The sequence below is a fragment of the Citrobacter sp. Cb023 genome (genome assembly GCF_030336805.1).
Taxonomy (GTDB): Bacteria; Pseudomonadota; Gammaproteobacteria; order Enterobacterales; family Enterobacteriaceae; genus Citrobacter; species Citrobacter braakii.
Genome location: NZ_JAOWCV010000041.1, coordinates 57,672 through 103,708, shown reverse-complemented (window position 1 = coordinate 103,708; position 46,037 = coordinate 57,672). Strand labels below are relative to the sequence as shown.

The following is a 46,037-nucleotide window of genomic DNA, read 5'->3' as shown; positions in this document are numbered from 1 at the left end:
TTTGGAGCGGGAAACGAGACTCGAACTCGCGACCCCGACCTTGGCAAGGTCGTGCTCTACCAACTGAGCTATTCCCGCAAATTTGTACTGCTTTTGCTGCTGCCGTAACGTGTAATTCTCTGTCGTTACGGGAGGCGCATTATACGAGAAATCCGTTTAGCTGCAACCCCCCTAAAAGCGATTTTTTCGTTTTTCTGTTTAAGTGCTGAATTTATCGGCAAGTCGTCTAATTTAGCGACAATCCTACCTCAGTGCAAGCACGCAGGAACGATATTCGTAGGCCGGGTAAGCCGCAGCGCCGTCCGGCCATCCACAAAATCAAAGCTTAATAAAATGTTCGCGATAGTAAGCAAGCTCAGCAACAGATTCACGAATATCGTCCATCGCCTGATGCGTTCCCTGCTTGGTGAAGCCAGCAAGAATTTCCGGCTTCCAACGACGCGCCAGCTCTTTCAGAGTACTGACGTCAAGATAGCGATAATGGAAATACGCCTCCAGCTCCGGCATGTATTTAAACAGGAAACGACGATCCTGACCGATGCTGTTGCCGCAGATAGGTGATTTCCCTTCTGGAACCCACTCTTTCAAAAAAGCCAGCGTAGCCAGTTCAGCTTCACGATTCCCCATGGTGCTCGCCTTCACGCGATCCACTAGCCCACTACCGGTATGCGTACGTACGTTCCAGTCATCCATTAATGCCAGCTGTTCGTCGGACTGGTGCACCGCAATTGTCGGTCCTTCAGCCAGAATATTCAGGTTGGCATCCGTCACCAGCGTGGCTATCTCAATTATGCGATCGCGCTCGGGATCCAGACCTGTCATCTCCAGATCGATCCAAATCAGGTTGTTTTCATTGGCACTCATGCTATTTTCCACCCTTCAGCGTCACATTCAGTGTGACTATATTCATCTAAAATTGCGTGTATCATAAATGTTTTGCCCATTATGGGCGACCAGGAGTCAGTCCGATTGAGTAAGAATAAACTCTCCAAAGGCCAACAGCGCCGTGTGAACGCCAATCACCAGCGTCGTCTGAAAACGTCCACGGAGAAGCCAGACTACGACGACAACCTGTTTGGCGAAACCGCTGAAGGCATCGTTATCAGCCGTTTTGGTATGCATGCCGACGTGGAATCTGCTGACGGTGAGATTCACCGCTGCAACATCCGCCGTACAATTCGCTCGCTGGTGACCGGCGATCGCGTTGTCTGGCGCCCGGGAAAAGCAGCAGCAGAAGGCGTGAATGTCAAAGGCATCGTTGAGGCGGTACACGAGCGTACCTCGGTACTGACACGTCCCGACTTTTACGACGGGGTAAAACCCATTGCCGCCAACATCAACCAGATCGTTATTGTCTCAGCCATCTTACCCGAGCTGTCACTCAATATTATCGACCGGTATCTGGTAGCCTGTGAAACGCTACACGTTGAACCAATTATCGTCTTGAATAAGATCGATCTGCTGGATGACGAAGGCATGGCCTTTGTTAACGAACAGATGGATATTTATCGCCACATTGGCTATCGCGTGTTGATGGTATCAAGCCGCACGAAAGACGGCCTGAAACCGCTTGAAGAAGCATTAACCGATCGCATCAGCATTTTTGCCGGTCAGTCGGGCGTTGGTAAATCTAGCCTGCTCAATAATCTTCTCGGTCTGCAGGAAGAGATCCTGACCAACGATGTCTCCGACAACTCCGGCCTTGGACAGCACACCACCACTGCCTCTCGCCTGTATCATTTCCCGCACGGTGGCGACGTTATCGACTCCCCTGGCGTACGTGAGTTCGGATTGTGGCATCTGGAGCCGGAACAAATCACACATGGTTTTGTCGAATTCCATGACTACCTGGGCCACTGCAAATACCGCGACTGCAAGCATGATACCGATCCAGGCTGCGCTATCCGTGAGGCCGTAGAAAAAGGGGCAATAGCCGAAACTCGGTTTGAAAATTATCACCGCATCCTGGAAAGCATGGCGCAGGTAAAAACACGTAAAAACTTTTCTGATACAGACAACTGACAACTAAGCTAAGCATCGCTAGAATCGTCCCCCTTTTTTCAGGATCCGGCCCGTATGCCGGATCGGGAACAAATTATGGCCTGGAGGCTACCTTGTTAAACTCATTTAAGCTTTCGCTACAATACATTCTGCCGAAACTATGGCTCACTCGCCTGGCGGGTTGGGGTGCGAGCAAACGAGCAGGATGGCTGACTAAACTGGTTATCGATCTGTTCGTGAAATATTACAAGGTCGATATGAAAGAGGCGCAAAAGCCGGATACCGCCAGCTATCGCACCTTTAACGACTTCTTTGTTCGCCCACTGCGCGACGACGTTCGCCCGATTAACACCGATCCAAACGTACTGGTCATGCCTGCTGACGGCGTGATTAACCAGTTAGGAAACATCGAAGAAGACAAACTGCTGCAGGCCAAAGGGCACAGCTATACCCTTGAAGCACTGCTGGCCGGCAACTACCAGATGGCGGACAAATTCCGCAACGGTACGTTTGTGACCACTTACTTATCTCCACGCGATTACCACCGTGTACATATGCCGTGTAACGGTATCCTGCGTGAAATGATGTACGTGCCAGGCGATCTCTTCTCTGTAAATATCCTGACTGCGCAAAACGTTCCAAACCTGTTTGCACGCAACGAACGCGTAATCTGTCTGTTTGATACCGAATTTGGCCCGATGGTGCAGATTCTGGTCGGCGCGACCATCGTCGGCAGTATTGAAACCGCATGGGCTGGCACCATTACCCCACCGCGTGAAGGCGTCATCAAACGCTGGACCTGGCCGGAAGGTGAAAGCGAAGGGTCGGTGGCGCTGCTGAAAGGTCAGGAAATGGGCCGCTTTAAGCTCGGTTCCACCGTTATCAACCTGTTCGCGCCTGGCAAAGTTAACCTGGTTGAGCAGTTGCAGGACCTTTCAGTGACCAAAATCGGCCAGCCAATGGCCATCTCGACCGAGACATTCGTGACGCCAGCGGCAGAACCTGCCCCGCTTGCGAAAGAAGAGATCGAAGCAGAACACGACGCCAGCCCGCTGGTTGACGACAAAAAAGACGAAAGTTAAACATAGGAATCGCTGCTGTGCGCCTGATTATCACTTTTCTGATGGCCTGGTGCCTCAGCCTGGGGGCGTACGCTGCGACGGCCCCCGATGCCAAACAACTCACCCAGGAACTGGAGCAGGCAAAAGCGGCGAAACCTGCTCAGCCAGAAACCGTCGAGGCGCTCCAGTCCGCGCTGAATGCCCTCGAGGAGCGTAAAGGTTCTCTCGAGCGTGCCCAGCAATATCAGCAGGTTATTGATAACTTCCCCAAGCTGTCCGCAACATTACGCGCGCAGCTTAGCAACCTGCGCGACGAACCGCGCAATGTGCCAACCGGACTCACCACCGATGCGTTAAACCAGGAGATCCTCCAGGTCAGCAGCCAACTGTTGGAAAAGAGTCGTCAGGCCCAGCAGGAGCAGGATCGCGCCCGGGAAATCGCCGACTCGTTAAGCCAGCTTCCTCAACAGCAAACCGATGCCCGCCGCCAGCTAAATGAGCTTGAGCGACGTATTGGTACCGCCAACTCTAATCCCGCGCAGAATCAGGCGATGCAGGCTGAATCCGCCAAACTCAAAGCCCTGGTCGATGAACTGGAGCTGGCGCAGCTTTCCGCTAATAACCGCCAGGAGCTGGCGCGTATGCGCTCAGAGCTGGCGGAAAAACAGAGCCAGCAGCTCGATACTTACCTGCAGGCTTTGCGCAACCAGCTCAACAGTCAACGTCAGCGTGAGGCAGAGCGAGCGCTGGAAAGCACCGAACTGTTGGCGGAAAACAGTGCGGGACTGCCGGAAGGTATTGTCGACCAGTTCAAGGTTAACCGCGAACTGTCTCAGGCATTAAACCAGCAGGCGCAACGTATGGACCTGGTCGCCTCGCAACAGCGTCAAGCCGCCAGCCAAACGCTACAGGTGCGCCAGGCATTGAATACGCTGCGAGAGCAGTCTCAGTGGCTTGGGGTCTCAAATATGCTGGGAGAAGCACTGCGCGCGCAGGTATCCCGTTTACCGGAAATGCCCAAGCCTCAGCAGTTGGATACCGAAATGGCGCAGCTTCGCGTGCACCGTATGCGCTATGAGGATCTCCTCAACAAACAGCCGCAGTTGCGTCAGATTCATCAGGCCGATGGACAACCGCTGACCGCTGAACAGAGCAGCATTCTCAACGCCCAGTTACGCACCCAGCGTGAGCTGCTGAACTCTTTGTTACAGGGCGGCGATACGCTGATCCTTGAGCTGACCAAGCTCAAAGTCTCTAACAGCCAACTGGAAGATGCGCTAAAAGAGGTCAACGAAGCAACGCACCGCTATCTGTTCTGGACCTCGGACGTTAGCCCCATCTCCCTCTCCTGGCCTGTCGACATCGTCCAGGATCTGCGGCGTCTGATCTCATTAGATACGTTTAATCAGTTGGGCAAAGCCAGCATCATGATGCTGACCAGCAAAGAAACGCTGCTGCCGCTTTTCGCGGCATTGGTGCTGGTTGGCTTTAGCCTCTCTTCGCGCAAACACTTCACCCGTTTTCTGGAGCGTTCATCTGCGCGGGTCGGGAAAGTCACCCAGGACCACTTCTGGCTGACGATACGCACGGTGTTCTGGTCGATACTCGTCGCTTCTCCGTTGCCGGTGCTGTGGGCAACGCTCGGTTACGGATTGCAGGAAGCCTGGCCTTATCCATTAGCTGTCGCTATCGGGGATGGCGTTACCGCCACGGTGCCCATGCTGTGGGCAGTAATGATTTGCGCCACCTTTGCGCGCCCCAACGGTCTGTTCATTGCCCACTTTGGCTGGCCGCGTAACCGCGTCGCGAAAGCCATGCACTATTACCTGATGAGTATCGGGCTGATTGTGCCGCTGATCATGGCGGTGATTATGTTTGATAATCTCAATGACCGGGAATTCTCCGCCTCACTGGGGCGTCTGTGCTTTATTCTGATTTGCGGTGCGCTGGCGGTCGTGACCCTGAGCCTGAAACGCGCCGGGATACCGCTGTACCTCGATAAAGAAGGCAACAGCGATAACATGGTCAACAGCATGTTGTGGAATATGCTGATGGGCGCACCGCTGATTGCCATTCTCGCTGCGGCAGTGGGCTATCTCGCCACGTCGCAAGCTTTATTGGCGCGTCTGGAAACGTCCGTAGCTATCTGGTTCTTGTTACTGGTGGTGTATCACGTTATCCGCCGCTGGATGCTGATCCAGCGCCGCCGGCTGGCGTTTGACCGCGCCAAGCATCGACGTGCCGAAATGCTGGCGCAGCGCGCACGGGGTGAAGAAGAACCAGCGCATTCCACCAGCCTTGAAGGCACGATTGATGTTGATGAAAGCGAAGTGGATCTGGATGCTATCAGCGCGCAATCGCTGCGCCTGGTGCGCTCTATCCTGATGCTTATCGCCCTGCTCTCGGTCATTGTGCTGTGGTCAGAAATTCATTCTGCTTTCGGCTTCCTGGAAAACATCTCGTTGTGGGATGTCACCTCCACGGTGCAGGGTGTGGAAAGTTTAGAGCCGATAACGCTGGGCGCGGTGCTTATCGCAATCCTGGTGTTTATCATCACTACCCAGTTAGTGCGCAACCTGCCCGCGCTGCTGGAGCTGGCGCTGCTGCAACATCTCGATTTAACCCCCGGCACCGGTTACGCCATCACCACCATCACCAAGTACCTGCTGATGCTGATTGGCGGTCTGGTTGGCTTCTCAATGATCGGTATTGAGTGGTCCAAACTGCAATGGCTGGTAGCGGCTCTCGGTGTCGGTCTGGGCTTTGGTTTGCAGGAGATCTTCGCCAACTTTATTTCCGGCCTGATTATCCTCTTTGAAAAACCAATCCGCATTGGCGACACGGTGACGATTCGCGATCTTACCGGTAGCGTGACGAAAATTAATACCCGCGCCACGACCATCAGCGACTGGGACCGCAAAGAGATCATCGTGCCCAACAAAGCCTTTATCACCGAGCAGTTTATCAACTGGTCGTTATCGGATTCGGTCACCCGTGTGGTATTAACCATCCCGGCACCGTCGGAGGCTAACAGCGAGGAGGTTACGCAGATCCTGCTTACTGCCGCACAACGCTGCTCACTGGTTATCGATAACCCGGCGCCAGAAGTCTTCCTGGTTGACCTGCAGCAAGGGATTCAAATCTTCGAACTGCGTATTTATGCCGCTGAGATGGGGCATCGTATGCCGCTGCGCCACGAAATCCACCAGCTGATTCTGGCAGGCTTCCGCGAGCACGGTATCGATATGCCGTTCCCACCGTTCCAGATGCGTCTGGAGAGCCTCGGCGGTAAGCAAACGGGAAGAACCTTAAGTTCTGCGGGCAGAAGCAGTCGCCCGGCGGGGAGTTTGTAAACAACAATGATGCCGAATGGCAGCTTCGCCGAATCCGGCCTACGAAGAATCATTTTTGTAGGCCGGATTCAGCAGGAAGTTTACTCCACCGCCCACTCAGGCTCGTTGGCCGTGCGACGGCTGTAGTTCTGATAAATCGCCATTGCCAACAGCGAGAAGAAGATCGGGCCTCCGGTCATCCACAATGCGCTGTTCCAGTCCCCAGCTTCAATCACCGGCTGGATGATGGTGAACACATTGGCAAACGTCACCACCAGCACAACCACCGATGTGGCCAGCAACGTCGCCGCTCGGGTTTTAAAGACAACAAACGGTCTTTCCAGGCCCGTACGGGCTTTAAAGAACGGAAACGCCAGCGCGAGGAACAGATACGGCAGCGTCATCGAGACGTTCGCCATCAGCGTCAGTTTGTTATAGAACGCTGAAGCCGTATCGCCGCCAAACGAAACCAGCAGGATAAACAGGCTCACCAGCAGGCACTGCAACCACATTGCCGTCGTCGGCATCCCCACGGCATTTAGTTTGGTCATTGGCGCTGGCCACAGCGCCTTCGGCGTTCCCTGAATAATCGCTTTCAGTGGCGAATAGCTGAGCGTGAAAAAAGCGCCGGTATAAGCGAGAAACATAGAAAGCCCGGTGATACGCGCGAACCACACCCCCGTCACCATCGCGGTTTCAGGAGAAAGATGCAGCGCGTTACCTAACGTCATCCCGAGGCTTTTCATCAGGATATACGTTATATTGCCGAGGTTGACCGAGCTATTGCTTAATACTTGCTGCCAGTTGGTGCTAACGCCCCATAAAAATATGGCCAGTGAATAACCGACAGAAATGACAATCGCGGCAAAGACAATGCCTTTCGCAAAGTTCTTTTCTGGCTTCTCTGTTTTATCAACTAATCCACCCACGGCTTCTATTCCGCCGTAAGCAAAAATGGCAAACACAACAAATGACAACATGGCCAGACCGGACTGATATCCCGGATTAGGTGAGGAGATGAAATTAATATCCTGCGCAAAGTGACCACCAGTTAATAACAAAATAGCGACACTCACTAACAACAGAACTAAATTAAGACACATTACGGCAATTCCGCCTACAGCCGTAATACGAGCAATCCTATTAATACCCCGGGAGGCCACGCAGGTTACCAGAATCATCCAACCGACGGCGAGCAACCCGACGACCTGCGTAGGCTCAAGCCCCGCAAAACGCCAGTGCTGCGTCATGTCTGCGCCAAATAAGAAGGTTGAAAAAGGTACCCAGACTTTCGCTGCGGTACTTACCATCCATATTACATAGGAAGAAAACCACATAAACGTGCCGATAAACGCATAGCGTGGCCCAACGCTATTATTCATCCACGAATAGATTCCGCCCTCTTCTTTCCGATAGGCAGCCCCCATTTCCGCCATCATTAAAGCAAATGGGATAAAGAATAATAATGCAGAAAATATATACCACGGAATCGCGCTATACCCCATTAAATAGAATGCGGAGGGGCTATTCGCAAAACCGAAAACAGACGTAAATATCATGAGGATGAGACCTATTAGGCTCATCTTTTTTATTGTTTGGGTCATTAAACCATCCCTTACTCTGGCAAGCGTTTAACAAACGCCACTCACCGGTTGGCACTGCCCTCTTTTCAGAGTTCAGCGATAGAAAAATCAACACAGAATTGATACCTGAACGATATCAAATATCCAGGAGTAAATTGTGGCTATTAGAGGGTAAATGAAAAAATATGCTACAAAGTGGCTATTTCACCGCCACTTTGCATTGAAGGAGAGTACGTTACGCGCGATCGACGGTAAATGCGATAACCTCGGCCAGGCTCTCTGCGCCCAATGCCAGCATCACAAGACGGTCAACGCCCAGCGCCACACCAGAGCAATCCGGCATACCCACTTTTAACGCTTCAAGCAGGTTGGTGTCGATAGGCTGCTGCGGCAAGCCACGTGCGGCACGTTTGCGGTTATCCTGCTCAAACCGCTGCTGCTGTTCGCGCGCGTCGGTCAATTCATGGAAACCATTCGCCAGCTCAATACCTTTGTAGTAAACCTCGAAACGTTCAGCCACGCGGTGATCTTCGGTACTGATTTGCGCCAGTGATGCCTGGCTGGCCGGGAAATGATACACAAACGTCGGTTTGTCTTTGCCAATATGCGGCTCAACGCCCATCGTAAACAGCAACTGCAGTAAGGTGTCCCGGTCTTCTTCGGTATCGGCGATATTACTGAGATCCAATTTCGCCGCCACTTCCCGCAGTTGGGTTTTATCCGCAGACAGCGGGTCTATCTCCAGATGGCGCTGGAAGGCTTGCTGGTAAGAGAGACTTTCCGCAGGTGAGCAGTCCAGCACCTGCTGGAGCAAATCATCCACTTCATTCATCAGGCGATACATATCGTAGTGCGGACGATACCACTCGAGCATGGTGAATTCAGGGTTATGATGACGCCCCATCTCTTCATTACGGAAGCTGCGGCACAATTGATACACCGGGCCGCATCCTGCCACCAGCAGGCGCTTCATATGGTATTCCGGGCTGGTCATTAAATAGAGATTCATTCCCTGGGAGTGTCCAGGGCCGACGAAACGCGTTTCGAACGGGAACAGATGGATGTCCGTTACCGTTGCCTGACTCATACAAGGGGTCTCAACCTCAAGCACGCCACGATCGGCAAAAAAGCGGCGAATCTCCGCTATAATTGCTGCACGTTTTAACAGATTGGGGATGGACGCGCTCGGCTGCCAGGTTGCCGTTTCGCTCATGGTTGTTTCTCCGATTTAAGACAAGGGCACGAAGTCTACTCGTATCGCGTTAACGAGACAAATTTCGCGCGCCAATAATCCACACTGGCAATTGGATAAAAAAAGCGACATGGGGTGGTTTAGTAATTAAATTAATCAAATTCAATGATAATTCCCCCCTTTGACACGCTAAAAAAATCGAACACGTCAAATTTCCCGCACATCCCTGAGACTATACTATTGTACCTATAAAGGAGCAGTGGAAACGCGTTCATAACCTGTTTGAAGCCGATGAAGCATCTGATTTCAGGCAGGAATGAAATAACAACAATCTGGAGGAATGTCGTGCAAACCTTTCAAGCCGATCTTGCCATTATAGGCGCCGGTGGCGCGGGATTACGTGCTGCAATTGCTGCCGCACAAGCAAATCCCAACGCTAAAATCGCACTGATCTCAAAAGTGTACCCAATGCGCAGCCATACCGTTGCTGCCGAAGGCGGCTCTGCTGCTGTCGCGCAGGATCATGACAGCTTTGACTACCATTTTCACGATACGGTAGCAGGCGGAGACTGGCTGTGTGAGCAGGATGTCGTGGATTACTTTGTCCACCACTGCCCAACTGAAATGACGCAACTGGAACAATGGGGCTGCCCATGGAGCCGCCGTGAAGACGGTAGCGTCAACGTACGTCGCTTCGGCGGTATGAAAATCGAGCGTACCTGGTTTGCCGCGGATAAAACCGGCTTCCACATGTTGCATACGCTGTTCCAAACATCTTTGCAGTTCCCGCAGATTCAGCGCTTTGACGAACACTTCGTTCTGGATATCCTGGTTGATGATGGCCATGCTCGCGGCCTGGTTGCCATGAACATGATGGAAGGCACGCTGATGCAGATCCGTGCTAATGCTGTTGTGATGGCAACGGGCGGCGCAGGTCGTGTTTACCGTTACAACACCAACGGCGGCATCGTAACTGGCGACGGTATGGGCATGGCGCTGAGCCATGGCGTTCCGCTGCGTGATATGGAATTCGTTCAGTATCACCCGACGGGTCTGCCAGGCTCTGGTATCCTGATGACCGAAGGCTGCCGTGGTGAAGGCGGTATCCTGGTCAACAAAAACGGCTACCGTTATCTGCAAGACTACGGCATGGGTCCGGAAACCCCGCTGGGCGAACCGAAAAACAAATACATGGAACTCGGTCCGCGCGACAAAGTTTCTCAGGCTTTCTGGCACGAATGGCGTAAAGGTAACACCATTTCCACCCCGCGTGGCGATGTGGTTCACCTCGACCTGCGTCACCTCGGCGAGAAAAAACTGCTCGAACGTTTACCGTTCATCTGCGAACTGGCGAAAGCCTACGTGGGTGTCGATCCGGTTAAAGAGCCGATCCCGGTACGTCCTACCGCGCACTACACCATGGGCGGTATCGAAACCGATCAGCACTGTGAAACCCGCATTAAAGGTCTGTTCGCTGTGGGCGAATGTTCCTCTGTTGGTCTGCATGGCGCTAACCGTCTGGGTTCTAACTCCCTGGCGGAACTCGTGGTCTTCGGTCGTATGGCCGGTGAACAGGCTGCAGAACGTGCTGCAACGGCTGGCGCTGCAAACAGTGCCGCGCTCGATGCGCAGGTTGCTGGCGTTGAAAAACGTCTGAAAGATCTGGTTAACCAGGAAGGTAACGAAAACTGGTCTAAGATCCGTGACGAAATGGGCCTGTCCATGGAAGAAGGTTGCGGTATCTACCGTACACCGGAACTCATGCAGAAAACCGTTGATAAACTGGCGGAGCTGCAGGAACGCTTCAAGCGCGTACGTATCACTGATACCTCCAGCGTCTTCAACACCGACCTGCTGTACACCATCGAACTGGGTCACGGTCTGAACGTTGCTGAATGTATGGCGCACTCTGCTCTGGCGCGTAAAGAATCCCGCGGCGCGCATCAGCGTCTGGATGAAGGCTGCACCGAGCGTGACGATGTGAACTTCCTCAAACACACCCTCGCCTTCCGCGATGCTGACGGCACGACTCGTCTGGAATACAGCGACGTGAAAATCACCACTCTGCCACCGGCTAAACGTGTTTACGGTGGCGAAGCGGAAGCAGCCGATAAGAAGGAGAAGGCGAATGGCTGAGATGAAAAACCTGAAAGTTGAGGTGGTGCGCTATAACCCGGAAACCGATACCGCGCCGCACAGTGCTTTCTACGAAGTTCCTTATGATGAAACCACGTCACTGCTGGATGCGCTGGGCTACATCAAGGATAACCTGGCACCGGACCTGAGCTACCGCTGGTCCTGCCGTATGGCGATCTGCGGCTCCTGCGGCATGATGGTCAACAATGTACCTAAACTGGCGTGCAAAACCTTCCTGCGTGATTACACCAACGGCATGAAGGTTGAAGCGCTGGGCAACTTCCCGATTGAGCGCGATCTGGTCGTCGACATGACGCACTTTATCGAAAGCCTGGAAGCGATCAAACCGTACATCATCGGTAACCCGCGTACACCGGATCAGGGTCCAAACACCCAGACTCCGGCGCAGATGGCGAAGTATCATCAGTTCTCCGGTTGCATCAACTGTGGTCTGTGCTACGCCGCGTGCCCGCAGTTCGGCCTGAACCCAGAGTTCATTGGACCGGCTGCGATTACGCTGGCGCATCGTTACAACGAAGATAGCCGCGACCACGGTAAGAAGGAGCGTATGGCTCAGTTGAACAGCCCGAACGGCGTCTGGTCCTGTACTTTTGTGGGCTACTGCTCCGAAGTCTGCCCGAAACACGTCGATCCGGCTGCGGCCATTCAGCAGGGTAAAGTTGAAAGTTCAAAAGACTTTCTTATCGCTACCCTGAAACCACGCTAAGGAGTGCACGATGACGACTAAACGCAAACCCTATGTGCGACCAATGACGTCCACCTGGTGGAAAAAGCTGCCATTTTATCGTTTTTACATGCTGCGCGAAGGCACGGCGGTTCCGGCAGTCTGGTTCAGCATTGAACTGATTATCGGCCTGTTTGCACTCAAGCATGGTGCAGAGTCCTGGATGGGCTTTGTCGCCTTTTTGCAAAACCCGGTGGTGGTGATCCTGAATATTATCGCCCTGGCAGCAGCGCTGCTGCATACCAAAACCTGGTTTGAGCTGGCGCCAAAAGCTGCCAACATCATCGTAAAAGACGAAAAAATGGGGCCAGAGCCGATCATCAAAGGTCTCTGGGCAGTTACTGTGGTTGCGACAGTAGTAATACTGTTTGTTGCCCTGTTCTGGTAAGGAGTCCGGAATGATTAATCCAAATCCAAAACGCTCTGACGAACCCGTATTCTGGGGCCTGTTTGGTGCAGGCGGTATGTGGAGCGCAATCATTGCGCCGGTGATGATCCTGCTGGTCGGCATTATGCTGCCGCTGGGCTTTGTTCCTGATGCTTTCAGCTATGAACGCGTACTGGCATTCGCTCAGAGCTTCATCGGACGTGCGTTTCTGTTCCTGATGATCGTTCTGCCGCTGTGGTGTGGTTTACACCGTATGCACCACGCGATGCATGACCTGAAAATCCACGTGCCTGCGGGCAAATGGGTATTCTACGGACTGGCAGCTATCCTGACCGTTGTAACGGCTATTGGGATCCTGACCATCTAATCGCATGCGTTAATTATCAGGCCCGCCAATGGCGGGCCTTTTTATTAGTGCAGCATCCCGGTCAACCAGCGGGAAAACTCACGCATCGCGGGCGTCTCCGGACGAGATTGTAAACGCGTTATCCAGTAACTCCCCAGATCAATCTGCGTTAGAAAAGGCTGCACGATACGTTCACTACTGAGCAAATGCGTGAACATTCTTACCGGTGCAATTGCCACACCAATCCCCGCCTGCGCGGCTTCCAGCATTGAGACGGACGAGTCAAACACCACCACGTTGTGCGTCGGTGACGGAGGCGCTTCTCCGGCGGCCTGCATCCAAAGCGTCCATTCATCACGCCGATACGATCGTAATAACGGAAATTTCAGGATGTCCACAGGTGCTTTAATCTGCGAGGCCAATGTCGGTGAACACAGCGGAGACATCAGCGCGCTACACAAATATTGCGCATCGGTATCGTGCCAGGCTCCTCCTCCGTAGCGAATAGTATAATCCAGCCCTTCGGCAGCGGGATCCACACGGTTATTGTGGGTGGAAATATGCAAATCAATATGCGGACAGTGGCGCTTAAAGTCGCTCAACAGAGGGAAAAGACAACCGACCGCAAAGGTCCCCACCACGCCAATTTTTAGTTTTTCCTGAGTCTGTTTAGTGGCAAAACGATCCAGCATCCCCGCCATACGATCGAAAGAGTCATTAAGTACAGGTAACAGACTTTCCCCTTCAGTCGTCAACATTAACCCTCGAGAACCACGCACAAAAAGCTGACAATTCAGCTGTTGCTCCAGCGCTTTCACATGTTGGCTTATTGCAGAATGCGTCACGTTGAGCTCAATTGCAGCGCGGGTAAAGCTGAGATGTCTGGCCGCTGCTTCAAAAGCCCGCAGCGAGTTAAGGGGGATATAGCTACGCGTCATTATCTGGCCTGTTAGAAAAACTTATATCTGCTGCTAAATTTAACCGTTTGTCAACACGGTGCAAATCAAACACACTGATTACGTCTGACGGGCCCGGACACCCTTTCGCTTTTAATTACGGAACTGATTTCATGATGAAAAAATCGATATGCTGCGCGCTGCTGCTGACAGCTTCGTTCTCCACGTTTGCCGCCGCAAAAACAGAACAACAAATTGCCGATATCGTTAACCGCACCATCACACCGCTGATGCAGGAGCAGGCTATTCCGGGTATGGCCGTTGCGATTATCTATCAGGGGAAACCTTATTACTTTACCTGGGGTAAAGCCGATATCGCCAATAACCGTCCAGTCACGCAACAAACGCTGTTTGAACTCGGATCGGTCAGTAAAACGTTCAACGGTGTGCTGGGCGGCGATGCTATCGCCCGCGGCGAAATTAAGCTCAGCGATCCGGTCACGCAGTACTGGCCTGAACTGACTGGTAAGCAGTGGCAGGGTATCAGCCTGCTGCACTTAGCCACCTACACGGCAGGCGGCCTGCCGCTTCAGGTTCCGGACGACGTTACGGATAAAGCCGCGTTACTACGCTTTTATCAAAACTGGCAGCCGCAATGGGCCCCAGGCGCTAAACGTCTTTATGCTAACTCCAGCATTGGTCTGTTTGGCGCCCTGGCGGTGAAACCCTCGGGCATGAGCTACGAAGAGGCGATGACCAAACGCGTCCTGCACCCCTTAAAACTGGCGCATACCTGGATTACGGTTCCGCAGAGCGAACAAAAAGATTATGCCTGGGGTTATCGCGAAGGAAAGCCAGTGCATGTATCCCCTGGCCAACTTGATGCCGAAGCCTACGGGGTGAAATCGAGCGTTATCGATATGACCCGTTGGGTTCAGGCCAACATGGACGCCAGCCAGGTTCAGGAGAAAACGCTCCAGCAGGGCATCGAGCTTGCGCAGTCACGTTACTGGCGTATTGGCGATATGTACCAGGGCCTGGGCTGGGAGATGCTGAACTGGCCGGTGAAGGCCGACTCGATAATTAGCGGTAGCGACAGCAAAGTGGCACTGGCAGCGCTTCCTGCCGTTGAGGTAAACCCGCCCGCGCCTGCCGTGAAAGCCTCATGGGTGCATAAAACGGGCTCCACTGGCGGATTCGGCAGCTACGTTGCGTTCGTTCCAGAAAAAAACCTTGGCATCGTGATGCTGGCAAACAAGAGCTACCCAAACCCTGTTCGCGTCGAGGCCGCCTGGCGCATTCTTGAAAAACTGCAGTAACGGACAAGGAGGCCCTGGATATTGGGCTTCCTTTCTTTCTCTTTTTTTCCTGCTGTCATCTACACTTAACAAAAATCCAGCAAGGAAAATCCCATGCGCATTCTGCCCGTCGTTGCTGCAGTTACGGCTGCATTTCTGGTTGTCGCTTGCAGCACCCCAACACCCCCGAAAGGTGTTACCGTAGTAAATAACTTTGATGCCACACGCTATCTGGGCACCTGGTATGAAATTGCGCGTTTCGACCATCGATTCGAGCGCGGACTGGAAAAAGTGACTGCTACCTACAGCCTGCGCGACGACGGCGGTATCAATGTTATTAACAAGGGCTATAACCCGGACAGAGGAATGTGGCAGAAAACGGAGGGGAAAGCCTACTTCACTGGCGACCCAAACCGCGCTGCGCTCAAGGTCTCGTTTTTTGGCCCCTTCTATGGCGGGTATAACGTGATTGCCCTCGACAGGGAATATCGTCACGCGCTGGTTTGCGGGCCGGATCGCGACTACCTGTGGATCCTTTCACGGACCCCTACTATTTCAGATGAAATGAAACAGCAAATGCTGGCCATCGCGACCCGGGAAGGGTTTGAGGTGAATAAGCTGATTTGGGTAAAACAGCCTGGCGCTTAGTGGGTGCTCAGCTTGAGGCCAATAATACCGGCCACAATCAGCCCGAGGCTCAGTAACCGCGCCGGGCTGGCAGATTCACCCAGCAGCAGAATCCCTGTAATGGCCGCCCCGACTGCGCCGATACCGGTCCATACAGCATAGGCGGTTCCTACAGGCAACGTACGCATTGCCCAGGAGAGCATGGCGATACTGACGATCATTGCCACAATAGTGATAATGCTTGGCGTCAAACGCGTAAAACCGTGGGTATATTTCAGGCCAATCGCCCAGACAACTTCGAGCAGACCTGCAATTAATAAAACGATCCAGGACATATCAGGCTCCAGAACAATGGGGCCGTCCCCGGTGAAAGAAGCGTTTGCAGGTCGTCCTGCAAAGCTGATGTGTGAAATGGCATTTTTGCCCGAGAGAAAATGAATTTCAACCTTTTTATTCGCTGCCCGCTAAAAGCAAGAATTAAGCATAATTAGCGGCGTAGTTCCCGCATTTGGCACTCATCGGAGTTCTCTATGATGAAGGGCTTTCTGAATCCGGAAAGTCGATTGCCTCTCTTCTGAATGCGAAAAGGTTATGCTTAAAATTTTAGTGATTGACCGGTGCCACTTTACCCGCACAGGGATTGAGGCCTTGCTTAATCATTCTGGCAGGTTCAGCTCCTCATTTCTTGTGTCAGGGATCAATAATCTCCTGTTAGCAAAAGAGCATATTTTGCAGTGGAAGCCGCATCTGGTGATCGCGGATTTATACAGTTTTATTAGCGAGACGCATACCAGTCCGCCAATTAAACCCTTTTTCATGAGCTGCGGCGTCATCCCGCTGATTTTACTGCAATCAGTTGAAAGACAGCACGCCTCAATTGCTTCCTCTCAATCCGTCGCCTATTCGGTCTTAACCAAGCACACCACGCTGAACGCGCTCTCACACACGATTCAGGAGGCGCTACAGCTTCGCCCCACATTAGAAATAGCCGAAAACGCGACTCCGCTGCTTACGCCGCAGGAGGAAAAAGTATTGTCGATGTGGATGGATGGTGTGAGTAACAATGCGATAGCCGCCGCACTCAGCATTCATGGCAAGACGGTCTACACCTATAAACGGAATATCCGCATGAAACTGCACATGGGGAACCGCTTCTCGCCGTTTCTCTCACTCCCCGGGAAGGGGAATTAACGGTACGACGTGACGTCGTACCGTTCATGATTATTGTTGAGCTTTTGTCGCTGCACCAGAGATTGCGCTACCGCCCTCAGAGATATCCTGCCCAACACCTTTCGTGGTATTGCACGCAGTCAACACTGAAGAAAGAACCAACACAGAAAAGATCGCAGCAATTGTCTTTTTAACCATAACGTCTTCCTTTTCTAGCCAATATTGTTTGTGTATAGCTCATTAATAATAGACAAGATCCGCAAGTTTGATGGATAAACAACCGTTTTTAAGACTATGAGAGAGTGTTAGCTGGCGGCGTGAGAGATTGAATTGCCAAGATGTTTGATGTCTTCACCGAAGCCGCGCGCGGTATTACAACCCGCCAGGAGAGTGCTGGTGAAAAGGATGAGCATTACAAGACTGAGAAGACGTTTCATCATTCCTGCCCTGGAAAAAGTATGGCGCAGCAACCTGCGCCATAAGATCAAATAGATATCTTATTTTACGCGAGAAACGTATTCGCCGGAGCGAGTATCCACTTTGATCACTTCACCGATCTGTACGAACAGCGGAACTTTAACGACTGCGCCAGTAGACAGAGTAGCCGGTTTGCCGCCAGTACCAGCGGTATCGCCTTTCAGACCTGGGTCAGTTTCAACGACTTCCAGCTCAACGAAGTTTGGCGGAGTCACGGAGATCGGCTGACCGTTCCACAGGGTCACGATGCATTCAGCCTGGTCCAGCAGCCATTTAGCGTTATCGCCTACCGCTTTCTCGTCTGCAGCCAGCTGTTCGAAAGTGGTGTTATTCATAAAGTGCCAGAACTCACCGTCGCTATACAGGAAGGTCAGGTTCATGTCGGCTACGTCTGCGCCTTCAGCGGAATCGGTAGACTTGAAGGTTTTCTCTACGCGAGTACCGGTCAGCAGGCGACGCAGCTTAACGCGCGCAAATGCCTGGCCTTTACCTGGTTTAACGAATTCGCTGGCTTCAACCGCATAAGGTTCGCCGTCCAACATGATTTTAAGACCAGCACGAAAATCGTTGCTATAGTACGTTGCCATAAGGCCCTCTGAAAATTGTTAACTGGTAGCTAAGCCACAAAATGGCGCATATTGTAACCCTAAATACCCCATCCAGAGAAGATTGGTTATCGCAACTTGCCGATGTTGTGACCGATCCTGATGAACTTCTGCATCTTTTGAATATAGACGCAGATGAAAAACTGTTGGCCGGACGCGACGCGAGACGACTTTTCGCCCTGCGCGTACCGCGCGCCTTTATTGCTCGTATGGAAAAAGGCAATCCGGACGATCCGCTTTTGCGTCAGGTACTTACTTCCCAGGAAGAGTTTGTTGCTGCACCTGGCTACTCGACCGATCCGCTGGAAGAACAGCACAGCGTGGTCCCCGGTTTGCTGCATAAATATCGCAATCGGGCGCTGTTGTTGGTTAAAGGCGGTTGCGCGGTAAATTGTCGCTATTGCTTCCGCCGACACTTCCCGTATGCCGAAAACCAGGGCAATAAGCGCAACTGGCAGGTCGCCCTGGACTACATTAGCGCGCATCCTGAGCTGGATGAGATTATCTTCTCCGGTGGTGATCCGCTAATGGCCAAGGACCATGAACTGGACTGGTTACTCACGCAACTGGAAGCCATCCCGCACATTAAGCGTCTGCGCATTCACAGCCGTTTGCCGATTGTGATCCCCGCGCGCATTACTGAAGGACTGGTCCAGCGCTTTGCGCGCTCCTCCCTGCAGGTTCTGCTGGTCAACCACATTAACCACGCCAATGAGGTCGATGAGGCGTTTCACCAGGCGATGGTCCGACTGCGTACCGCTGGCGTCACGCTACTCAACCAAAGCGTTTTGCTGCGTGGCGTGAACGATAACGCACAAACGCTGGCGAACCTGAGCAACGCCCTGTTTGATGCGGGGGTGATGCCCTATTACCTGCACGTACTGGACAAAGTGCAAGGTGCCGCCCACTTTATGGTCAGCGACGATGAGGCACGTCACATTATGCGTGAACTGCTGACGTTGGTTTCCGGCTATATGGTCCCCAAACTGGCGCGTGAAATTGGCGGTGAGCCAAGTAAAACGCCATTGGATCTGCAACTACGCCAACAATAACCATTATTGAGTGTCCGATTCCGGACACTCACCACGATTACTTATTATTTAAATCCTCACAAGTGGAGCCACGCTTTTAATCTGTGCTATTTTAATTAGCGCTATAAAATCATTAATTCATAATTTGTATCATTAGAACCAAATTCATAATATTAATAAATATATGGTTAGGGAGAACCTTTTATGGTTATAAGTATTAAGGGCATTAATACCGGTGTTATTCGTCAAAATAATGAATTTATTGCTTTAGCATTAAAGATAAAAGAACCAAGGAATAAAACGTCGTTATTTTTTCTTTCTCCGCTTGGGCTAAGAGATCTGCTGATCGCCCTGGAAAGCAGGCTATCCGCCAAACATCAGCTTAGCGAAGACGAGCATGCGCAATATGAGAAGGAATGCGATAAAGTCAGCAAAAAGATGCACGAAAATATTCCTTTGATTCAGGAAGATGAGCTAAAAAATGCCGACATTAATCGTCGCATAAATTCGCTGATGTTAGTGGATGACAAAGGCGAAAACTTAACATTTTCTCTGACACTGCATGATGGACAAACGTGTGAATTACTGGTTAATGAACTACAGATTCGGGTGCTGGTCCATGCTGTTATTCATGCAATAAATAATGCTGGCATGCGGGAATTAGCGCTACGAATTACATCGCTGCTGGATTTCCTGCCGCTGTACGATGTTGATTGCCAAGAAAACGACAATCTGGAATACGACTCTTATACGCACCCCGAATGGAAACAAAGCCTGTTTCATCATTATCTGGCGATTATTTACCGCTATACAGATGATCAAGGAAAAGCCCAGTTCTGTGGTTCGGTAGTAAAAACTCGCGCCCCTTCCGGCAGCAAAGAGGCCGAAGCCATTACTCGCCGTCTTCTCGATTTCAGCCCACGGCTGAAAAAGCTTGCTGGTGTACCGTGCCAGGTGTTTGTCAGAACGTTGACGGGTGATAAGGCGCAAAAGCTCAATCAGGATCAGTGCCTGCGCGCGCTGCATCATTTACGCGCTCAGTCTGTGCATAACGCTCAAAATGCCTGATGTTTCTGCGCTTATCAGGCCGACGAATTTGTATCGTAGGCCTGATAAGACGTTGTAGCGTCGCCATCAGGCATCAACAGCATTTATCAATTTGGGCACTTATAAACCTGCCCAGTCATTTCACTGGCAGTAGGAACAAAGCTGGACAGCATTCCCTGTGATGGGCTGCTGACGCCATAAATCACGTTACCACCCATTGCCGCAGCCTGGTTACGCAGATCGTTTGCTGCGCCACGCATAGAGCCACCCTCTTCGCCGTGCTGGCCAGAAAGCCAGTTGCTTTGCGTACCGGTTGCAGTGCCAATCAGTTGACACTCTGCGCCAGGCTTCTCTTCGACGAAGCGTACGCTTTGCCCGGCTGAACTCAGTTCGTTGCTGGAGCTACAACCCGCCATCAGTAGCGCGGCACCAACGATCCCTGCTAAATATTTCACGTGCATGTCATTCCCCATAATCAATGAGCTGGACGTTATGTCCGTAGCTGAATCATATACTAAAAAGATGACCAAAAGAAAAACCCCCGGACATTTCTGCCCGAGGGTTTCTCATTTTTCGCGAGATACGTATTTAATCAAATAATTCAAGTTGCAGGCAGGCGGCAGGTTCATGAATCCCCCAGTGCTTACATGAGTAAGTGACTGGGGTAAACGAACGCAGCCAATGAACCTGCGGCTTGAAGTATGAAGATTAAATTACATCATGCCGCCCATTCCACCCATGCCGCCCATACCACCAGCAGCACCTAAGTCAGGCGCATCGCCTTTCGGCAGGTCAGTAACCATGCACTCGGTGGTGATCATCAGACCCGCAACAGAAGCCGCGTACTGCAGAGCTGAACGCGTTACTTTGGTTGGATCCAGGATACCCATGTCGATCATGTTACCGTATTCTTCAGTTGCAGCGTTGTAACCGTAGTTACCGTCACCCGCTTTCACGGTGTTAGCCACTACAGACGGCTCTTCGCCGCAGTTCAGTACGATTTGACGCAGCGGAGATTCCATTGCGCGCAGCGCAACTTTAATACCTACGTTCTGGTCTTCGTTCTGACCTTTCAGACCGGCAATCTTAGACGCTACGCGAATCAGCGCAACACCACCACCAGCCACCACGCCTTCTTCTACCGCAGCACGGGTCGCGTGCAGGGCATCTTCAACGCGGGCTTTCTTCTCTTTCATTTCAACTTCAGTCGCAGCACCAACTTTGATAACCGCAACGCCGCCTGCCAGTTTCGCTACGCGCTCCTGCAGTTTTTCACGGTCGTAGTCGGAAGTTGCTTCTTCGATCTGCTGACGAATCTGAGTCACGCGCCCCTGGATTGCAGCTTCGTCACCCACGCCATCAATGATGGTGGTGGTGTCTTTGTTGATAACAACGCGTTTCGCCTGACCCAGATCTTCCAGAGTTGCTTTTTCCAGCTCCATACCGATCTCTTCAGAGATAACGGTACCACCGGTTAGGGTAGCGATATCCTGCAGCATCGCTTTACGACGGTCGCCGAAGCCAGGCGCTTTAACCGCCGCGACTTTCACGATACCGCGCATGGTGTTAACAACCAGAGTTGCCAGCGCTTCGCCTTCAACATCTTCAGCGATGATCAGCAGTGGTTTACCCGCTTTGGCTACTGCTTCCAGCACCGGCAGCATTTCGCGGATGTTGGAGATTTTCTTGTCAGCCAGCAGGATGAACGGGCTTTCCAGTTCTACTGCGCCAGTTTCCGGCTTGTTGATGAAGTAAGGAGACAGGTAACCACGGTCGAACTGCATACCTTCAACCACGTCCAGTTCGTCCTGCAGACCGGTACCGTCTTCAACGGTGATCACGCCTTCTTTACCGACTTTGTCCATCGCTTCAGCGATCAGTTTACCTACGGTTTCGTCGGAGTTAGCGGAGATAGTACCAACCTGAGCAATCGCTTTAGAGTCAGAGCACGGTACGGACAGTGCTTTCAGTTCTTCAACGGCAGCAGCGACAGCTTTGTCGATACCACGTTTCAGATCCATCGGGTTCATGCCCGCAGCAACGGCTTTCAGACCTTCAGTGATGATGGACTGCGCCAGTACGGTTGCGGTGGTGGTACCGTCGCCTGCAGCGTCGTTCGCTTTAGAGGCAACTTCTTTCACCATCTGCGCCCCCATGTTTTCGAACTTGTCTTCCAGTTCGATTTCACGGGCTACGGAAACACCATCTTTAGTGATGGTCGGTGCACCGAAAGATTTATCCAGAACTACGTTACGGCCTTTTGGACCGAGGGTAACTTTCACTGCATCTGCCAGTACGTTTACGCCGCGCAGCATTTTCACACGAGCGTCGTTACCGAATTTTACGTCTTTAGCTGCCATTTTCTCTTTCCCTTAAATTCGTATGTTCAGTGTCGTTCGCGGATTAGGCTTCAACAATTGCCAGGATGTCACTTTCAGACATGATCAACACTTCTTCATTGTCGATCTTCTCAGATTTAACACCGTAGCCATCGTTGAAAATAACGATATCGCCGACTTTAACGTCCAGCGGCTGTACGGTACCGTTGTCCAGGATGCGGCCCTTACCGACAGCGATGATTTCGCCACGAGTTGATTTACCTGCTGCAGAACCGGTCAGTACGATGCCGCCAGCAGATTTAGATTCAACTTCTTTACGTTTGACGATCACACGATCATGTAACGGACGAATACTCATTGATAGCTCTCCTTTGAGAAAGTCTTTATCAGTTATGGGTGACGCCGGCCCGTGAACGGTTTCCCGGCTAGTGACCAGAGAAATGGGGATGGGGCTTTGTACCTTCAAGGGGGCAAGCGAAAAAAAATTTATATCAGCAGAAAATTCCGGCAAAACGCCGACGCGCATCACATTTTATAACGATTTCAGTCACGTCGTCATAAGCAAATACGATTGTGATACCATCAAAAATCTGCGCTGTAGCCCGGTCAATGGGCATAACCGGATAACAACTTATGAGCGGACTGAAACAAGAGCTGGGACTGGCTCAGGGCATTGGCCTGTTGTCGACATCATTACTAGGTACAGGCGTTTTCGCCGTCCCTGCGCTAGCCGCGCTGGTGGCTGGCAACAACAGCCTGTGGGCCTGGCCGGTGCTGATTGTTTTAGTCTTTCCCGTGGCGATTGTCTTTGCCGTACTGGGTCGTCATTTTCCCAGCGCGGGTGGCGTGGCGCATTTTGTTGGTATGGCCTTTGGCCCACGCCTGGAGCGCGTCACCGGATGGCTATTTTTGTCGGTGATTCCCGTCGGCTTGCCTGCGGCATTACATATTGCCGCCGGATTTGGTCAGGCAATGTTTGGCTGGCATGACGAACAGCTTCTGTTGGCAGAGCTCGGTACGCTGGCATTGGTTTGGTATATCGGCTCCCACGGTGCCAGCTCTAGCGCTAATCTGCAAACGGTCATTGCCGGATTGATTGTTGCCCTCATTGTCGCCATCTGGTGGGCAGGCGATGTGAAACCTGGCGAAATCCCCTTCCCTGCGATAACCGAGATTGAGCTCCCCGGACTGTTCGCCGCGCTGTCGGTGATGTTCTGGTGTTTTGTTGGCCTTGAAGCGTTTGCCCATCTGGCATCTGAATTCAAAAACCCGGAGCGGGATTTCCCGCGCGCGCTGATGATCGGCCTGCTGCTTGCGGGCTCTGTTTATTGGGCATGCACCGTCGTCGTGCTTCATTTTGGCGCCTACGGTGAGCAAATGGCGGCGGCGGCCTCACTGCCAGAGATCGTCGTGCAGTTATTTGGCGTACAGGCACTGTGGGTCGCCTGCATCATTGGTTATCTGGCCTGTTTTGCCAGTCTCAACATTTATATTCAAAGCTTCGCCCGGCTGGTCTGGTCGCAAGCGCAATATAAGCCGGAAAGTCATCTGGCGCGTCTGTCTCCCCGTCACCTTCCGCGCAATGCGCTAAACGCCGTATTGGGCTGCTGCGTGATCAGTACGTTGTGCATCTATATGCTGAAAATCAATCTCGATGCGTTAATCGTCTATGCTAACGGCATCTTTATTATGATTTATTTGCTGTGCATGCTGGCGGGATGTCGATTACTGAAAGGGCAGTATCGCATGCTGGCGGTCATTGGCGGTCTACTGTGTCTGCTGCTGTTGGCAATGGTTGGCTGGAAGAGCCTGTATGCACTGATTATGTTGGCAGGGCTGTGGCTGTTTTTACCCCGCAGGCCGGATAAGGCGACGTTGACACCGTCATCCGGCAGATAAGCATTTTGCCGGATGGTGCTCACGCTTATCCGGCCCGCATACTGATGCTTAATCCCGAGGATCGTCTTTATGATCAATACGGTTGCGATCGTCGTCTTTGCGCTGAAATTCGCCATCAAAGGTCTCACCGCCACCGGTTCCGGCGCTGAAACCACCGCCCGGCATACGCGAAAAACGCAAATGCGGCAGTAGTTTCATCGTCAGATGTTTTTGCACCGGGGGTAATAAAAGAAGAAGACCGAGGAAATCGGTGAAAAAACCGGGCAGTACCAACAGCAGACCAGCAATGATCAGCGACACGCTCTTGATCATTTCTGCAGCAGGACTTTCACCAGCCGCCATTTTTTGTTGCATCAGTAAAAAATTTTTAAATCCCTGGTTACGAACCAGAGACATACCGATAACCGACGTAAAAATAACCAAAATCAGCGTCATCAGGACACCCAGGACATGGGCAACCTGAATAAAAATAGATATCTCTATGTAAACATAGAGAAAAATGGCAAGTAATGGTATCCAGCGCAAAGGGTTCTCCTGTCAATAACAGTCGTTTTTTTCAACGCCTGTCCGATGAATTATGTGACTCGCATCAATTAGATGTTGAGGTGGTTAGCAAAATTTCAAGTCGCTTGTACACTTATTTTTAGTATTAATCCTAAAGGGGTGATCCATTTCACAGAATAATAAATAAGGGGTAAATTCCACGCTTTAAGTGATCCAGATTACGGTAGAAATCCTGAACCAGCATATGATCTCGAGTATCAGACCGATGCAGGGGATAATCGTCGGTCGAGAAACAATCGAAATCACATATATCCTGTGTGTTTAGTCAAATCATTGGCAGCTTGAAAAAGAAGGTTCACATGTTAAACAACATTCGTATCGAAGAAGACTTGTTGGGTACCAGGGAAGTTCCAGCGGACGCCTACTACGGTGTTCACACTCTGAGAGCGATTGAAAACTTCTACATTAGCAACAACAAAATCAGCGACATTCCTGAATTTGTTCGCGGTATGGTAATGGTTAAAAAGGCAGCGGCAATGGCCAACAAAGAGCTGCAAACCATTCCTAAGAGTGTGGCAAATGCCATCATCGCGGCGTGTGATGAAGTCCTGAATAACGGAAAATGCATGGATCAATTCCCGGTAGATGTTTACCAGGGTGGTGCGGGTACCTCCGTCAACATGAACACCAACGAAGTGCTGGCCAATATCGGTCTGGAACTGATGGGTCACCAGAAAGGTGAATATCAGTACCTGAACCCGAACGACCACGTTAACAAATGTCAGTCTACCAACGACGCTTACCCAACTGGCTTCCGTATCGCGGTATACGCATCCATCATCAAACTGATCGATGCCCTGAACCAGCTGCGTGAAGGCTTCGAACAAAAAGCTGTTGAATTCCAGGACATCCTGAAAATGGGCCGTACCCAGCTGCAGGATGCTGTACCGATGACCCTCGGTCAGGAATTCCATGCTTTCAGCGTACTGTTGAAAGAAGAAGTGAAAAACATTAGTCGTACCGCTGAGCTGCTGCTGGAAGTTAACCTCGGTGCAACTGCAATCGGTACGGGTCTGAACACGCCGAAAGAATACTCCCCGCTGGCAGTACAGAAACTGGCTGAAGTCACTGGCTTCGCCTGTGTTCCGGCAGAAGATCTGATTGAAGCAACTTCTGACTGCGGCGCATACGTTATGGTTCACGGCGCACTGAAACGTCTGGCTGTTAAGATGTCCAAAATCTGTAACGACCTGCGTTTGCTCTCCTCTGGCCCACGTGCTGGTCTGAACGAGATCAACCTGCCGGAACTGCAGGCTGGTTCTTCTATCATGCCAGCAAAAGTGAACCCAGTTGTTCCAGAAGTCGTAAACCAGGTTTGCTTTAAAGTCATCGGTAACGACATCACCGTTACTATGGCATCTGAAGCTGGTCAGCTGCAGCTGAACGTAATGGAGCCGGTCATTGGCCAGGCAATGTTTGAATCCATTCACATTCTGAGCAATGCTTGCTACAACCTGCTGGAAAAATGCGTTAGTGGTATCACTGCTAACAAAGAAGTCTGTGAAGCGTTTGTATTCAACTCCATCGGCATCGTTACTTACCTCAACCCGTTCATCGGTCACCACAACGGCGACATCGTCGGTAAAATTTGTGCCGAAACCGGTAAGAGCGTACGTGAAGTTGTCCTGGAACGCGGTCTGTTGACCGAGTCTGAACTGGACGATATCTTCTCTGCACAGAACCTGATGCACCCTGCTTATAAAGCAAAACGTTATACTGATGAAAGCGAACAGTAATCGTGTAGGGTAGTACCGGAGAAGGCACGTCATGATGACGTGCCTTTTTTCTTACTCGAAGTTACTTAAAAACAACAATTTAATATCAACTTGTTAAACAACAAGGAAGGCTAATATGATAGTTTTAGAACTTATCATCGTTTTGCTGGCAATCTTTTTAGGTGCCAGACTTGGGGGTATCGGTATTGGATTTGCAGGTGGGCTGGGTGTTCTGGTTCTTGCCGCTATTGGCGTAAAACCGGGTAATATTCCGTTCGATGTTATTTCCATTATCATGGCGGTTATCGCTGCCATCTCTGCCATGCAGATTGCCGGTGGTCTGGACTATCTGGTTCATCAAACTGAAAAACTGCTGCGTAAAAACCCGAAATACATCACGATCCTTGCACCAATCGTGACCTATTTCCTGACTATCTTTGCCGGTACCGGCAACATCTCTCTGGCAACTCTGCCGGTTATCGCTGAAGTCGCGAAGGAACAAGGTATCAAACCTTGCCGTCCGCTCTCTACCGCAGTGGTTTCTGCACAGATTGCGATTACGGCGTCGCCAATCTCCGCAGCCGTGGTTTACATGTCTTCCGTAATGGAAGGTCATGGCATCAGCTACATTCACCTGCTGTCCGTGGTCATTCCGTCCACTCTGCTGGCCGTTCTGGTGATGTCCTTCCTGGTAACGATGCTGTTCAACTCCAAACTGTCTGACGACCCGATTTATCGTAAGCGTCTGGAAGAAGGTTTGGTTGAACTGCGTGGTGAAAGACAAGTTGAAATCAAAGCTGGCGCGAAAACCTCCGTTTGGTTGTTCCTGCTGGGCGTGATTTGCGTAGTTGTATACGCCATCATCAACAGCCCAAGCCTCGGCCTGGTTGCTAAACCGCTGATGAACACCACCAACGCAATCCTGATCATCATGCTGAGCGTCGCGACGCTGACTACGATCGTCTGCCGCGTTGAAACTGACTCCATCCTGAACTCCAGCACCTTTAAAGCGGGTATGAGCGCCTGTATTTGTATCCTGGGTGTTGCATGGCTGGGTGATACCTTCGTATCTCACAACATTGACTGGATCAAAGATACTGCAGGTAGCGTAATTCAGGGTCATCCGTGGTTGCTGGCTGTCATCTTCTTCTTTGCTTCTGCGCTGCTGTACTCTCAGGCTGCAACCGCTAAAGCACTGATGCCGATGGCTCTGGCTCTGAACGTTTCCCCACTGACTGCTGTTGCGTCTTTCGCAGCTGTTTCTGGCCTGTTCATTCTGCCAACCTACCCAACTCTGGTTGCGGCGGTGCAGATGGATGACACCGGTACAACCCGCATCGGTAAATTCGTCTTTAACCATCCGTTCTTCATCCCGGGTACTCTGGGCGTGCTTTTGGCTGTCTGCTTCGGCTTCTTGCTGGGCAGCTTCATGCTGTAAGACTTTACTGCAGGGTGCCTTCGCGCCCTGCAGTTCCTCCTCCTCATCATCCCGCTTTAACTAACATCCTTCCCTCGTCCGTTGTATAGTGACCACTCTTTAGCTGGTTACTCTGTTCTTTCGAGGTGTTTATGCTTGATGTAAAGAGTCAGGATATTTCCATCCCCGATACCGTTGTGGTGCTCTGTACCGCCCCGGATGAAGCAACCGCCCAGGATCTGGCCGCCAAAGTGCTGGCGGAAAAGCTGGCTGCCTGCGTGACGCTGCTGCCTGGCGCGACCTCCCTCTATTATTGGGAAGGTAAGCTGGAGCAGGAATATGAAGTCCAGATGATTTTAAAAACCACCGTCACACACCAGCAAGCCCTTCTCGATTGCCTGAAGTCACATCATCCATACCAAACGCCTGAACTTCTGGTTTTACCCGTCACTCACGGAGACTTTGATTACCGCTCATGGCTCAACGCATCCTTACGCTGATCCTGCTGCTGTGCAGCACATCTACCTTTGCCGGATTATTTGACGCGCCTGGCCGCTCGCAGTTTGTTCCTGCCGATCGGGCGTTTGTTTTTGATTTTCAGCAAAACCAACACGATCTGAACCTCTCATGGCAGGTTAAAGATGGCTACTATCTGTATCGCAAACAGATAAGCATTACGCCATCTCAGGCCGATATCGCCGAGGTAAAACTACCGCCAGGCGTCTGGCATGAAGATGAGTTTTATGGCAAAAGTGAGATTTACCGTAAACAATTGACTATCCCGGTCACGGTCAATCAGGCTAAATCTGGCGCAACATTAACGGTCACATACCAGGGCTGTGCCGACGCCGGTTTTTGCTATCCGCCTGAAACTAAAACGGTGCCATTAAGTGAAGTGTCTGCCGATACCAGGGCGACACCTGCGCCAGTTCCTGCCACCGATACTTTGCAAGAGAGACCACAACCCGCAACCCAGCTTCCCTTTTCCGCGCTATGGGCATTGCTAATCGGAATTGGCATCGCGTTTACACCTTGCGTATTGCCGATGTATCCACTGATTTCCGGTATCGTGCTAGGCGGCAAACAACGCTTATCAACCGGACGCGCGCTGCTGCTGACGTTTATCTACGTCCAGGGAATGGCGCTCACTTATACCGCGCTGGGTCTGGTTGTTGCGGCCGCCGGATTGCAGTTCCAGGCTGCGCTACAGCATCCTTACGTCCTGATTGGCCTTGCCGTCGTCTTTACGCTGCTGGCCCTTTCAATGTTTGGCTTGTTCACGCTGCAGCTCCCTTCATCGCTGCAAACACGCCTTACATTGTTGAGTAACCGTCAGCAAGGCGGTTCCCCCGGTAGCGTCTTTGCGATGGGTGCGATTGCCGGCCTCATCTGTTCTCCTTGTACAACGGCCCCGCTAAGCGCGATTTTGCTGTATATCGCTCAGAGCGGGAACATGTGGCTGGGAGGCGGCACGCTGTATCTGTACGCGCTAGGGATGGGATTACCTCTGATGCTAATTACCGTATTCGGTAATCGTCTGTTGCCTAAAAGCGGCCCATGGATGGAACATGTCAAAACCGCTTTTGGCTTTGTCATTCTGGCGCTCCCCGTCTTCTTACTCGAACGCATCATTGGCGACGACTGGGGCGTTCGCCTGTGGTCGCTGTTGGGCGTCGCATTCTTTAGCTGGGCATTTATCACCAGCCTGCAGGCAAAGCACGCCTGGATGCGCATCGTGCAAATTATCCTGTTAGCTGCAGCGCTGGTAACCGTTCGGCCATTGCAGGACTGGGCGTTCGGCGTGCCGCATGCTCAAACCCAGACACACCTTAACTTCACGCCTGTGGCTTCGGTGGATGCGCTAAATCAGGCGCTGGCACAAGCTAAAGGCAAGCCCGTGATGTTGGATCTGTATGCTGACTGGTGCGTGGCCTGTAAGGAGTTTGAGAAGTATACGTTTAGCAATCAGCAGGTTCAGCAAGCGCTAGGCGACACGGTGCTTTTGCAGGCGGATGTGACTGCAAATAATGCCCAGGATGTCGCTCTGCTGAAACATCTACAGGTTTTAGGTTTGCCGACTATTTTGTTCTTTGACGCCGAGGGGAAAGAGCATCCGGAGGCTCGGGTAACCGGCTTTATGGATGCCGCGACCTTCAGCGCACATTTGCGCGATCGCCAACCGTGAGCGACACTTGCAACAGGAAATACGGAGGAGAATACCGTGCAACGTGAAGATGTCCTGGGAGAAGCCCTGAAATTACTTGAGGTTCAAGGGATAGCCAATACCACACTGGAAATGGTGGCCGAACGTATCGATTATCCTCTTGATGAACTACAACGCTTTTGGCCCGACAAAGAGGCCATTCTGTACGATGCGTTACGTTACCTCAGCCAGCGGGTGGATATCTGGCGGCGTCAACTTTTGCTGGATGACACCCTGAGCGCTGAACAGAAATTACTGGCACGCTACACCGCGCTGTCCGAATGCGTGAGCAATAATCGCTATCCAGGCTGCCTGTTTATCGCCGCCTGTACGTTTTACCCCGATCCTGGGCATCCGATCCATCAGTTAGCCGATCAGCAAAAAAAGGCAGCACATGACTTCACCCATGAGCTGCTGACGACGCTGGAAGTTGACGACCCTGCAATGGTCGCCAAACAGATGGAACTGGTGCTGGAGGGCTGTCTGAGCCGCATGCTGGTGAATCGTAGCCATGCTGATGTCGAAACGGCACACCGCCTGGCTGAAGATATCCTGCGCTTTGCTCAGTGCCGTATGGGCGGTGCGCTGACCTAAGCAAGCATGCCCGCCAGGCCGAAATGAGTAAACAAAAACGCACCATCGCCACGGTGGTGCGAAATACTCTGTTAAACGCCCGCCCAACTCATTGCCCGACACACCAGCGGGTCCTGCCGCAGCAATTGCACCGTTAGTTACTGGAAACGTCGGAAAGGTTTGTGCACAACTTGCGGTAGTGTGCGGGAGTAATACAGGCCGCGTAACCTTTTCGTCAGCCTTTGCTCATATAGAAGGTCAGATAGGTAAATTGCCTGGAAGTTTTGTGCAAACTTCAGGCATAATCGCACAGATTGCCGCAATATTAAGCGGTTGAACATCTTTTCCCGAAATTTGATTGACTGGCAGACGTGAATACGGTTTAATGCGCCCCGTTGCCCGGATAGCTCAGTCGGTAGAGCAGGGGATTGAAAATCCCCGTGTCCTTGGTTCGATTCCGAGTCCGGGCACCACTTTCACTTCCAGATTCATCTCCCGAACTCCACGAAACTCAAGTATAATCACATCGTTACAAGCAATCTGAACATCCTGAACTCCACCGAACTCTACTGAACTCTCTCTCAATCAAGCGTTCATTGGGGGCACCGGTGGGGGCTCATTGTGTTCAGTCAGTTTCAGGAGCCCCCATATGGCACTTACAGCCAGACAGGTCGAAACAGCCAGACCTAAAGAAAAAGACTATAAACTCTCTGACGAACGTGGTTTATATCTGCTGGTAAAAACCACGGGTGCCCGCTACTGGCGGCTTAAATACCGGATAGCAGGAAAAGAGAAAAAACTGGCCCTCGGCGTCTATCCCGACGTCTCCCTTGCTGAAGCCAGAATCAAACGCGACGATGCCCGAAAAATTATCTCCGAAGGTGGCGACCCGGGCGAAAAGAAGCGAAAGGAAAAACTCACTCAGAAAATCTCTGCCACCAATACGTTCCATGCCCTTGCTACGGAATGGCATCAGCATAAATCTTTGTCATGGTCTGAAAGTTACGCCAGAAGCGTACTGGAGGCTCTGGATAAAGATATTTTCCCGTATCTGGGCAAACGAAGCGTTACTGATATCCTCCCGCTGGAAATGCTGGAAATTCTGCGCCGCATAGAAAAACGTGGCTCGCTGGAAAAACTTCGTAAGGTGCGTCAATACTGTAATCAGATTTTTCGTTATGCCATCGCCACCGGACGAGCCACTGTCAATCCGGCATCTGAACTGACCAGTACGCTGGCGGCGCCAAAAGCTGCACATTTCCCCCACCTGAGAGCAGATGAGCTCCCTGTTTTTCTCCGGAAGCTCGCTGAATATCATGGCAGTCCTGTTACCCGCATGGCGACAAATCTGCTGCTTCTGACAGGCCTCAGAACGATTGAACTACGGTCCGCTGAATGGTCAGAAATTGATTTTGATAATGCCCTGTGGACAATCCCTGAAAGCCGCATGAAAATGCGACGTAAACATGTCGTACCACTGTCACGACAGGCCACTGACATTCTGCTGCAGCTCAAAACTTTCTCCGGACAATACCGGCTGGTTTTCCCGGGACGTTGTGATATCAACAAGCCAATGAGCGAAGCCAGCATCAATATGGTGCTCAAACGTATCGGTTACGATGGCAGGGCAACCGGTCATGGTTTTCGTCACACCATGAGTACCATTCTGCACGAACAGGGCTTTAATTCTGCCTGGATTGAAATGCAGTTAGCTCATGTGGATAAAAATTCCATCAGGGGTACCTATAATCATGCCCTGTATCTCGATGGTCGCCGTGAAATGATGCAATGGTACGCTGACTACATTGATTCACTTTCCATCCAGGAGAGTTAATTACACTTTGTCCTGAAATTATTCTCACAATCAATAACCTTTCCCTCTGATCTGTAAGATCAGAGGGATTCCGTTAACTTACAATAAGTGATATTGGTTGTCTGGAGATTTAGGGGGACGGTCTACTATAATAATTAGCAGGAGATAATATGTCACTTAAGGCGATTGCCACTGCACTCGGAGTTTCTGTCACCACTGTCAGTCGGGCTCTTGGAGGCTATGCAGATGTGTCAGCTTCCACCCGTGCACGGGTGGAAGCTGAAGCTCGTCGACGCGGTTACCGTCCTAATACTCAGGCAAGAAGACTCAAAACCGGTAAAACCGATGCTGTCGGTCTGGTTTATCCTGGACGTGATGTGCCATTTAACAGTGGTGTTTTTATGGATATGGTCAGTTGCATCAGCCGGGAACTTGCTCACCATGATATTGACTTACTACTGATAGCTGATGATGAGCATGCCGATTGCCACAGCTATATGCGGCTTGTTGAAAGTCGCAGGGTTGATGCTCTCATCATTGCACACACTCTGGATGACGATCCCCGTATCACACACCTTCATAAAGCAGGTATTCCATTTCTGGCTCTTGGTCGGGTACCATCTGGTCTGCCCTGTGCGTGGTTTGACTTTGATAATCATGCCGGGACTGGACAGGCAACCCAGAAACTGATTGCTTTGGGACATAAACGTATTGCATTGTTGAGTGAAGACACTTCACATAGCTATGTTGTTGCAAGACGTCAGGGATGGCTTGATGCACTGAATGAGCATGAACTGGAAGATACATGGCTGCGGCTGGTTTCTCCCACACGGCGAGCAGGATATCAGGCCGTGATGGAGTTAATGTCACTACCGATACCACCAACAGCTATTATTACTGACAATGACCTGAGTGGAGATGGTGCTGCCATGGCACTGCAGTTGAGCGGTCGTCTTTCAGGAAAAGATGCGGTATCTCTGGTTGTATATGATGGTTTGCCACAGGACAGTATTATTGAGCTGGATGTGGCTGCAGTTATTCAGTCAACACGAAGCCTCGTTGGTCGCCAGATTTCCGAGATGATATATCAGATAATTACTGATTCATCATCAAAACCACTACAGGTTGTCTGGAACCCGGTATTTTATCCGGGAAAGACGATTCATCCTCCTTGCTCCTGATTTTTTTATCCAGCTCACATATCCGAAACGTTTTGGTTGATACCCGAAACGTTTCGGATCAACAGTAAGGCATCCCTGAGAAAGGAGAATGTCTTATGGTTTCAAAGTACTGCAGACTGAGCAGTCCTCGCTCTGATTTAATTATTAAAACCCGTCCACATGCAGAAATTATCTGGTGGGGCTCTGCACTGAAACATTTCTCACCGGATGACTGTGCCAGCCTGGAAAGACCGGTTGCGAATGGTCGTCTGGATATTGATACGCCACTAACACTGATGGCTGAAAATGCCCTGGGACTTTTTAGCTCTCCGGGACTGGAAGGACACAGGAATGGGCTGGATGCATCTCCTGTTTTTTATACAGTTGACGTGGAACATACCGAAAACACTCTGAGACTTACCAGTGAAGATTCGGTAGCCGGCCTGCGTCTGGTCAGCGAGCTGGTGATGACGCCATCAGGAATTCTGAAAGTTCGTCATGCACTGACCAACCTCAGAGAGGGGGACTGGCAGATAAATCGTTTCGCCATCACTTTACCTTTAGCGGAACGTGCGGAAGAAGTCATGGCTTTTCACGGACGCTGGACTCGTGAATTTCAGCCGCACAGGGTACGTCTCACTCATGATGCTTTTGTTCTGGAAAATCGCAGAGGGCGGACATCTCATGAGCATTTTCCGGCGCTGATTGTCGGCACGCCAGGCTTCTCGGAACAACAGGGAGAGGTGTGGGCTGTGCATCTGGGGTGGAGTGGAAATCACCGCATGAGATGTGAGGCAAAAACTGACGGCAGGCGTTACGTTCAGGCTGAGGCTCTGTGGATGCCGGGTGAGAAGGCTCTCAGGAAGAATGAAACCCTGTACACCCCGTGGCTATATGCCTGCCACTCTGCGGATGGCCTGAATGGAATGAGTCAGCAATACCATCGTTTTTTGCGTGATGAAATTATCCGTTTCCCTGAGCAAAAACCCCGCCCTGTACATCTCAATACCTGGGAAGGTATTTATTTCAATCACAATCCTGATTACATCATGCAGATGGCTGAGCGTGCAGCAGCACTGGGCGTTGAACGTTTCATTATTGATGATGGCTGGTTTAAAGGACGTAACGATGACCGCGCGGCTCTGGGCGACTGGTATACCGATGAACAGAAATACCCGAACGGGCTGATGCCGGTTATTAAACATGTGAAATCTCTCGGTATGGAATTTGGCATATGGGTTGAGCCGGAAATGATTAACCCGGATTCTGACCTGTTTCGTCTTCATCCTGACTGGGTATTGTCAATGCCTGGATATTCCCAGCCAACCGGAAGATATCAGTATGTTCTTAACCTGAATATTCCAGAGGCCTTTGCTTACATTTATGAACGTTTCTTATGGTTACTGGGAGAACATCCGGTTGATTATGTGAAATGGGACATGAATCGTGAGCTTGTACAGGCAGGGCATGAAGGCCGTGCGGCAGCAGATGCACAGACCCGTCAGTTCTATCGATTGCTTGATCTCCTCCGTGAACGTTTTCCACATGTTGAGTTTGAGTCCTGTGCTTCCGGTGGGGGGCGTATTGACTTCGAAGTCCTGAAACGCACACACCGGTTCTGGGCATCTGACAATAATGATGCCCTGGAGCGCTGCACCATACAACGTGGCATGAGTTACTTTTTCCCTCCTGAGGTGATGGGGGCGCATATTGGCCATCGCCGCTGCCATGCAACTTTCCGGCAGCACAGCATCGCTTTTCGTGGGCTGACGGCATTGTTCGGCCATATGGGGCTGGAGCTGGATCCGGTGGCCGCAGATGCGAAGGAATCTGACGGTTATCGCCGGTATGCCTTGCTCTATAAAGAATGGCGACAACTGATTCATACAGGAGTTCTCTGGCGTGTGGATATGCCAGATCCTTCGATACAGGTTCAGGGAGTCGTCAGCCCTGATCAGTCTCAGGCACTTTTTATGATCAGCCAGCTTGCAATGCCGGATTACACCTTACCAGGCATACTTCGTTTTCCCGGTCTGGCGGCGGAAGTGCGTTACCGGCTTCGGGTTATTGATCACCCGGACCTCCAGGTGGTTGGTGAAGGCGGTCATACCATGCGCAAATTACCTGTCTGGATGAATCAGAGCCTTGAGGCCAGTGGTGAATGGCTGGCACAGGGAGGGATTCAGCTCCCCGTACTGGATCCGGAGAGTGCGATTTTGATAGCACTTGAAAGAGCTGTGTGAAGAGAGGTACGGAGCCTCAGCTCCGTCCTGTTTCTCAATATTATCCCGTGAGGGTAAGAATAATGAATTCTGCAAGTACGCATAAAAATCCCGATTTCTGGATTTTCGGTCTGTTCTTCTTTCTCTACTTTTTCATCATGGCAACCTGTTTTCCGTTTTTGCCTGTATGGCTGTCCGATGTGGTCGGACTGAGTAAAACGGATACAGGTATAGTCTTTTCATGTCTTTCTCTGTTTGCCATCAGTTTCCAGCCATTGCTTGGGGTCATATCAGATCGCCTGGGACTGAAAAAAAACCTGATCTGGAGTATCAGCCTGTTACTTGTATTTTTCGCCCCCTTTTTTTTATATGTATTTGCGCCCCTGCTGCGCTTCAATATCTGGGCAGGCGCACTGACTGGCGGTGTCTTTATTGGTTTTGTGTTTTCTGCAGGTGCCGGAGCTATTGAAGCTTATATAGAGCGGGTCAGTCGCAGTCGTGGATTTGAATACGGTAAAGCGAGGATGTTCGGGTGTCTGGGCTGGGCGTTATGTGCGGCTATGGCTGGAATGCTTTTTAATGTCGATCCTTCTCTGGTTTTCTGGATGGGGTCAGGAAGCGCATTATTGTTGCTTCTTCTGTTGTTTCTGGCGCGCCCCAGTACCAGCCAGACGGCAATGGTTATGAATACACTGGGTGCCAATTCTTCCCTGATTTCGACCAGAATGGTCTTCAGCCTGTTTCGCATGCGTCAGATGTGGATGTTTGTTCTCTACACGATTGGTGTGGCCTGTGTCTATGATGTATTTGATCAGCAGTTTGCCACATTTTTTCGTTCATTCTTTGACACTCCTCAGGCAGGAATAAAAGCATTCGGATTTGCTACCACTGCGGGGGAGATTTGTAATGCCATTATCATGTTCTGTACACCATGGATAATTCATCGCATTGGTGCCAAAAATACCCTGCTTGTTGCGGGGGGAATTATGACCATCCGCATTACCGGTTCTGCTTTTGCCACCACCGCGACAGAAGTGGTGATTCTGAAAATGCTTCACGCTCTTGAAGTTCCATTTTTGCTGGTTGGGGCGTTCAAATATATTACGGCAGTGTTTGACACCCGACTGTCAGCGACCGTTTATTTAATAGGTTTTCAGTTTTCCAAACAACTTGCTGCAATACTTCTCTCTACCTTTGCCGGCCACCTGTATGATCGTATGGGATTCCAGAATACGTATTTTGTGCTCGGGATGATTGCTCTGACTGTTACCGTGATATCAGTTTTCACGCTGAGTTCTTCCCGCGGGAGCGTACACCCTTCTGTAGAAAAAGCCCCTGCAGCGCATTCGGAGATTAACTGATGAAACAGCGTCTTGCTTTGGCACAGTCTGCCCTTGAAAAACTTTGCGCACGTCGTGGTAATGCCTGGTACCCGATTTTTCATCTGGCTCCACCTGCCGGCTGGATGAATGATCCAAATGGCCTTATTTACTTCAATGGGCGTTACCATGCGTTCTTCCAGCATCATCCTGCAAGCGCATATCAGGGGCCAATGCACTGGGGGCATGCCACCAGTACCGACATGTTGCACTGGCAACACGAACCTATCGCGCTGGCACCCGGAGATAAATATGATCGTGATGGCTGTTTTTCAGGGAGTGCCGTGGATGATGATGGCGTGCTATCACTTATTTATACTGGTCATATTTGTCTCGATGATCGTGGTAATGACAGCATTATCCGTGAAGTACAGTGTCTGGCTACAAGTCATGATGGTATTCACTTTGAGAAGCAGGGCTGTGTGCTGACACCTCCGGAAGGTATAATGCATTTCCGTGATCCCAAAGTCTGGCACGAAGACGGCTCCTGGTGGATGGTCATTGGTGCCCGGGACGCTTCTGACAATGGGCAAGTTCTGTTGTATCGCGGGACATCTTTGCGGGACTGGCATCTGGAGCATGTTCTTGCTCATTCCGCAGCCGGAAAAAGTTATATGTGGGAATGCCCCGATTTCTTCAGGTGTGGTAATTTTCACTGGCTGATGTTCTCACCACAGGGGATGCCCCCTTCCGGTTATCGGTTCCGTAACCTTTTTCAGAGCGGTGTGTTGGCAGGGAGCTGGAAGCCTGGTTCTGTCTTTGCGCTGAAAGGGGGATTTGAAGAGCTGGATTATGGTCATGACTTTTATGCTCCACAGTCCATGCTGGCTGAGGACGGCAGGCGTATCATTATGGCATGGATGAATATGTGGGATTCACCCGTGCCCACCCGCAGTGAAGCCTGGGCAGGATGTCTGACGCTGCCCAGAGAGGTTTTTGAGCGCGATGGCCGGCTGTGCCAGCGACCTGTGCGTGAAGTCGAATCTCTGCGCAAAAAATGCCAGCCATTATCCCCTGTAAGGTTACAGGGTTTGCAATTACTGACCGAAAATGTACAGGCCGCAGAATTATTGGTGACGTGGCATACGGTTGACAGTCATGCGGAGCACTATGGCGTCCGCCTTGGAGACGGTCTGCGACTTTATGTGGATAATCAGGCCGGGCGACTGGTACTGTGGCGCTATTACCCTGAGGAAGGGTTGGATGGTTACCGCAGTGTTGAACTTCCTGATACAGAATATCTGACTCTTCGTATTTTCTTGGATCGTTCATCTGTTGAAGTGTTTGTTAACGATGGTGAGGCAACCTTATCAAGTCGTATTTATCCGCAAGCGGACTCGAGACAATTATCGTTATATGCCGCTCATGGCGATGCGATATTAACTGATGGCACTTTATGGATGCTGACCTGAGACATATCGATATCAGTATTTTTTCTGACATTATCTGTCATTACTTTGCCAGTACACATTAATTATCTTTGCTGTGTGCTTTTGGTAATGTGTTGCGATTATATATACCAGTCTGGTGAAGAATATGAATGGTATTTTGTGTTGATACAGAGAATATAAGAGTACCCACATTTGTTTTTATTTAAGGGGGTAAAATGAATAAGTTACTTTTGGGTTTATCTCTTTTTTTATTACTGGAATACAATGCGTGTGCAGCAAAAACAGGGGGGCTAACGCTTGAACAAAGAATGGCATTGCTGGAAGAACGCCTGGAAGCTGCAGAAAAAAGGGCGGAAAAAGCAGAAAGAATGTTAAAGAGTTTTGATATAGAACAACATTCTGAAATACGTCAAATTAGTTCAGAGCAGAATAAAAAAGATGCTAACAGCTATGCAGTAGTTGAGTCAACAAAAGAAAAAACATCTTCTCCAGGTTTTCTGCTCTCTGGTTACAATGATTTGAAGTTTTATGGTGATGTGGAGTTTAATATAGATGCTGCCAGTAAACCCGGTCAGTTAGTAATGATAAGTTCCGGGGCGAACAGTGAGTCAGTGAATGAACGGTGGGACCTTAATGGCCGTATTCTATTAGGTTTTGACGGTACCCGTAAGCTTGATAATGGTTATTTCGCTGGATTTTCAGCACAACCACTGGCGGATATGCACGGTTCAGTGAATATTGATGATGCATTATTCTTTTTTGGAAAAGATGACGAGTGGAAAGTGAAAGTCGGTCGTTTTGAAGCTTACGATATGTTCCCTCTAAATCAGGATACTTTCATTGAGTATTCCGGTAATACAGCTAATGATATTTATGCTGATGGCCGTGGTTATATCTATATGATGAAAGAGGGACGCGGTCGTTCTGACGCTGGTGGTAATTTCCTCATCAGTAAACAACTCGATAACTGGTATTTTGAGTTAAACACGTTACTTGAAGACGGAACATCTTTATATAATAACGGTAATTATCATGGACGATATATGGAGCAGCAGAAAAATGTCGCTTATCTGCGCCCGGTAATTGCCTGGTCGCCAACGGAAGAATTCACAGTCTCCGCAGCGATGGAAGCGAACGTGGTAAAAAATGCTTATGGCTATACCGATAATAAGGGGAATTTTGTCGATCAGTCCAATCGTTCCGGTTATGGTATTAGCATGACATGGAACGGTCTGAAAACAGATCCGGAAAATGGCATCGTGGTTACTCTTAATACCGCCTATTTGGATGCCAGTAATGAGAAAGATTTCACTGCCAGTATTAATGCTCTGTGGAAACGTTTCGAACTGGGTTATATCTACGCACATAATAAGATTGATGAATTTAGTGGTGTCGTGTGTAATAATGGTTGCTGGATTGATGGTGAAGGAATATACAACATTCACACCATTCATGCATCTTATCAGTTTGCTAATGTGATGGATATGGAGAACTTTAATATTTACCTCGGGGCTTATTACTCAATTCTGGATAGTAACTGTAGATATAGTAATTGTGACATTACCGATGATCGTTACGGTGCCCGATTACGTTTCAAATACTTTTTTTGATGCATAGTAACAAAGTATTGTTCCACACTTACATTAACGCGTTTTTCGGGCGCGTCATCAGCGATGCATACGAATGATCGCAGTCTGCCAATGGTCGATTTATCTTGGTTGCGCAGGGGCGAGCACCGGGCAGGTACCGGCGGCTGACTCTGAAGCTCTGAGTCGGGTAATTGCGTCAGGTCACGAAGGACTGACACGGGTATTGGTGGCAGGTGATGAAGTACTGAGTGTGGTAATTTCGGGGATGCAATGCAGGAGCTGAGTCAGGTTTGCACTGAGCTGAGGACCCGTAGCGAGCGGGTTCCTGCTATTTTTCGGTGTCAGGGGCGCAAGTCCCGACGTCGGGACTTGCCGGGAGATTGTCAGGTCATTGACCGGGTGTGAGCGGCTCGACGTAAGCGGTAGATATGCCCAATTCCCCCCGATAAATTCATTACCAAACACATTATTCAATTTGTTTTTATTTTTCCGCTTTCAGTCATTATCGCTATCGCTTCGTCGGTAATGACTCCAACTTATTGATAGTGTTTTATGTTCAGATAATGCCCGATGACTTTGTCATGCAGTGGATTTGCCCCTATATTTCCAGACACCTGTTATCACTTAACCCATTACTGGCCCGCTGCCGTAGATATTCCCGTGGCGAGCGATAACCCAGTGCACTATGCGGATGCCATTCGTTATAATGCTCGAACGCCTCTGCAAGGTTCTTTGCTGCCGTTAACCCGTCTGGTTTGGGCATGATACTGATGTAATCACGCTTTATCGTTTTCACGAAGCTCTCTGCTATGCCGTTACTCTCCGGACTCCGCACCGCCGTGTTCTTCGGTTCAAGTCCCAACATCCGGGCGAACTGGCGCGATTTAGCCCCGACATAGCCCCACTGTTCGTCCATTTCCGCGCAGACGATGACGTCACTGCCCGGCTGTATGCGCGAGGTTACCGACTGCGGCCTGAGTTTTTTAAGTGACGTAAAATCGTGTTGAGGCCAACGCCCATAATGCGGGCTGTTGCCCGGCATCCAACGCCATTCATGGCCATATCAATGATTTTCTGGTGCGTACCGAGTTGAGAAGCGGTGTAAGTGAACTGCAGTTGCCATGTTTTACGGCAGTGAGAGCAGAGATAGCGCTGATGTCCGGCGGTGCTTTTGCCGTTACGCACCACCCCGTCAGTAGCTGAACAGGAGGGACAGCTGATAGAAACAGAAGCCACTGGAGCACCTCAAAAACACCATCATACACTAAATCAGTAAGTTGGCAGCATCACCCGCTTTGAAGTGAACAATAACCAGGGTCGTTTCGTATTTCCGGATACCTGGTTTGGCCCATTACTGGGGGAGTTTGAAGAAGTGCTTGATGCATACGACACTGATGAAATCAGTGAGACGGGTTATATCAACAAACTCAGACGCCTTGCTCAACAGGAGCCTGACTTTATTGATATACACGCTCATCTGGCATATGCATTTCTGGAGCAGAATGCCCCGCGTAAGGCACTGAACGCCGCTCTTAAAGGACTGGCGGCAGGTAATCGTCTCATCCCGGAAAGTTTCAGTGGTGAAATCATCTGGATGCATCCCGAAAACCGCCCTTATCTGCGCGCGCTTTATGCAACAATTCTCGCAAATGTGCACTTACAGCGTCATCAGGATGCGGTTATGCTCACTGATAAAATACTGGCATACAATCCTGAAGATAATCAGGGTGCCCGCTGGTTGTTGGGCTCAGAACTGTTACGAACAGGCGATCATAAGCAAGCCTTCAGTGTACTGAAAGAGCATGCTGATGAATTTTCACCTTACTGGTATGAACTTGGTCTTCTGCATTTTCTGAATGGGGAACATGTTAAGGCTGCCACAGCTTTTCGTCATGGCTTTGCTACAAACACTTACATCGCGGAAATGCTGTGCGGAAATTTGCATCCATTTCCACTTGCTGTGCGGCATAACTTCTCCGGCTCTCTGGATACGGCAGAAGATTACTATGCAACATACTCACCATTATGGGGACAATATCCGGAAGCATTGCTGTTTGTAAACTGGCTCTATAACCATTCCTCTGTGCTGCATGAACGAGCAGAAATCATTAAATGCGCCGAAATGCTGATGCAGGAAGATGATTTCGAAATATGCGAAAGCATTTTAAGACAGCAGAAGCTGTTGCGGGAAAGAATTGATGAGACACTTTCTGAGGAAATTGTACAGAAATGCAGAAATATTAACGGTGAATATGTCTGGCCCTGGATATTGCCGTTTTCAGCAGCAGGAATGAAACACTCAAGCATCCAGCATCAGTAGATATTGCATTAGTGTATCTTTCAAACAAGTAATAATTTATCCACCAGTAATAACACAGTCCCCCTTCCCCAGGTTATCGCCCTGGGGGCATTTTCTGAAAGTTTCCTTTAAAAAAGAATAGAGTCGTAAATTACTTTAACGAATTATTCCTGGAGTTCATTAAAGTTCTTTCGTAATACTTTGTAATCAAACACGTTATGACTGGCATCAAAAACCACGGATTTCCCCTGCCAGCGGGTAATCACCTCCTCCGGCGTTTTCGGTTGAGCCGGTCTGGTTACGCCCATCCATGCATTAATCAGATAATCATTATACGCAGTGGAAAAAACGCTGTTCACCGTCTGGCGATCGACATGCTCTCCCAGTGCCGGGCTGTACCAGATAAACATCGGAACATGATAAGCCTGCTGACTGGGTTTTATTCCACCATGAAAATAGGCATGTTCTTTTGTCGGGTCATACTCCAGACCGTGATCTGAAAAATACATGACGGATGCCTGACGCGTTTCCAGCATGGTGAAAACCTGTCCCAACAAACTGTCGGTATAATGAATGGAATTATCGTAACAGACTTCTTCTGTATCCAGCGGTTTAAACACGGCTTTATCTCTGGGCCAGTTACTGCAAACCGGTTCATGGCTGCCCGTCAGATGCAGAACAATCAGTTTCCTGCTCCCCGGATTACTGTTCAGTGCTTCAGCCAGGTGTGGGAGCAGTAACTCATCATAGCCTCTGACATAAATTCTGTTTCTGGCCCGCATGGCGATACTGGCCACAGCCGTTCCGTTCTGTCGGAAAGCGGACTGCGCACTGAGCCACCAGGTATCGAACCCCGCCTGATTCGCCATGTTGATAATGTTATCAGGGTAATTACGGATATCATGATGCAGTACACTATCGGCAGATAACGCCAGTGGAACAGCCAGCGCGGTGTAAGGTGCGCCACTGATTGCCTGAGTGAACAGTTTCAGTCGTGATTTCTGTTTCTGAAGCTCTGGTGTGGTAGGGCGCGAATACCCGTAAATGGACATGTTATCAGTCCTTGCAGATTCACCAATCACCAGAACAAATACGTCAGTGTTGTTATCCGTAATCACCAGATCGTAGTGAGGTATGGTATCAGCAATCGTCATTAATCTCTGATGCTCCTTTGCGGCCAGTGCAAAATAGTTCAGATTAAAGAAAGGGGTATATGTGGCAAACCGGGAAGCGACTATGTAAGGATCAACTTCATTTATTTGATACTGTTTCTTCAACGCAAACTGGAAGGAAGAATATAACGTTACTGTAATTAACAATAAAAATGTAATTACCGTGACCTTTTCCGATGGCAATGAGGACGTTTTATTTATTGCTGAACAGAAGAACAATAAAAAGAGGATAATAAATGCGATAACATAAACAACATACATCCTGAACATTCTTATTACTTCATCAGGATCTGTCTGAAGGATACTGATTGCAAAACCATCATTAAATGTTGTGCCAAATGTACACCATGAATACAGGCTGATACTGATATCTGCAGCAGTCAGTAATGTGAACGGGAAGGCAAGAATCAAACGCAACGTAATCGATTTCATTGCCTTAATAATAAGAAGTGCCAGGATAAAGAATAATATCCGGTAAATCAGATGCGCTCCTGAGGATACAAGGAGATTAGAAAGGGTAAAGACAACCACTGATAACACGAGGCGCTTATCATTGCTAATCCGTGACCAGTGTATGAACGGAAGATTAATTTTCATAATAATTGAGAAAAAGCGATATTTCTGTCCGGCGCTGGTCGCTGAACATGCCGCGACAGGTGAATTCATTATTCTGAATAATCATAAAGCCACCACAAATGTAGCGGCGTAAACAGGAACGTCATGATGTTTTCTTTCGTGACAGAAGAGAACCGCACATACCACCCGCAATCATTATCATCAGGAATAACATCCCCAGGCCAACGATTACTCTTAATGCCGGATGAACCCGATCGGCGAGAAAAAATAACTCCATCCCGAAACCAATAACAAGCCAGGCCAGCGCCATTCCGACGAGCCCTTTTAACAGCAATCTCACGCTCCTCTCCTTCTGCATTCTTAACGAAAATGCCTTACAATAACAGCAGCCGGGGAAGGCAACGCTGGCTGCTGAACGGTATGACATTTTACTGCTTTATGTTCTCTCAGTTTCTGTACTGACGCCGCCATTAATGGTATTACAGTTTATTCAGAATAAGGCATGCGGCCTGGTTTAATGCAATAAACTCCTGCCAGCTGTACTGAGACTGATAATTCAGTAAATACTGGTCTTCAACCCGGCAAATCTGTGGGCGTTTATCATAAATTGCACACAAATGAGAATCAGTCTGATAGTAACGGCAAATACCGTCACCACGATCCAGACATTGCGTTTCACCCGCCCTGTTGACATGACGACAACAGGCCCCACACTGGTTACAGGGAAATGGAGGGTGTAATTTCATCGCTTATTTAACCAGTCACGAACAGAAGCCACATTTCCTGACTCAAACGGCAACGCAATCCCTCGTCGGCGGACTTCTTCTCTCAGCAGAAGTCCGCGCTCTATCTCACTGTTTACGCTATCCAGATGAAGTGAAAAATGATTTAACTCGGCAGCATCAACAGAAAATTCCAGTGCAGTAAGTTCCACAAGATAGCGATCAAGTTCAGCATTGACTGCCTGAAAGTATTCCAGTGACCGCTGGAATTTGTCCTTAAATTTGTCCAGAAATGCCCATACCCGCTGCATAACCTCGCTATATTCGAGATAATAATTCATCACCAGCCCGAGAATACCTGTCGTCAGCGCACCACAAAAGGCAGCAAGCTCTGAACCAAATGGGAAAATAAGGATCTGCGCCATCGCCTCATTTATCATCACCCCTCCGGCAACAGCCACACCTGCTGCTATCAGTTTAGTGACCGCTTTGGCTAACTGCCCCGGCGATAATCCCTCCGGATTAAATACCAGGACTTTAAAGGCCTGAACGAGATTGTTCCACATTTCCCTGATAAGCCGGACAATCATTCTTTCCGTTGTCAGGAATATATTTAACAGCGTTGTGGTAATACCTGACAGTATCCCTCCGATGACACCATCTTTAAAGGCAATTAAAAAAGAACTGAATTTTTCCTGTACTCGTTCCTGGCAGGCACGTAATGCTGACGTTATTTCGGACAGGCATTTGCCGGCGCTGAATGAGTTCCGTTGCTGCCTGATAATATGCGGGATTCGTTCCCTCAGTTCGAACCAGATCTCGGCAAGAATAAGCCCCAACATCTGTCGCGTCCCCATACGAAAACCGGAATTAAGCGAAGCACTGGCGACAGCAGTAGCAAACTTACTACTCAGGTAATAGCTCTGATTAATCGTGGCCTCATATTTTTCCCGGGCATATTTATCAGCCCTTTCCATACGCTCAGTATCTGCATCAGCTTTTTTTCTCAGACTTATCAGACGTTTCTTTTCCTTTTCTGTCAGCGTTGCCTGAGATTCAAGCTCTGCTA

General features: G+C 50.2%; 41 protein-coding genes, 2 tRNA genes and 2 pseudogenes (1 of these 45 only partly in view). 26 read left to right on the top strand and 19 right to left on the bottom strand.

Translation table 11 applies throughout. The features are described 5' to 3' along the window. Positions 1-2: 2 nt before the first annotated feature. Both OGW44_RS25180 and orn read right to left on the bottom strand, forming a co-directional pair. Positions 3-78, bottom strand: a tRNA-Gly gene (locus tag OGW44_RS25180). A 240-nt stretch (positions 79-318) separates the two neighbouring features. Further along, on the bottom strand, positions 319-864 hold the full coding sequence (gene orn, locus OGW44_RS25175; protein ID WP_185654802.1) for an oligoribonuclease: 546 nt from the start codon (positions 862-864) through the stop codon (positions 319-321). 105 nt (positions 865-969) lie between these two features. Here orn and rsgA point away from each other — a divergent pair, with 105 nt between their 5' ends. From rsgA to mscM, 3 genes are all read left to right on the top strand, one after another. Then, positions 970-2,022: a small ribosomal subunit biogenesis GTPase RsgA gene (gene rsgA / locus OGW44_RS25170; RefSeq protein ID WP_019078196.1), complete on the top strand. Its 1,053-nt coding sequence runs from the start codon at positions 970-972 to the stop codon at positions 2,020-2,022. Positions 2,023-2,114: 92 nt separating this feature from the next. Further along, positions 2,115-3,083, top strand: coding sequence for an archaetidylserine decarboxylase (asd, locus tag OGW44_RS25165; RefSeq protein WP_104651672.1), 969 nt, complete (start codon positions 2,115-2,117; stop codon positions 3,081-3,083). Positions 3,084-3,100: 17 nt separating this feature from the next. After that, positions 3,101-6,415, top strand: a complete 3,315-nt coding sequence (gene mscM, locus OGW44_RS25160; protein ID WP_016151404.1) for a miniconductance mechanosensitive channel MscM — start codon at positions 3,101-3,103, stop codon at positions 6,413-6,415. A gap of 80 nt (positions 6,416-6,495) precedes the next feature. On the opposite strand, the gene yjeM is transcribed toward mscM, so the two are convergent. Together yjeM and epmA are read right to left on the bottom strand one after the other, a co-directional pair. Further along, a complete protein-coding gene (gene yjeM, locus OGW44_RS25155) occupies positions 6,496-7,998 on the bottom strand; it encodes a glutamate/gamma-aminobutyrate family transporter YjeM (protein WP_185654803.1) in 1,503 nt (500 codons plus the stop codon). 214 nt (positions 7,999-8,212) lie between these two features. After that, the gene (gene epmA / locus OGW44_RS25150) at positions 8,213-9,190 is read right to left on the bottom strand and encodes an elongation factor P--(R)-beta-lysine ligase (protein ID WP_003830517.1); all 978 of its coding nucleotides are present in this window, start codon (positions 9,188-9,190) and stop codon (positions 8,213-8,215) included. 324 nt (positions 9,191-9,514) lie between these two features. On the opposite strand from epmA, the gene frdA reads away from it, so the two are divergent. The 4 genes from frdA to frdD are packed head-to-tail and all read left to right on the top strand — an operon-like array spanning position 9,515 to position 12,805. Continuing rightward, on the top strand, positions 9,515-11,305 hold the full coding sequence (frdA, locus tag OGW44_RS25145; RefSeq protein WP_016151402.1) for a fumarate reductase (quinol) flavoprotein subunit: 1,791 nt from the start codon (positions 9,515-9,517) through the stop codon (positions 11,303-11,305). Further along, a complete protein-coding gene (gene frdB, locus OGW44_RS25140) occupies positions 11,298-12,032 on the top strand; it encodes a fumarate reductase iron-sulfur protein (RefSeq protein WP_006686291.1) in 735 nt (244 codons plus the stop codon). The genes frdA and frdB overlap by 8 nt, the downstream gene beginning before the upstream one ends. A gap of 10 nt (positions 12,033-12,042) precedes the next feature. After that, positions 12,043-12,438, top strand: a complete 396-nt coding sequence (gene frdC, locus OGW44_RS25135; RefSeq protein ID WP_016151401.1) for a fumarate reductase subunit FrdC — start codon at positions 12,043-12,045, stop codon at positions 12,436-12,438. A 10-nt stretch (positions 12,439-12,448) separates the two neighbouring features. Further along, positions 12,449-12,805 (top strand): fumarate reductase subunit FrdD, encoded by a 357-nt coding sequence (frdD, locus tag OGW44_RS25130; protein ID WP_003025535.1) that lies wholly within the window; start codon positions 12,449-12,451, stop codon positions 12,803-12,805. Positions 12,806-12,849: 44 nt separating this feature from the next. Here frdD and ampR read toward each other — a convergent pair whose 3' ends face one another. Continuing rightward, positions 12,850-13,722 carry a LysR family transcriptional regulator AmpR gene (gene ampR, locus OGW44_RS25125; protein WP_016155499.1) on the bottom strand — a complete coding sequence of 291 codons (873 nt, stop codon included), beginning with the start codon at positions 13,720-13,722 and terminating at the stop codon, positions 12,850-12,852. Between the two features lie 131 nt (positions 13,723-13,853). Here ampR and blaCMY point away from each other — a divergent pair, with 131 nt between their 5' ends. Continuing rightward, the gene (gene blaCMY, locus OGW44_RS25120; protein ID WP_131380526.1) at positions 13,854-14,999 is read left to right on the top strand and encodes a CMY-2 family class C beta-lactamase; all 1,146 of its coding nucleotides are present in this window, start codon (positions 13,854-13,856) and stop codon (positions 14,997-14,999) included. Positions 15,000-15,092: 93 nt separating this feature from the next. Further along, positions 15,093-15,626, top strand: coding sequence for a lipocalin family protein (locus tag OGW44_RS25115; protein ID WP_016151398.1), 534 nt, complete (start codon positions 15,093-15,095; stop codon positions 15,624-15,626). Here the strand turns inward: OGW44_RS25115 and sugE are convergent. Continuing rightward, positions 15,623-15,940, bottom strand: coding sequence for a quaternary ammonium compound efflux SMR transporter SugE (gene sugE, locus OGW44_RS25110; protein ID WP_016151397.1), 318 nt, complete (start codon positions 15,938-15,940; stop codon positions 15,623-15,625). The two genes, OGW44_RS25115 and sugE, sit on opposite strands and share 4 nt — an antisense overlap. Positions 15,941-16,196: 256 nt before the next feature. Here sugE and OGW44_RS25105 point away from each other — a divergent pair, with 256 nt between their 5' ends. Continuing rightward, on the top strand, positions 16,197-16,796 hold the full coding sequence (locus OGW44_RS25105) for a LuxR C-terminal-related transcriptional regulator (protein WP_047414968.1): 600 nt from the start codon (positions 16,197-16,199) through the stop codon (positions 16,794-16,796). Between the two features lie 30 nt (positions 16,797-16,826). On the opposite strand, the gene ecnB is transcribed toward OGW44_RS25105, so the two are convergent. From ecnB to efp, 3 genes are all read right to left on the bottom strand, one after another. After that, positions 16,827-16,973 carry a lipoprotein toxin entericidin B gene (gene ecnB / locus OGW44_RS25100; protein WP_016151395.1) on the bottom strand — a complete coding sequence of 49 codons (147 nt, stop codon included), beginning with the start codon at positions 16,971-16,973 and terminating at the stop codon, positions 16,827-16,829. Positions 16,974-17,080: 107 nt separating this feature from the next. Beyond that, positions 17,081-17,215 carry a lipoprotein antitoxin entericidin A gene (gene ecnA / locus OGW44_RS25095; RefSeq protein WP_016151394.1) on the bottom strand — a complete coding sequence of 45 codons (135 nt, stop codon included), beginning with the start codon at positions 17,213-17,215 and terminating at the stop codon, positions 17,081-17,083. A 57-nt stretch (positions 17,216-17,272) separates the two neighbouring features. Then, positions 17,273-17,839: an elongation factor P gene (efp, locus tag OGW44_RS25090; RefSeq protein WP_003025478.1), complete on the bottom strand. Its 567-nt coding sequence runs from the start codon at positions 17,837-17,839 to the stop codon at positions 17,273-17,275. 41 nt (positions 17,840-17,880) lie between these two features. Between efp and epmB the strand changes: the two genes are divergently transcribed. Together epmB and yjeJ are read left to right on the top strand one after the other, a co-directional pair. Next, positions 17,881-18,909, top strand: coding sequence for an EF-P beta-lysylation protein EpmB (gene epmB, locus OGW44_RS25085; protein WP_047358982.1), 1,029 nt, complete (start codon positions 17,881-17,883; stop codon positions 18,907-18,909). A 183-nt stretch (positions 18,910-19,092) separates the two neighbouring features. Next, on the top strand, positions 19,093-19,956 hold the full coding sequence (gene yjeJ / locus OGW44_RS25080; RefSeq protein WP_016155495.1) for a YjeJ family protein: 864 nt from the start codon (positions 19,093-19,095) through the stop codon (positions 19,954-19,956). An 86-nt stretch (positions 19,957-20,042) separates the two neighbouring features. Here yjeJ and OGW44_RS25075 read toward each other — a convergent pair whose 3' ends face one another. The 3 genes from OGW44_RS25075 to OGW44_RS25065 form a co-directional block, all read right to left on the bottom strand. Then, a complete protein-coding gene (locus OGW44_RS25075) occupies positions 20,043-20,396 on the bottom strand; it encodes a DUF4156 domain-containing protein (protein WP_016151391.1) in 354 nt (117 codons plus the stop codon). Between the two features lie 252 nt (positions 20,397-20,648). Further along, positions 20,649-22,295: a chaperonin GroEL gene (gene groL, locus OGW44_RS25070; RefSeq protein ID WP_003025464.1), complete on the bottom strand. Its 1,647-nt coding sequence runs from the start codon at positions 22,293-22,295 to the stop codon at positions 20,649-20,651. 43 nt (positions 22,296-22,338) lie between these two features. Further along, positions 22,339-22,632 carry a co-chaperone GroES gene (locus OGW44_RS25065; RefSeq protein WP_000027827.1) on the bottom strand — a complete coding sequence of 98 codons (294 nt, stop codon included), beginning with the start codon at positions 22,630-22,632 and terminating at the stop codon, positions 22,339-22,341. 275 nt (positions 22,633-22,907) lie between these two features. Between OGW44_RS25065 and yjeH the strand changes: the two genes are divergently transcribed. Next, complete coding sequence (gene yjeH, locus OGW44_RS25060) at positions 22,908-24,173, top strand: L-methionine/branched-chain amino acid transporter (protein ID WP_104651677.1); 1,266 nt, start codon at positions 22,908-22,910, stop codon at positions 24,171-24,173. Positions 24,174-24,221: 48 nt separating this feature from the next. Here the strand turns inward: yjeH and OGW44_RS25055 are convergent, their stop codons facing one another. Beyond that, complete coding sequence (locus OGW44_RS25055) at positions 24,222-24,698, bottom strand: FxsA family protein (RefSeq protein WP_016151389.1); 477 nt, start codon at positions 24,696-24,698, stop codon at positions 24,222-24,224. A 338-nt stretch (positions 24,699-25,036) separates the two neighbouring features. On the opposite strand from OGW44_RS25055, the gene aspA reads away from it, so the two are divergent. From aspA to OGW44_RS25030, 5 genes are all read left to right on the top strand, one after another. Then, entirely contained in the window at positions 25,037-26,473 is a 1,437-nt protein-coding gene (aspA, locus tag OGW44_RS25050) for an aspartate ammonia-lyase (protein ID WP_016151388.1), read from the top strand. Positions 26,474-26,588: 115 nt separating this feature from the next. Beyond that, positions 26,589-27,890: an anaerobic C4-dicarboxylate transporter DcuA gene (dcuA, locus tag OGW44_RS25045; protein WP_016151387.1), complete on the top strand. Its 1,302-nt coding sequence runs from the start codon at positions 26,589-26,591 to the stop codon at positions 27,888-27,890. 131 nt (positions 27,891-28,021) lie between these two features. Further along, positions 28,022-28,369, top strand: a complete 348-nt coding sequence (cutA, locus tag OGW44_RS25040; protein ID WP_003025447.1) for a divalent cation tolerance protein CutA — start codon at positions 28,022-28,024, stop codon at positions 28,367-28,369. After that, on the top strand, positions 28,345-30,054 hold the full coding sequence (locus tag OGW44_RS25035) for a protein-disulfide reductase DsbD (protein WP_137380703.1): 1,710 nt from the start codon (positions 28,345-28,347) through the stop codon (positions 30,052-30,054). Before cutA ends, OGW44_RS25035 begins: the two co-directional genes overlap by 25 nt. Before the next feature lie 36 nt (positions 30,055-30,090). Then, positions 30,091-30,666, top strand: coding sequence for a transcriptional regulator (locus tag OGW44_RS25030; RefSeq protein WP_008785982.1), 576 nt, complete (start codon positions 30,091-30,093; stop codon positions 30,664-30,666). A gap of 1 nt (position 30,667) precedes the next feature. Here OGW44_RS25030 and OGW44_RS25870 read toward each other — a convergent pair. Continuing rightward, a pseudogene (locus OGW44_RS25870) lies at positions 30,668-30,754 on the bottom strand (LysE family translocator); the annotation flags it as partial. Positions 30,755-31,042: 288 nt separating this feature from the next. On the opposite strand from OGW44_RS25870, the gene OGW44_RS25025 reads away from it, so the two are divergent. The 7 genes from OGW44_RS25025 to OGW44_RS24995 all read left to right on the top strand — a co-directional run bounded on the left by OGW44_RS25025 (position 31,043) and on the right by OGW44_RS24995 (position 40,220). After that, positions 31,043-31,118 (top strand) — tRNA-Phe (locus OGW44_RS25025). 176 nt (positions 31,119-31,294) lie between these two features. Next, complete coding sequence (locus tag OGW44_RS25020) at positions 31,295-32,479, top strand: tyrosine-type recombinase/integrase (RefSeq protein WP_001218742.1); 1,185 nt, start codon at positions 31,295-31,297, stop codon at positions 32,477-32,479. 149 nt (positions 32,480-32,628) lie between these two features. Next, the gene (locus tag OGW44_RS25015) at positions 32,629-33,639 is read left to right on the top strand and encodes a LacI family DNA-binding transcriptional regulator (RefSeq protein WP_000053331.1); all 1,011 of its coding nucleotides are present in this window, start codon (positions 32,629-32,631) and stop codon (positions 33,637-33,639) included. Positions 33,640-33,734: 95 nt separating this feature from the next. Continuing rightward, complete coding sequence (locus tag OGW44_RS25010) at positions 33,735-35,861, top strand: alpha-galactosidase (RefSeq protein WP_000253907.1); 2,127 nt, start codon at positions 33,735-33,737, stop codon at positions 35,859-35,861. Positions 35,862-35,923: 62 nt separating this feature from the next. Further along, entirely contained in the window at positions 35,924-37,201 is a 1,278-nt protein-coding gene (locus tag OGW44_RS25005) for an MFS transporter (RefSeq protein WP_001083368.1), read from the top strand. Then, positions 37,201-38,631: a glycoside hydrolase family 32 protein gene (locus OGW44_RS25000; RefSeq protein WP_000813678.1), complete on the top strand. Its 1,431-nt coding sequence runs from the start codon at positions 37,201-37,203 to the stop codon at positions 38,629-38,631. Before OGW44_RS25005 ends, OGW44_RS25000 begins: the two co-directional genes overlap by 1 nt. Positions 38,632-38,825: 194 nt before the next feature. Further along, complete coding sequence (locus OGW44_RS24995) at positions 38,826-40,220, top strand: carbohydrate porin (RefSeq protein WP_001037798.1); 1,395 nt, start codon at positions 38,826-38,828, stop codon at positions 40,218-40,220. A gap of 577 nt (positions 40,221-40,797) precedes the next feature. On the opposite strand, the pseudogene OGW44_RS24990 reads toward OGW44_RS24995, so the two are convergent. Both OGW44_RS24990 and OGW44_RS24985 read right to left on the bottom strand, forming a co-directional pair. Then, positions 40,798-41,112: pseudogene (locus OGW44_RS24990) on the bottom strand (integrase core domain-containing protein); the annotation flags it as partial. 47 nt (positions 41,113-41,159) lie between these two features. Further along, positions 41,160-41,435, bottom strand: coding sequence for an IS1 family transposase (locus OGW44_RS24985; protein WP_023181049.1), 276 nt, complete (start codon positions 41,433-41,435; stop codon positions 41,160-41,162). A gap of 49 nt (positions 41,436-41,484) precedes the next feature. On the opposite strand from OGW44_RS24985, the gene OGW44_RS24980 reads away from it, so the two are divergent. Continuing rightward, on the top strand, positions 41,485-42,519 hold the full coding sequence (locus tag OGW44_RS24980; RefSeq protein WP_032153697.1) for a tetratricopeptide repeat protein: 1,035 nt from the start codon (positions 41,485-41,487) through the stop codon (positions 42,517-42,519). Between the two features lie 143 nt (positions 42,520-42,662). On the opposite strand, the gene OGW44_RS24975 is transcribed toward OGW44_RS24980, so the two are convergent. The 3 genes from OGW44_RS24975 to OGW44_RS24960 form a co-directional block, all read right to left on the bottom strand. After that, positions 42,663-44,336 carry a phosphoethanolamine transferase family protein gene (locus OGW44_RS24975; protein ID WP_025492097.1) on the bottom strand — a complete coding sequence of 558 codons (1,674 nt, stop codon included), beginning with the start codon at positions 44,334-44,336 and terminating at the stop codon, positions 42,663-42,665. Positions 44,337-44,388: 52 nt separating this feature from the next. Continuing rightward, positions 44,389-44,586 carry a hypothetical protein gene (locus OGW44_RS24970; protein WP_001238004.1) on the bottom strand — a complete coding sequence of 66 codons (198 nt, stop codon included), beginning with the start codon at positions 44,584-44,586 and terminating at the stop codon, positions 44,389-44,391. A gap of 402 nt (positions 44,587-44,988) precedes the next feature. Then, on the bottom strand, positions 44,989-46,037 hold the 3' portion of the coding sequence (locus OGW44_RS24960; protein WP_001100182.1) for an ATP--cob(I)alamin adenosyltransferase. 523 nt of this gene lie beyond the right edge of the window; 1,049 of the gene's 1,572 nt are visible here — the last part of the coding sequence; its start codon lies beyond the right edge, outside the window — the gene reads right to left on this strand; it ends in the stop codon at positions 44,989-44,991.

Excerpts from the sequence above, each read along its gene's own strand:
- orn (WP_185654802.1), bottom strand. The coding sequence starts at position 864 with ATGAGTGCCAATGAAAACAACCTGATTTGGATCGATCTGGAGATGACA.
- yjeM (WP_185654803.1), bottom strand. The coding sequence starts at position 7,998 with ATGACCCAAACAATAAAAAAGATGAGCCTAATAGGTCTCATCCTCATG.
- epmA (WP_003830517.1), bottom strand. The coding sequence starts at position 9,190 with ATGAGCGAAACGGCAACCTGGCAGCCGAGCGCGTCCATCCCCAATCTG.
- frdB (WP_006686291.1), top strand. The coding sequence starts at position 11,298 with ATGGCTGAGATGAAAAACCTGAAAGTTGAGGTGGTGCGCTATAACCCG.
- frdC (WP_016151401.1), top strand. The coding sequence starts at position 12,043 with ATGACGACTAAACGCAAACCCTATGTGCGACCAATGACGTCCACCTGG.
- frdD (WP_003025535.1), top strand. The coding sequence starts at position 12,449 with ATGATTAATCCAAATCCAAAACGCTCTGACGAACCCGTATTCTGGGGC.
- ampR (WP_016155499.1), bottom strand. The coding sequence starts at position 13,722 with ATGACGCGTAGCTATATCCCCCTTAACTCGCTGCGGGCTTTTGAAGCA.
- blaCMY (WP_131380526.1), top strand. The coding sequence starts at position 13,854 with ATGATGAAAAAATCGATATGCTGCGCGCTGCTGCTGACAGCTTCGTTC.
- OGW44_RS25115 (WP_016151398.1), top strand. The coding sequence starts at position 15,093 with ATGCGCATTCTGCCCGTCGTTGCTGCAGTTACGGCTGCATTTCTGGTT.
- sugE (WP_016151397.1), bottom strand. The coding sequence starts at position 15,940 with ATGTCCTGGATCGTTTTATTAATTGCAGGTCTGCTCGAAGTTGTCTGG.
- OGW44_RS25105 (WP_047414968.1), top strand. The coding sequence starts at position 16,197 with ATGCTTAAAATTTTAGTGATTGACCGGTGCCACTTTACCCGCACAGGG.
- ecnB (WP_016151395.1), bottom strand. The coding sequence starts at position 16,973 with ATGGTTAAAAAGACAATTGCTGCGATCTTTTCTGTGTTGGTTCTTTCT.
- ecnA (WP_016151394.1), bottom strand. The coding sequence starts at position 17,215 with ATGATGAAACGTCTTCTCAGTCTTGTAATGCTCATCCTTTTCACCAGC.
- efp (WP_003025478.1), bottom strand. The coding sequence starts at position 17,839 with ATGGCAACGTACTATAGCAACGATTTTCGTGCTGGTCTTAAAATCATG.
- epmB (WP_047358982.1), top strand. The coding sequence starts at position 17,881 with ATGGCGCATATTGTAACCCTAAATACCCCATCCAGAGAAGATTGGTTA.
- yjeJ (WP_016155495.1), top strand. The coding sequence starts at position 19,093 with ATGGTTATAAGTATTAAGGGCATTAATACCGGTGTTATTCGTCAAAAT.
- OGW44_RS25075 (WP_016151391.1), bottom strand. The coding sequence starts at position 20,396 with ATGCACGTGAAATATTTAGCAGGGATCGTTGGTGCCGCGCTACTGATG.
- groL (WP_003025464.1), bottom strand. The coding sequence starts at position 22,295 with ATGGCAGCTAAAGACGTAAAATTCGGTAACGACGCTCGTGTGAAAATG.
- OGW44_RS25065 (WP_000027827.1), bottom strand. The coding sequence starts at position 22,632 with ATGAGTATTCGTCCGTTACATGATCGTGTGATCGTCAAACGTAAAGAA.
- yjeH (WP_104651677.1), top strand. The coding sequence starts at position 22,908 with ATGAGCGGACTGAAACAAGAGCTGGGACTGGCTCAGGGCATTGGCCTG.
- aspA (WP_016151388.1), top strand. The coding sequence starts at position 25,037 with ATGTTAAACAACATTCGTATCGAAGAAGACTTGTTGGGTACCAGGGAA.
- dcuA (WP_016151387.1), top strand. The coding sequence starts at position 26,589 with ATGATAGTTTTAGAACTTATCATCGTTTTGCTGGCAATCTTTTTAGGT.
- cutA (WP_003025447.1), top strand. The coding sequence starts at position 28,022 with ATGCTTGATGTAAAGAGTCAGGATATTTCCATCCCCGATACCGTTGTG.
- OGW44_RS25035 (WP_137380703.1), top strand. The coding sequence starts at position 28,345 with ATGGCTCAACGCATCCTTACGCTGATCCTGCTGCTGTGCAGCACATCT.
- OGW44_RS25020 (WP_001218742.1), top strand. The coding sequence starts at position 31,295 with ATGGCACTTACAGCCAGACAGGTCGAAACAGCCAGACCTAAAGAAAAA.
- OGW44_RS25015 (WP_000053331.1), top strand. The coding sequence starts at position 32,629 with ATGTCACTTAAGGCGATTGCCACTGCACTCGGAGTTTCTGTCACCACT.
- OGW44_RS25010 (WP_000253907.1), top strand. The coding sequence starts at position 33,735 with ATGGTTTCAAAGTACTGCAGACTGAGCAGTCCTCGCTCTGATTTAATT.
- OGW44_RS25005 (WP_001083368.1), top strand. The coding sequence starts at position 35,924 with ATGAATTCTGCAAGTACGCATAAAAATCCCGATTTCTGGATTTTCGGT.
- OGW44_RS25000 (WP_000813678.1), top strand. The coding sequence starts at position 37,201 with ATGAAACAGCGTCTTGCTTTGGCACAGTCTGCCCTTGAAAAACTTTGC.
- OGW44_RS24995 (WP_001037798.1), top strand. The coding sequence starts at position 38,826 with ATGAATAAGTTACTTTTGGGTTTATCTCTTTTTTTATTACTGGAATAC.
- OGW44_RS24975 (WP_025492097.1), bottom strand. The coding sequence starts at position 44,336 with ATGAATTCACCTGTCGCGGCATGTTCAGCGACCAGCGCCGGACAGAAA.